A 57,359-nucleotide genomic window follows, 5' to 3' on the forward strand; every position below is an offset into this window, starting at 1 on the left:
TACCCGAAGCGCAGCGTAGGGCCGTATGCAGGAGCGAGCGGTTTTGGTTCCTTTTGCCAAGACAAAAGGAACCCGCCGTAAAGGCGGAAGGGGCCAGCAGCACCACTGCATCAAATGGATAAGCCCGCCAACTAAAAGCCCAAGCCCAAGCCCCAAGTTCACATCCCCGATACTTCGTGAAGAACCTTTCACACACCCGCTACACCGTTCAGGCGTCTTCCCGGCCAGACTCGAAGTCGCGCATGCGCGCCACGGCCTCGTCGCGGCTGTTCACCCCCAGTTTGCTGTAGATATGGCTCAGGTGCCATTTGACGGTTTCCGGGGAAAGCCCCAGGGCCCGGGCGATTTTCTTGTTCGGCAGCGCCTGGGCAAGCAACAGCATGATTTCCAGTTCGCGTTCGCTGAGCTCCTCGAAACCTTGCGGAGCAGGGCGTCGACTGCCGGCGCTTTTCTCCTGGGCGAGGGTCGGCCCAACAACGGCAACGGCCCCCGCCGTCTGCAGGCGTTCGACATAGAACGTCAGCACCGGATCGAGCGACTCCTGGGCGGCTACCTCATTGATCAGGTCCAGCGCCCCGGGGTGGGCATCGAGCAGGCTGCGCATAAGGCCGAACCGGTGCCCCCGGCGCAAGGCTTCCATGACCTTGGTGTGCGCCAGTTCATGCTGGCCACGCTGGCGGTCGACGCTTGCGGAGAACATCAGCATGCGCACCGCAAGGCCCTGGCGGCCGTGGCCTTCACACCAGGCCAGCAATTGTTCCAGACGCAGCGAGGCACCTTGCAGGTCGCCACGAGCCGCGCGCATCCGCGCCTGGGCGTGCAGGGCAAGCACCTGGATTTCCTTGAGCGGGCTGTCATCCGTGCCGAGATGGCGCGCGTGGAGCGCGTCGAGCTGCGCCATCCGGGTTTCAGCAGCGACCTGATCGCCAAGCTGCAAGTGCCAATACACCCGCCAGACCAGGCTGTAGGCCTGCAAGCGGTCGAGCTTGAGCTTGCTGGCATAGTCTTCCAGGCGCTCGACATAGGCGAATGCCTCCTGGCGGTGCCCGGCCAGCCACTGGATAGACCCCAGGATGCTGTACACACGCAGCACCGAGTCGGGAATGGAAATGCGTTCGAGGATATCCAGCCAGCCGGTGAGCAGCTCGTAGGCGGCCTGCAACTGGTTGGTTTCATAGAGCACCTGGCCAAGCAGCGCGGTGGCCAGATGACGTGCATCGGTGCAGGCCTTGCCACCGCGTTCGGCCTCGTAGAGCACGTCGCGATAGACCCGCTCGGCCTGGTTGACCTTCCCCTGCATCGCCAGGCTGAGCCCGACCAGGCAGCGTCCCTGCAGGGTACCTGCGGCGGTGCCGGTCAACGGCATGCCGTCAACCAGCAATTGCGGACGCTCCAGCTGGATGCGGCGTGCCAGTTCGTATTCACCGCGGTGCATGTACAGCCAGGAGCGAATGTTGATGCTGCCGCCCACCAGCACCGCATCGGCTTCGCGGGGCGGATGGAGCATCTGCGGCAGCACAGCCATGGCGCTCTCGGTATCGTCGCACTGCACCGCGAGGGTGGCACGCAACATGACCAGGCGAAACCGTGTAACGGCGTCACTGTGCGGAATGGTCTGCCAGAGGTGGTCCAGCAGCTGCGAGGCGGCGGTGAAGTCGCGCGCGAAGATGTGCAGGCGCACCATCAGGATGCTCAAGGCACTGCTGGCCTGCACCTGTTCGGCAGGCAGGCAGCGCATCAGGTCGACCAGCAGGCGCAGGTCGCCCTGGGCGTACAGGCGTTCGGAATGGGCTTCGACGAGCCGGGCGGCGTCTGCCGCCTGGCCACCGAGCACGGCATGGCGCACGGCCTCGTCGAGCTGGTCGTGATCGCGGAACCAGGACCACGCCCGGGCGTGCACGGTGCGCTGCTCATCCTTGCCCAGCGTGGCGAAGCGTTTGAGCAGGGTCTCGCGCAGCAGCGGGTGCAGGCGGAACCAGCGCTGCTCGGTGCCGCTCTCGACCGAAATCAGGAACAGGTTGTCGCTTTCCAGGCGTTCGAGCAGGGTGGCCGCTTCGCCAATCGCCTGTGGGTGGCCGGTGAGGGCGGCACACAAGGGGACGCAGAACTTGTTGCATACCGCCATGTGCACCAGCAGTTCATGGTCGCTCTGGCTCAGTTGCGCCAGGACCTCGTTGGCGAAAAACGTTTCGAACGCCGGAATGTCGCGCAGCTGGCCCGGCTCACCCTGGACCTGGCGCGGCCTGCGGCGGCTGACGCAAAGCAGTTGCAGGCCGGCCGCCCAGCCATCGGTGAGGTCGTGCAGCTGGCGCGCTTCGCCTGGCGTGATCTGGTTGAGCTGGCCCTTGAGGAACTGCTCGCTCTCCTCGGGCAGAAAACGCAGGTCGTTGCCGTCCAGCTCCAGCGTCAGCGCCTGGCTGCGCAGGCGCGCGAGCGACAGGGGTACCACGCTGCGCGAGACCAGTGTCAGGTGCAGGTTGGCGGGCGCATAGTCGAGCAACCATTGCAGGGCTTCGTGGATGGCGGTGTTGGTGAGGTTGTGCAGGTCGTCGAGGACCAGGACCAGTTCCCGGCCTCGCTCGGCGATGCCCCGTACCAGGCTGATGACGGTACGTTCCACGGTTTCGCTGTCCGTGCCGCGACCTTCCAGTTGCGCGGCTTCGCGTGTTATTTCCGGATCGACCTGGGCGAGGCTGGCGAGCAAGTAGTCGAGGAAGCGGTTCAGGTCGTTGTCTTCACCGGTCAGGGTCAACCAGGCGAAGTCATAACCCAAGGGCAGCAATTGCTGGCGCCAGGCGATCAGCGCGGTGGTCTTGCCGTAGCCGGCGGGGCCCCGCAGCACGAAGCAGCGGCGCTGTCGCGCGTCCAGCAGACGACCGGTCAGGGCCTGGCGGGGAACCAGGGAGTTGCTGCTGCGGGGTGGCAGCAGCCGGGTGGCGTCGATAGTGCCTTGTGGGTGGCTACCACTGCCTGGGGATGCGGGTTTGTTTTTCTTATGCATGGCCAATCCGGAGGCGGTCCGAAGGTGAGCCCGATAGGGGCAGACCATCAGCTTAACGCCAATCATGCCTACCTGTGCATCCCCCCAAGACCGCCACCCGACTCGGGTGGCGGTCTGTTATTGACGGGAGCGGACACTGAGCCGGGCTGTCGCCGTGGCTTGAAGGCCCGCATAGCCTCGTCATGCCCGTGCCCGTCGGGCGTCACGCCCCCACGCCGGGCGCGACGCCCGACGGGCGGGCACCTTGAATCCGAATAAAAGCAATAAGCAGAGGATGAACGCATGTACCTGACCCAAGGCCTGCAACGGGCGATACAACAGACGCCGGACCGTATCGTCACCATCTGCGGCGAGCGACGCCGCACCTTCGCCGAGTTCGGCGAGCGCGTCGCACGGCTCGCCGGTGCCCTGCAGCACCTGGGCATGCATGCCGGAGACCGGGTAAGCATGCTGGCGGTGAACTCTGACCGTTACATCGAATATATCTATGGCACCTGGTGGGCCGGTGGCGTGCTCAACCCGGTCAACATTCGCTGGGCGACCGCGGAAATCGTCTATTCGCTGGACGACTGCGACACCCGTTTGCTGCTGGTGGATGACCATTTCCTGCCGCTGGTCGAGGGCATCCGCGCCACGGCGCGTCATGCCCCGGTGTGCATCTATGTCGGCGACGGCCAGGTCCCGCAGGGCATGCTGGACTATGAGAGCCTGCTGGCAGCGGCCGAACCGGTGGCGGACGCCGGTCGTGGCGGCGAGGATCTTGCCTGCATCATGTACACCGGCGGAACCACCGGTTTCCCCAAGGGCGTCATGCAGACCCACCTGAACCTGTGGTCTGCCTGCCTCCAGCGCCTGGCGGAGGTGCATCAGACGCGTGACCAGCGCGACCTGCACGTGATGCCGCTGTTCCATATCGCCGGCCTTGCGCGGATCGTCTGCAGCTTCATGATCGGCAGCACCCAGGTGATCGTTCCGACCTTCGATGCGGGCGAGGTGCTACGCCTGCTGGAGGAAGAGCAGGTGAGCGACGCGATTCTGGTGCCCACCATGATCCTCGGCCTGCTTGCGCACCCCGACTTTTCCCGTCGCAATCTGCAACACCTGCAGCGCATGACCTACGGCGCATCGCCCAGTGTCGGGGCGATGATCGAGCAGGTCGTTGCGAAGCTGCCGCACCTTGCGCTTTCCCACTCCTACGGGCTGACCGAGGCGTGCCCGATCGTTTCCACCAACCCGCCGCACAACCACAGCCCGCAAGCGCGCAAGAGCGGGCTGGTCGCATCGGTCGGCCGGGGCGGGCTGGGGGTGCTGGTGAAGATCGTCGACGAGCAGGGCGAAGAAGTGCCGCGCGGCACGGTGGGGGAAATCATCGTGCGCGGGCCGAACATCATGCAAGGCTACTGGAACAAGCCCGAGGAGACCGCCAAGGCGCTGCGCGATGGCTGGCTGTACACCGGCGACGGTGGCTACATGGACCCACAGGGTTACCTGTTCATCGTTGACCGGCTCAAGGACATGATCGTCAGCGGCGGCGAGAACGTGTATTCGGCAGAGGTGGAGAACGTGCTGGCCCGACATCCTGCGGTGGCGTTGTGCGCGGTGATCGGCGTTCCGCACCCGCAATGGGGCGAGGCGGTGCATGCGGTGGTGGTGTGCAAGCCGGGTGTCGAGGCGAGCGAAGAGGCGATTCGTACCCATTGCCGGGAATACATTGCCAGCTACAAGTGCCCGAAAAGCGTCGAATTTCGTGATGCATTGCCATTGACCGGCGCCGGCAAGGTGCTCAAGCGCGATCTGCGCGACAGCTATCGGGCAAACCTTGCCAAGGACTGACCGTCCTAGCGCCGATCCTTGTGCGGCGTGACGCCTTTCCATCGCCGGTAGGCGCGGATGAAACACGAGGGCTCGCCATACCCCAGGGCATCGGAGACATGCTCCAGCGTCAGGCCATCGGCGAGCAGTTGCAGGGCCAGGGTTTCGCGCACCTGGTCCAGCAGCTCCCGGAAGCTGGTGCCTTCATCGGCCAGGCGCCGGCGCAAGGTACGCGAGGTCACATGCAGCTCCCGGGCGACGGTTTCCATGTCCGGCAGTTGCCCGGGCTGGGCTACCAGCCTTTGCCGCAGCTGTGCGCTCAACCCCTCGCCACTCAGGCGTTTGAGCAACGCGGCACATTGCGCGTCGGACTGGCGGGCGAGTTCGGTATTGGCGTAGGGCAGGGGTTGGTCGAGCATTTCGCCGGCATTGGCCACGATGACATTGGCCTGGGCGTCGAACATCGGCTCGACACCGAACACCTCCAGATAAGGCGTGACATCGGTTGGCCGCCGCTGGCGCAAGGTCACGCTGACGATCGGCAGCGAGCTGCCGGCCAGGTCGCGCATGAAACTGCGTGACATGCCCAGGTCGCGATCCACCATGAATGCCTGCACATCCTCCGGCAAACGCTGCTCATCGATGGTAGCGACCAGCAGGTTGCCCACCTCCTGCAGGTGGAAATCAGTGAAGGGGTTCCACAGCTTTTCGTAACGCACCGTCATCGCCAGCGCCGCGCGCAACGTCGGGCAACTGAGCAGTGCGAAGCCCCAGACGCCGCGTGTGGCCAGACGGTAGCGCAGGCCTGCCTGCAACCCGATGCCCGGAACCGCCCCCAGGGCGCCGACCAGGTTGCGGATCATCTGCACTTCCTGCCCGGCGGTGACCTGCAGTGCCGGATCATCAAGACGCTCAGGGCTCAGCCCGGTCCCGGCCAGGCAACAATCGGCGTCGACGCCATGGTCCAGGGCGAACTGAAGGAGCAGCTGCAGGGGCGCGGCGCCAGGCAATACACGTCTGGCCGTGTAAGGAGATTGTTGCATGGGCGGATGGCCTGTCGAAGGTTGTCCGAAAATGTCGATTTTGTGTCCCATGGTGCCATACCGGGCGAGTAGGGGGCTAGCTAGAATCGGGCTCAATAACAAGAAGCGACAGGCCGGGTTTCCGGACCCTCCGGACACCTTGGGCTCATCGCAAACCAGGAGCGGACACGCCATGGCATTGCCGAGCATCATCACCGACCAGGACGAACTGCTGACGATCAGTTCCAACGAGCAACCCTGGATCACGGACTTCCCGGTTCCCGGGTCGCACATCTGCCCGCTGTTCCTCGATCCGCAGAACGGCATCTGGGTGCTGCGGGTCAAGGTTGGCCCGGGCATCCTGCTGCCCAATCACTTCCATACCGGCACCGTGCACCTGTACACCGTGAGCGGTCGTTGGAACTACGTGCAGTATCCGGACCAGCCGCAGACCGACGGCTGCTACCTGTACGAGCCGGGCGGCTCGATCCACCAGTTCATGACCCCCGTCGACGGCCCGGCCGAGACCGATACCCTGATGGTCATCCAGGGCGCCAACGTCAACTTCGACGCCGACGGCAACTTCACCCACGTGGTCGACGCCGGTTTCATCGAGGCGATGCTGACCAAGGTCGCCCGTGAGCGCGGCATGTCTCCCCTCAAATACATCCGCAGCCTCGGCGCTGCCTACTCGGCGGCCTGAACAGGAGACACGCAGATGCACGATTTCCACGACAAGGTCGCTGTCATCACCGGTGGTGCTTCCGGCTTCGGCAAGGCGTTCGCCGTGCTCGGTGCCTCGCTGGGCATGAGGCTGGTGCTGGCCGATATCGACCAGGGCGCGCTGGACGCCGTGGTCGAGGAGCTGCAGGCAACCGGCGCCACGGTGATCGGCAAGCGCACCGATGTGTCGCGCTCAACCGATGTCCAGGCGCTTGCCGATACCGCGGTCGGCGCCTTCGGCCAGGTCGACCTGCTGTTCAACAATGCCGGGGTGGCGCCGGGCGGGCTGGTCTGGGAACGCTCCGAGCAGGACTGGAACTGGGCGCTGGGCGTCAACCTGCACGGTGTGATCCACGGTGTGCGGATCTTCACCCCGCTGATGCTCGCCGCCGCCGCGAAAGACCCTTCGTACCGCGGCCATATCGTCAACACCGCCTCCGTCGCCGGCTTGACCACAGCGCCTACGCTAGGCCCGTATTGCGTGACCAAGCACGCCGTGGTGGCCCTGAGCGAGTCGCTGTACCACGACCTGGCGCTGGTCAGCGAACAGGTGCACTGCTCGGTGCTGTGCCCGGGGTTCGTTGCCACTGGCATCAGCCGCTCGGATCGCAACCTGCCGAGCGAGGATGCGACCGCGACGGAACCCAGCCGGGCGCAACGGGCGGCCATGGCCATGCTCGACCAGGGTATCGCCGCCGGCACCCTCAGCGCCGACGATGTGGCCCGCACCACGTTCGACGGTATCCGCGACCTGCGCTTCTATCTGCTCCCGCATCCCGGCTCGATACAAGCCGTGCGCCAGCGCTTCGACGAAATCCTCGACCTGCGCAACCCGACCGGCCCGTTCGCGGAAAACTCGCCCATTCGAGAAACGCTGACGGCCTCCCTGCGCGGTGAATGATTCCGGTCGTTCCCACCTGTTACCCGATCAAGGAATTCCAATGAGTCTTTCCTCCAGAACCCTGCTGGCGCTGGCAACCCTGCCGCTTGCCTGCGCCACGGCCCAGGCGGCTTCCGAACAGGAAGTGTATGAAATTGCCAGGGACGCTTATGTGTATGCCTACCCCTTGGTGATCATGGGCGCGACCGTCGCCCAGACGACAAACTATGCCGTGCCCACCGGCATTGCCGCACAAGGCCCCGTCAACCAGTTCACCCATGGCAAGGCGTTCGTCTCGGCTGACTTCAAACGCGTCGTGCGCCCGAACGTGGACACGCTTTATTCAACCGCTGTGCTCGATCTGGGGCCGGAGCCGATGGTGTTGTCGGTACCTGCTTCGGACCGTTATTTCATGTTGCCGCTATTGAGCCTCTGGACCGATGTCTTCGCCGTGCCTGGAACCCGCACCACGGGGGCCAATACCGCGCGCGATTTCCTGGTGGTCGCGCCCGACTGGAAGGGCACGGTGCCGGCCGGTCTGGAGGTGATTCGCAGCCCCACGCGTATTGCCACCATCGCCGGCCGGACCCAAACCAACGGCAAGGACGACTACGCCAATGTCCACAGGCTTCAAGCGCAATACAAGGTGACCCCGCTATCGGCCTGGGGCAAGGCTGATTACCGTGCGCCCACGCACCCGGTCGATTTGAGCATCGACATGACCACGCCACCGCCGGTCCAGGTCAGAAACATGGATGCTGCGGCTTTCTTTGGCCATTTTTCCGATCTGCTCAAGGACAACCCGCCCAGCAGCGCCGATTACCCGATGATTCATCGGCTGGAGCGCATCGGCTTCAAGGTAGGTCAGCATTTCGATGTGAATGCCGCCCCGGCGCCCGTCAGGAAGGCACTGGAGCGGGCCACGGCGGACGGGCGCGCGGAGGTCGAAAACCTTGGAAAAGACGCCGTGGGTGGCAATGCCAAGGGGTGGGCCTATACGGCGCAAACCGGCAGCTACGGTGTCGATTACCGGTATCGGGCGGCCATGACCCAGTGCTGCCTGGGCATCAACCTGCCACAGGATGCGAGCTATCCATCGCTGTCGGTCGATGAAAACGCCCGGCCGCTCAATGGCAACAGCCGTTACGTCCTGCATTTCAAACAGGGTGAACTCCCGCCGGTCGAAGCCTTCTGGTCGCTGACGGCCTATGACGCGGACGGCTACTTCATTCCCAACCCGCTTGGCCGACAGGCCTTGGGCGACCGCGACAAGCTCCGGTTCAACGCCGATGGCTCGCTCGATCTCTATATCCAGGCAGACTCGCCGGGCAAGGATAAGGAACCGAACTGGCTTCCGGTGGCGTCGGCACCGTTCACGCTGATGCTGCGGTTGTATTCCCCCAAGGGTGAAGTGCTCGCCGGCGAATGGAAAGCGCCTGTGGTGAAACGCCAAAAGACTCACTCAGGAGCCTGAACATGAACCCACGCATGCTCAAACGCGTAGGCCTGCTGGTCGGGGTGGCGTTGCTATCGCCGGCAGCAAGCGCGGCCACCCTGCAGGAAACCTATGAAATCGCCCGTGAAGCCTACGTTTACGCTTACCCCATCGTGACCATGGACGTCTCGCAACGGCAGGCGACCAACGTTGCCGATGCAGCCAGCGTGCCGATGCGGGCACCGCTCGACCAGTTCGCCCATGTGCGCAGCTATCCCAGGGCCGAAACCCGTGACGTGGTGCGGTTGAACTTCGATACGTTGTATTCCTCGGCCTGGGTCGACCTCAGCCGTGGGCCGGTGGTGCTGTCGGTACCGGACATGGCCGATCGGTATTACCTCCTGCCGATGCTGGACATGTGGACCGACGTATTCGCCGTGGTGGGCTCGCGTACCACCGGCTCGAAGGCCGGCCACTATGCGCTGGTGCCCCCCGGGTGGGTGGGCGAGCTGCCCGCCGGGATGCTGAAGATCGTCGCGCCGACATCCATGATCTGGATTCTCGGGCGCACCCAGACCAACGGCCCGGCAGACTACGAGAAGGTGCGCAAGGTGCAGGACAGCTATACGTTGACGCCGCTGGCCCAGTGGGGCAAAGCGGCCGTCCCGCGCACGGCAGCGGCACCCGATGCAGCCATCGACAACACCACGCCACCGCTCAGGCAGGTCAATGCCCTGGACGGCGTCACCGTGCTCAGCCGGCTGGCCGGGCTCATGGCCAAGTATCCGCCCCATGCAAACGACTATCCCATCCTTGCCCGCCTGCGCAGGATCGGCCTGGAGCCGGGCAAGCCGTTCGACCCGGCCAGGCTCGATGCGCAGGTGGTGGACACCATCAATACTGCCGGTCGTGATGCGCTGGCAGGCCTGCGCCAGGCCAGCCTCAGGCGCGCGGGGCTGGAGCAGCGCAATGGCTGGGCCAGCGCACTGCGCACGGTGGGCACCTACGGCACGTCCTACGAGATGCGCGCCCGGGCCAGCCTGATCGGCCTGGGCGCCAACCTGCCCGAGGATGCCATCTACCCGGCATCCTTCACCGATGGCGACGGCAAACCCTACGACGGTAGCAACCGTTACGTGCTGCATTTCGAAAAGGACGGGTTGCCGCCGGCGGATGCCTTCTGGTCGATCACCCTGTATGACGCCGACGGGTTCCAGGTGCCGAACGCCATCAACCGTTTTGCCCTGGGCGACCGCGATGCGCTGAAGTTCAACGCCGACGGTTCGCTCGATCTGTATATCCAGCACCAGTCGCCGGGCGGGGACAAGCAGGCCAATTGGCTCCCGGCGCCCAAGGGGACATTCAACCTGGCCCTGCGGCTCTATTCGCCGCGCCAGGCAATGCGCGACGGCAGCTGGGCACCCCCACCTGTGAAGCGCGTTCAGGAACAACTGGCACCGGCATCGGCGGGTGAAACGCCGCCACCTGAGGCGGGTGGTTCGCGACCCTCCGCTTCCTGATGTACTCGCGACAAGCGGCCTGCGTCTGGCCGCTTGCTGCACCGCGTGCCATCACCGGTACCTGCACTGCCACCCTGAACAACGAGGAACACGATGAGCGCTAATTCCCCTATGGAAGGGTTCGAGGTCTTTCCCACCCGTCCCGGTTTCATTCGCCACAATGGCGGCATCTTCCTGCACTGCGAGCGGCCGGTCATCGGCATGCATATCGCCGAGGAGCATCTCAACCCGCTGCGCATCGCCCACGGCGGCTACCTGGCGACGCTTGCCGATACGGCGTTCGGCGCAGTGCTGCGGCGCCAGTACGACCTGCCGGTCGCCCCGGTGACGGTCAACCTGAGCGTCGACTACCTCGCCGCCGTGCGCGAAGGAGACTGGGTAGAGGTCGAAGTCAAGGTGCACAAGTTCGGTCGTACCTTCATCAGTGCCAGTTGCGAGCTGAAGGTCGGTGAGCGGCTGGCCGTGCGTGCCAACGGCATCTTTACCGTGTGGACCGGCGCCATTCCTGCCATCGCGTGAACCAACGCCAGGCTGATAACAACAAGAGAGATCGCTCCAATGTATCTGACCCAATCGCTGCAACGCTCCCTGCAACAGGCGCCGGACCACACCGCCACGATATTCAACGAACGACGGCGCACCTTCCGTGAGTTCGCCGACCGGGTAGCCCGACTGGCCGGCGCCTTGCAACGCGTGGGCATGGCCAGTGGCGACCGGGTGGGCATGCTGGCGCTCAACTCCGACCGTTACCTTGAGTACTTCATGGGCGTGTGGTGGGGCGGCGGTGTGCTCAACCCGGTGAACGTGCGTTGGAGCGTGGCCGAGATCGTCTACTCGCTGGATGACTGCGACACCGGCATCCTGATCGTCGACGACCAGTTCCTGCCGCAGGTCGAGGCCATTGGCGCCAAGGCCGCCCGTACGCCGATCTTCATCCATGCCGGCGAGCTACCGACCCCGCCAGGCATGCTGTCGTTCGAGCAACTGATCGCCGACGGCCCGGCGGTGGCCGATGCCGGGCGCGGCGGTGAAGACCTGGCGTGCATCATGTACACCGGCGGCACCACCGGTTTCCCCAAAGGCGTCATGCAATCCCACCGCAACCTCTGGGCGGCCGGCATGCAGCGCATGACGGAAATGCCGCCCATTCGCGGCGGCAGCAACCTGCATATCGCGCCGTTTTTCCACATTGCCGGGCTGGGGCGCGCCGTCGTCCAGTTCCTGGCGGGCGAAACGCACGCCGTCATTGCCGCCTTCGACCCGCTGCTGGTGCTGCGCACCATCGAACGCGAGCGGGTCAACGAAACGCTGCTGGTGCCCACCATGATCCAGATGCTGCTGGCCCATCCCGACTTCGCCCGGTATGACCTGAGCAGCCTTGCCCGCATGGCTTATGGGGCAGCGCCAAGCGCCGGCGACATGATCGAGGAAGTCCGCGCCAAGCTGCCGTGGGTGGAGCTGTCGCATTCCTACGGACTGACCGAAGCGTGCCCGATCGTCTCCACCAACCCTCCGGAGAACCACAGTGCCGAGGCGGTGGCCAGCGGCCTGTCGAAGTCGGTGGGGCGCAGTTGCGTCGGGGTCAGTGTGAAGATCGTCGACGAGGAGGGCGTGCAAGTAGCGCGTGGCGTGGTCGGCGAGATCGTGGTGCAGGGCGCCAACATCATGCAGGGCTACTGGAACAAACCGGAAGAAACCGCCAAGGCGCTGCGCGATGGCTGGCTGCACACCGGTGATGGTGGCTACCTGGACGAGCAGGGCTATCTGTTCGTGGTCGACCGGATCAAGGACATGATCGTCAGTGGCGGTGAGAACGTGTATTCGGCGGAGGTGGAGAATGTCATCCTGCGCCATCCGGCGGTGGCCATGTGCGCGGTGATTGGTGTGCCGCATGCGCAATGGGGCGAGGCGGTGCATGCGGTCGTCGTGCCCAAGCCTGGCTGTGAGGTGAGTGAGGAGCAGGTTCGTGCCCACTGCCGTGAGTTCATCGCCGGGTACAAGTGCCCGAAGAGTGTGTCGTTGCGCGAGGCGTTGCCGCTGAGCGGTGCGGGCAAGATCCTCAAGCGCGAATTGCGTGATCCGTATTGGGCACAGGAGAAAGCCTGATGCTGATGGCCGTACGCCCGTTCGTGGGCGCCGGCCGTCGTTTGCCCTGAACGGGCCTTGCATGTGGGGGCGTTTTTTAGGGTTCTTCGCGGGGATGTGGTCTTGGGGGTGGGGCTGTTAGTCAGTGGGCTTATCCATTTGATGCAGCGAGGCTGCCGGCCCCTTCCGCCCTTACGGCGGGTTCCTTTTGTCTTGGCAAAAGGAACCAAAACCGCTCGCTCCTGCATACGGCCCTACGCTGCGCTTCGGGTCCCCTCCTTGCGGCACCTTCCGGGGCCACGCGGCACTACGACTTGCTACGCAAGTCTACGGCTCGCGTTCTTCGGCTACGCCGAAGGTGCTACGCACCGGCCCCTACAGGTGCCTCCACTCGGCCTTCTGAAGTCGCAGACTGCAGCGTCTGAACCTGCGCGTATGAAGAGCAAGAGCAAAAGCCAGAGCAACAGCCAGAGCAACAGCCAGAGCAACAGCGACTGCAAGTCTCTGTGTTCGCTTCGCGTGCGAAGCTTGTCTTGCGGTGGTGATTATCCACTGCGCAATCGACTTTCGAAGATAAAGCCAGCCCAGGCGCCGCCCGTAACTTTGCGACTTCAGGAGGCTGAGTGGAGGTGTCTGGAGGGGCCGGTGCGCAGCACCTTCGGCGCAGCCGAAGAACGCGAGCCGTAGACTTGCGCAGCAAGTCGTAGTGCCGCGTGGCCCCGGAAGACACCGGAGCGAAGGGACCCGAAGCGCAGCGTAGGGCCGTATGTAGGAGCAGGCGGTTTTGCCTACTTTTTCCAAGAAAAAAGTAGGCCGCCGTAAGGGCGGAAGGGGCCAGCAGCGCCACTGCATCAAATGGATAAGCCCGCCGACTAACAGCCCACCCCTGACCCTCTTCCCCCAACAATCCGCAAAGAACCTATTTTATTTGAGTTTGCGATCACTCAGATGACGAGCGCGAATCCCCAGCAGCAACACCAGCGCACCTACGATCAGGTTAACCGCGATCAGGTCGAACGCGAGGTACAGGTTACCGGTACTGGACTTGATCGCCCCGACCACAACCTGACTGACGACCCCGGCCATCCCGCCGATGCAACTGATGATGGCGATACCGGCCGCTGCGGTCGAAGGGTTGAGCAATGCCGGAGGAATCGACCAGAACAACGCCAGCGACGACAATGCCGCCGCTGCACCGACGCTCATGATCGTCACCGACAGCAACAGGTTGCTCTGGACCACACCGAGCAGCAGAAAGCAGGCGGCGCTGAGGAACATCGGCAGCCCGACGTGCCAGCGCCGTTCCAGGCAACGGTCAGAGCTGCGGGCCAACAGGTACATCCCGATCACGCCGCCCAGGTAGGGCAGGCTCGACACCAGGCCGATGACCTTGAGGTCCTCGACGCCGAAGCCGCGAATCAGCGTGGGCATCCAGTAGGACACAGTGTTGGACCCACTATAGATGCAGAAGAACACCAGCCCGGCGAGATACACCTTCGGTTCGCGCAAGGCGTCAGCCAGGCGGCCATGGGTTTGGCTGGCGGGGGCGCCGGCGGCCAGGGCATGGTTGATCGCCGCTTTTTCCCCTGGAGTCAGCCACTTCGCGTCAGCGGGACGGTCGGCCAGCCAGAACCAGCCGAACACGCCCAGCAGCATTGCCGGTATGCCCTCCACGACGAACAGCACCTGCCAGTCCTTGAGCCCAAGCCAGCCATGGAAATGGCTCATGATCCAACCGGCCAGCGGCCCACTGATCACCCCGGCGGTCATCGCTGCCATGAACAGCACTGCCGTGATTCGCGCACGCAGCGCGGCGGGGAACCAGTAGGTCAGGTAAAGAATCACCCCCGGAAAGAAGCCGGCCTCGGCCACGCCCAGCAGGAAGCGCGCGACAATCAGTTGCTGCGCAGTGGTGACGAAGGCCGTGGCGACGGTGACCAGCCCCCACAACAGCATGATCCGGGTGAGCGTGGCTCGGGCGCCGACGCGCTGCATGTACAGGTTGCTCGGCACTTCGAAGAGAATGTAGCCCAGGTAGAAAATGCCTGCGCCTATGCCGTAGGCGGCATCGGTCAAGGCAATGTCCTCGGCCATGCGCAGCTTGGCGAAAGCGATATTGGCCCGGTCGATCGTATTGATCACGTAGCCCAGGAACAGAAACGGCAACAACCGCCAGATCGCTTTGCGAAAAACCGGCGTGGCGTCCTGGACGGTGTCATCGGCAGCCCCGCGCAAAAGCTGCTCGGCTGATTGGCTCATAGGTGTCTCCGATTTTTATTATGGGTAGGCGCCCCGGGTGGTTCGCCGGAGCAGGGCGAGCCTGCCCACCATCGCGATTTGTCCCTCGGCCTGTCCCCCCCCTTCTCAGGTGGTCTCCCCAACCCCGGGATGCTTCATAGTGCCGCTACCCTCGGTGACGGGTGGGTTTCCATGCGTCGTCGGGCGGTACATCGACGGAATTGGGCTGCGCGTGACGGCCAGAGGTAAGGGTGATGAACAAGCGCTTTTCAATTCTCAGGGGGCAATGCCGTCAGGTGGACGGTGGCCAGGCCTTCGGCACCGTGCCGCAGAAGGTCTGGGCGAACTGGCTCAGACCTGACCATCACAACCTCATCGAGCTGCCTTCCAGCGCGCTGCTGGTGCAGCAGGAAGGGCGCAACATCCTGGTCCTGGCCAGCAGCGACATGCTGCTGGCGCCCTTGCCGCGTACCTGTCGATGCCAGAACCACACGCCCAGCCTGCTCGACAGCCTGGCACAGGCCGGGCTTACCGAGCAGGACATCGACCTGGTGGTGCTTACCCATTTGCAGGCGCAGCTCGACCCCCAGATGCAGGCCGCCGTGGTTGATGGCGATATGCCGCGTCTGTTATTCCCCCGGGCGCGCTACCTGGTGGGTGAGGGCCACTGGCAGCGCGCCCAGTGTCCCCATCCGCGGGACCGCAAATTGTTCGTACGGCAGATTCTGTGGAGGCTTGAAATCTCCGGGCGGCTGGACATCATCAGCGGCGGGCGCAACGAGCAACTGGGGGCCGATTGGTATCTGCATGTCAGCGATGGCTTCACGCCAGGACAGTTGCTCCCCGAGATCCGTACCAGCACGGGCCCCATCCTGTTTGCCGGTGACCTGATACCGGGCACCCACTGGCTGGCGCTGGAGGTCAGCAGCGGCTTCGAGCGCAACCCGGAGCAGGTGGTCGAGGAGAAGGAGCAGTTGCTCGATCATCTGGTGGCGAACCGCGGGCGGGTGGTGCTGGCGCGTGACCCGCAGGTGGTCATGGCCAAGATCACCCGCGACAAGAAGGCACAGTACCAGGCCTATGACACCTGCACGGATCTGCTGCGGTATGAGGCCTGAGCCATGGGTGCCTTCATAGTGTCACAGGGTGAGCTGTGCGATCACGTCGTCAGATGACATGACTTCGGCATATTCACCACCGAGTATTGCCAACGTCAGTTCATGAACGGTTGTGGCGTCCCAGGACTTTCCATGCGCTCCGACGACGGGTACGGCTGTTGTGGCATCGGAGGGAAGGATGATGCTGTATCCGAGCGCTTTTCCCGCGCGGACTGTGGCGTCCATGCTGTTATGAATGACAACGCCCGTCAGCACCAAACGCCTTACCTGCATACCTTTTAGAATGGCGTCCAATTCGGTGCCGATGAAGGCGCAGTTTTCCTGTTTGATGATGACGGTTTCTCCCATTATCGGGGCAACCTCTTTCTTGATGCCATTCCACGGGCCATGGACGTAATAGCTGGATGTAGAAGCCTGTTCATCGTGCTTCACATGAAGAACTGGCCAGCCGTTTGATCGCCAGAGGTCGAGAAGACGTTGGATCACCGCCAAATACCCAGGATTGCTTTTGCCATCCCAATTTGGGCGATCAATGGCATCCTGAACGTCAAGGATAACAAGAGGGATAGGGCTGGGTTGATCCTTCATGTGATCTCATCTCCTTTAGGTGGGGCAAGCAGGCTGAGTGTGCTGAATCGAACCTTTACCGGCAACTGATTGCAGGTAGAACTACGTAGGAACGGCTCTCTGTAAAGCCCTTCATAAGGCCCTCTCGCTTACGCAAGGTGACTTCGGCAGACACTTTTGCGTTGGGGAATGGTAGCCTCGCCGGCCAACTGGCGCGATTTAAGCCTTGGAAAGACCCTTTACCAATCGTTATTTGAAGAATGAATCGTCAGCTATTTGTATCTCTGGATGGGCCCAAGGGAACCGGTAAGACCACACTGTTGGAGGCCGTTACGAAAGCACTGCGGGCAGACAATAGGAAGGTGATCCGGATCTGCGAGAAAAAAAGTGATCCCTACAGGGGTGAAACGATGGCCCTCGTTAACAAACTCGTCAGGAATCCCAGCCGGGATCTGGAGTTGGGCGTTTGTCAGCGCCTTGCTGATAGCCGTAGCTGGATTTCCCGACACGTGCTGGCTAAACAGCCACAGGACAGCATCATCTTGATCGATCGGTGGTATCCGTCTGATGCCGCGTTTCGTCGGTCCGTTCCGTTTGCAGAGATCCTGCGGTTGAACATTGATCGAAACGTGCGAGTGCCAGACCTGCATGTCGGGCTTGTCACCGCCCCCGATATTTCATGGGCGAGGGCAGCAGCACGATCGCGTGGGCTGGGCAGTACTGTGATCCATAAGCTGGAAGAGCATGTCGCTTGCACCCAGGCATTCGAGCGCGCGATTGGCGATCATGGCTGGGTGCTCTGCCGTAATGAAGGGACGATCGAAGACGCAACGATGAAGGTGGTTTCCGAGATCTACAGGCTGCTTTGATGCTCCTTGGTCGACTTACGTCAACGACACACTGTGACCTTCAGTCGGCTGTAGTCCCTCCTTCCCCAAGGCCGCTGCGGAACATTCAGTAACGCGGAAAAGCGCACTTCTCACGAACCGAGGGCTGCTCCCGCATTCAGGCTTCCAACTGGCGCAACTCGCTATGCTCGTCAAACGGCTGGTAACGAGCCTGACGATCACGCGCGACGCGGATCATCGCCGCACGGGGATCACGGGCCAGCACCAGTCGGCCCTTGTTGGCCACGATGTAGTCCAGCAACTGTTCCTTTTCGTCGACCAGGCGCTGCGGGTTGCAATCAAAGCCGCTGGCTACTTCCAGCGCTAACCAGTGAGTTCCGGGTACCAGGTCGCCTGCGAACACCACAGGCCCGCCAACCGTGCGGATTTCCGGCAACAGTTGCCCAGGGGTGTGACCATCGCTGACATGCAGGTGCCAACCGCTGCCCAGCTGGGGGCACGCCCCGCCGGCAATGAGCTCGACACGCTCCGAGGCCTTGAGACGCAGTACGATCTGGCGCACGAACAGGTTGCGATCCAGTGGGTGGGGACGCAGCGCCCGATGCCAATGACGCTCACTGATCATATAGCGGGCATTGTGAAACAGCAGGCGAGGGGTCTCGCCTTCGTTGATCGCCGCGCGCAGTTCCGGGCCGGGCATCGCGTGTAGATGGGTCAGCAGCACCAGGTCGATGTCGCCTTCATCCAGACCAAGGCGCGTCAGGCTGTCGAGCAAGCTGCGGGTGTGCTTTTGGCAGCGGCAGGTACGTGGCAAGGGGGCCAGCAGGGTGTCGCAGCCCGCCAGTACCAGGATGTTCTGACCGCCTTGCTGCACCAGCAAGGCTCGATTTTCCAGGTCCACCTGGTTGTCATGGTCGGGCCTTACCCAGCCCGCCCAGACACCCTTGGGCACGGTGCCGAACGCCATGCCGCCATCCACTTGGCGGCCCTGGCCATGTAGTATTGACAGTTTTCTGTACACAGGGGCTTGCACCTCAAGCATGCTCCATCAACGCAGCAGATTGCTCACGGCGTGAGTTTTTTGCCTGACTGTGCGTAAGGTTTGCACCGGCCCTTGCCGGGTCTGGCAGGAGAAAGTGCGACAGCGCCGGGATCAGCACCAGCGCACCGACCATGTTCAACACGAACATGAAGGTCAGCAGAATGCCCATGTCGGCCTGGAACTTGATCGGCGACCAGGCCCAGGTAACTACGCCGGCGGCCAGGGTCAGGCCCACCAGTGCCACCACCCGGCCGGTAAAGTCCACGGCATGTCGATAAGCGTGTCGCAGTGGCTCGCCGGCACGTTGACGGGCCAGTTGCACACTGAGCAGGTACAACGCGTAGTCCACGCCGATACCTACGCCCAGGGCGATCACCGGCAGTGTGGCAACCTTTACACCCATACCCAGCACCACCATCAGCGCTTCACAAAGGATCGAGGTGATCACCAGCGGAATCACCGCTACCAGCACTGCCCGCCAGCTGCGAAATGCCACGTAGCACAGCACAATGACTGCGGCATAGACAAAGAGCAGCATGCTGCGATTGGCCTCACGCACCACAATATTGGTCGCCGCTTCGATACCGGCGCTGCCGGCGGCCAGCAAGAACTGGCGATCTTCGCTGTTATGGGCGGCGGCGAACGCCTCACCCGCGGCGACCACCCGGTCCAGGGTTTGGGCTTTGTGATCGGTCAGGTAAGCAACGACGGGCGCCACCGAACAGTCTTCGTTGATCAACTCGGGGTTGTTGGAGGCAACGGTGCGTGCATCGTAGTTGAGGATCTGTTGGTCCGGCGACAGGGTCAGCCACTTGGGATTGCCATCGAACGAACCTGCCGTGATGCGCCGGTAGGCGTCGGTGTAGGCGGTGGTGGCCTGCACGCCTGGTACATTTTGCAGTGTCTGGCTCAAACGGTCGGTTTCGATCACGGTTTGATAATCCAGGCAGCCGTCGGCCGGGGTCTTGACGATGATCGCAAACTGGTCGCTGGAGAGCGCGTAATGGCGGGTGATGTACAGGTTGTCCTGGTTGTAGCGCGCATCCTTGCGCAGCTCCGGGGCACCAGGGTCGAGATCGCCGATCTGCAACTTCAGGCTCAAGGCGAAGCCAGCCGCTGCCAGGGCAAACCACACCGCAATGGTGATGCTGGCCCACTTGCGCTCGGTAAAGCGCGCCAGCATCGGCCAGATATGTTCGATGCCACGCAGGCGATCCGGGTCGCTGGCAAGTACCCGCGCCGCGGCGCTGCGGCTGACGCCAAACCAGGAAAGCATCACCGGCAACAGGATCAGGTTGGTGAACACCAGTACCGCGACACCGATACTGGCGGTGATGGCCAGGTCTTTGATCACCGGGATGTCGATGAACACCAGTACGGCGAAGCCCACAGCATCGGCCAGCAACGCGGTGAGGCCGGCGAGGAACAGGCGGCGGAAGGTATAGCGCGCCGCCACCAGTGGGTGGGTGCCACGGGCGATGTCGAGAATGATCCCGTTCATTTTCTGCGCAGCGTGGGAAACGCCGATAGCGAAAACCAGGAACGGCACCAGGATCGAATAAGGGTCCAGCTCATAACCCAGCAACTGGATCAGTCCCAACTGCCAGACCACTGCTACTGTCGAGCACAGCAACACCAGGAAGGTGCTGCGCAGACAACGGGTATACAGGAAGATCAGCAGGGCGGCGATCAACGCAGCCACCAGGAAATAGCCCATGACCTTGACGATGCCGTCGAGCAGTTCACCCATCACCTTGGCAAACCCGGTAATATGCAGCTTGACCGCCGTGGTCTGGTCATCCTGGGCCGTGGCGTACTTGTCGCGGATGTGCTCAAGGTTGCGCGCCAGTTGCCAGTAGTCGAGGGCCTGACCCGTCGCCGGGTCGCGGTCGAACAACGGCACGACGATCATGCTCGAGGCATAGTCGCCTGCCACCAGGTTGCCCAACAATTGCGCACGGCTGATGTTCTGGCGCAGCGCTGCGATGTCGGCGGGGCTCGCGCTGTACTGGTCGGGCATCACCGGCCCGCCGGCAAAACCGTCTTCGGTGACCTCGTTCCAGCGCACCGACGGTGTCCACAACGACTTGACCCAAGCGCGGTCCACACCCGGCGTGAGGAACAGCTCGTCGTTGATCCGTTTGAGGGTTTCCAGGTATTTGGGGTCGAAGATGTCCCCGGTCGGGTTCTCCACCACCACCCGAATTGCGTTACCCAGGCCACGCAGTTCGTTGCGGTGCTCCAGGTAATGCTTGATGTAGGGCTGGCTCTGCGGAATGGTTTTTTCGAAGCTGGCATTGAGCACCAGGCGCGAAGCGGCCGCCGCCAGCAGCAGGGTAACCAGGGTGCAAAGTACGATGACCAGCGCACGGTTATTGAAGATCAACCGTTCCAGCCAGTTGCCGGAACCTGAATCGAAGTCGTTGAGGGTGCGCACGACGGGCATGTCGTCGATGCGTTCGGTGCCTGTTGCCACGGCGATTCTCCTGAAAATTGCAGTTATCTGACGACGCGTACGCCGCGATTGCCGACCAGAACCAGACCGCCATCACCGGTTGGCGCTACAGCAAAGTACGGCGTGGGTCGTGGTATGCGCACAGGCTGGAAGCTATTGCCTTGATCCCGGCTGCGCAGCAGGTCACCGGACATGCTCACCAGCATCACGCTGCCATCGGCCAGCACGGTGCCAGCGGCCAGGCTGGCTGAGGTGCCGGTGTCGGCTTTATCCCAGCTGCCACCGCCGTCGGTGCTGCGGTAGGCATTGCCACGCAAGCCGATGACCAGCAGCAGGTCGGGCGTGGCGATCAGGTTGAAGTAACTGCCGTGGTACGGCGTCTTCACCGCGTTGAAGCGGCCTTGAGTACGGTCAAGCTTGAGCACCAGGCCTTGCTCGCCGACGGCGAACACCTCAGTGCCGGTGCCACGAATGCCATACAGGTGCAAACCCTGGGGGTTTTCGGCCCGGTGCGACCAGAACGACCAGTGTTTGCCGCCATCCTTGGTGTGCAGGATCAGGTTGAAAGCGCCAACGATGAAGCCGTTGTGCTCGTTTTCGAACCACACATCGAGCAACGGGAAGTTCATTGAGTCCAGCGGTGCGGCTGTCTGGCGATCTTCGGCAGGGGTTGCTGCCTGCCACAGTGCGAGCAACTGACGCCCATCAAGCTGACGCTCCCAACTACGCCCACCATCGCGGCTGTGCAATACCAGGCCATCGTGGCCTACCGCCCAACCACGCTGGGCATCGATGAAATACAAGGCGGTGAGGTCAACGCTGGCGGGTGTGTCGGCTTGCTGCCAGCTGTTGCCTTGGTCATCGCTGTAAAGAATGTTGCCACGCAGCCCCACGCTGACCAGCCGTTGTCCGGCGAGCGTCACGGCATTGAGCGGTGCGGCGTAGGCCTGCAGGCTGCGCAACGGTGGCGCATCTACCGGTGCAATGAAGGTTGCCTGAGCGTGTAGCGGCAGGCAGTGCAACGCTGCTGCCGCCACGAGTGGTCGTGCCCATTGAAGTGCCATGGCTGAACCCTGTTTTTGTTGTTGTAAAGAAAGGCGCCCCACCTGCTGTTACATCGCTGGTGGGGCGCGCAGCGTTGTGCTCAGCGGATCCCGGAACCTGCCAGGGCGTCAGGTGCCCAGAAGCTTGCAGGCAGACCTTCATCGGCATAACCAACGCCGTTCTTGCCGGGCCAGAAGTTCACGTAGTAGCTGCCGGCAATCAGGTCGTAGTGGCCGCCGAACTGCTGGAAGAAGCTGTTGGCGTCATAGTTCTGTACCGAATAGGCAAAGCCTGCGCGCCACAAATTGTCACGTGCGTCGTACTGGTCCGAGGCCATGAACGACCAGCTGTCTTCGTCGATATAGAAGTCACGTTGCTTGTAGACATGGCGCTGGCCGGGCTTGAGGGTGGCGCGCACGACCCACACACGGTGCAGCTCCCAGCGCACGAAGTCCGGGCTGATGACACCGGGTTTGAAGACGTCGCGGGCCTCGTTGGCGTAGACCATCCGGTAGTTGTTGTACGGGACGTACATTTCTTTCTTGCCGACGATGGTGAAATCGAAGCGATCCATCGGGCCGTTGAACATCGCCGCATCATCCATGGTCGACATGCCCGAGGTACTGGTGTTGGGCGTGTCATAGCTCAGGTCCGGGGCTAACTTGACCCTGCGCTGGCCAGGCAGGTACTGGTAGGTGCGACGCTCGCCGTCCGTGTAGTTGGTGCGTTGGAACACCAGGAAGGCTTCGCCGGCACGGCGCGCCGGGCCCGAATAGTCTGCGCGGGCGCGCAGGAGCCCACCGTTATAGGCATCGCCGCTCAGGTAGTAGTCGTTCTGCTGACGGAATCGACCGCCTGTGGTGAGAGTCAAAGTGCCTGCCGAGTTGACGCTGTAGGCACTGTAACCGCGCATGTCGACGAGCTTGCCGGAGTAGTTGGTCAGCGCGTTCCACATCACTTCGATGCCACGCTCGGGGATCGGGAAGGGCACACTCTGACGCACGCCTTGCAGCGAAAAGCCGTCGCTGGCGATGCTGGCCTTGCCGGCGTTGCTGATGGTGTTGTCGCCTAACCATCCTGGTGCTGAAGCCGTGCGATGCGTGGGGTAAACATCGATGCGGTAGTCGGGATAGCGCTTCATCAGGGCCTGAGTACCGGCCGTGAGTTTGTCGGTGTACTGCGCCATGTTGCTGGCATTGATCGACAGCAGTGGCTTTTCACTGGCGAAGGGGTCGGGCCGTACGAAGCCGGATTGCGTGATTCCCGCCGGGGTTGCGCTCAAACCTCCGGTGTAGGCAGGAATGCTGCCATCAGCGTTGGCCGCTTTTTCGGCGCCGGTACGAGTCAGGGTGCCACCCAGTTGGGAATAGTCAGGTGCTGCGAACGCCTGGGCGCCCTGAAGCATGAGCAGGCAACTTGCCAGGAGGGTCGGGGAAATGCGCATGTTCAAAGTCCTCGCCACTTACAAGGTGGTCTTGAAGGTCAGGGTAATGAGCCCGCGGTCCTTGAGGATCGCGTTGGTGCCGTTGTTGGCGGTGACGGCACCATTGGCGCCCTTGTCCACATCGCCGAAGAAGTCGACATATTTGAGGTCGAAGCGGTACTGGCTCAGGTAGTCCAGGCCCACGCCCACCGAATAGCTGCCGGTGCCTTGGTTACCGCCGGAGGTGACGGCCGAGTTGTTGTGCAGGCCCTGGGCAAAGCTGACGGGCAGTGACAGGTCGCCACCGGGGAACACCTGGAACCAGGTCGGGGTGAAGTTCAGGGCCAGGGCCAGCGCGCCTTTCTCGGCCTGGTCAACGGCGGTGTAGCCGTCCCGGCCTTTGAACACGGCTTCGTTCTGGGTGACCTTGGTCCAGCTGTTCCAGGTCAGTTCCGCCGAATAGGCTGCGGTGTCATAGATCGATGAGGTCCCCATGCTGCCGACGGCGTTGACCAGTGCATGCACCGTGTTACCGCGCGCACCTGGGGTATCGTCTGGCAACGCGCCTGCGGGCAGGATGATCGCCGAACTGACCAGCGGCATGTTGGTGCGGTAGCTCACTTCCGCGCCAACGCTCACGTCCCCGACCAGGCCCGAAACGCTGAGGCCATACAGATCGATATCATCGCCATAGCCAAAGCCGAAGCGTGCAGGCTGGCCGACAGCGGCGGGGAGCTGCTGGTACACCTGAGGCAATTTGTCGGTGAAGTTGCGGTAATAGGCACCGAACGTCACGCTTTGCAGCACTTCAGGCGTCCAGCGAACCGCCAGGCCCCAGTCGCCATGGTTATCCCTGAGAATGTCCTTGCCGCGTACGGCGGCCACCCGGTTGGGGGCTACCAGGCTTTCAGCGCCATTGAGCAGTACGTCCTGGGCACCGAAGTAGGTCCCGGCCTCAGGCAGCTGCATGGATTCCCAGTCGAAGAAGTACTGAGTGGCAATGGAAAAGGTGTCGGTGATCTGCGCCTGGGCCGACATTTGTGACTGCGGACGGAACAGCTCTTTGGCCTCGATACCCGGTGAGGCCTGGGCCTTGCCCAGGTCCAGGGCGTTCTGGCTGTAGGAAACGCCGTTGATCGAACCACCTGTCAGCAGCGCTTCACCCCAGGCCACCGAGTGCTGGCCGGCTTTGAGGTTGATCGGAATGTCGCCGGCTTCCACACGCCCGAAAACAAAGGCATCGAGAATCTCGCCGGACGGGCCGTTGTAGTAACGATCGGCGTAATTGCTCAGCCCCAGGGCCTGACGACCATTTTTCAGGTGGTTGGAGGTGGCGACATTGGTGTTGTCCAGATTCTCATACGCCTGGTCGTACCAGCCTGCGGCACTCAGGCGCGCACCGTAGTACTGGCGGAAGACAACATCCGCTTCGCTGAGGATGTCCAGGCGATTGGTGACGATACCGCGTTCGAAGTTGCGGTCGCCGTCATCCAGGTTCGGGTTGCCGAGAATCGAATCGTCCTGCTTTTCGACGCGGTAACCCAGGTTATAGCGAAAGGTGTTGTCCCAACGTACGCGCAGGTCCGGGTTTCCCGTGTCGAACTCGAATGCCTGGACATTTTGCAGCATGCCTGCACAGAGAGTCGCCCATGCGACGCCGAGGGCGAGCGCGGTGCGTTTGTGCTTGAAAACGGCGGTATTCATCGCTACTCCACTTCTTATCATTGTTATTGAACGGCAACGACACTCCTGGCCGCGGCAGACAGGCGCCGGTGGAGCTCATGGCAAGGATTTACGAACGTGGCGCCGAGTAACCCCCCCAGATATTGGTGGGGGGCATGGCGTCCCGGGCGCTGGGATCATGGGCTTTCCCGACCAAGGCTGGAGCTTGCCAATGCCTGCTGAACACGCACACCAACGCAAACTGCTGCACACACGCCGGATCGTGTGCACAGGCTATGAACGAGAAAATGGCTTGTATGAAATAGAAGGGCATTTGCAGGACATCAGCGCCGATGCCACTGAGCTTCTGTACCGCGACCTCGAGGCCGGCGGTGTGATCCACGACATGCGCCTGAACCTGACCTTTGATGCGCAGTTACTGATCCATGACGCCCATGCCCACATCGACGCATCACCGACGCCGTTTTGCGCCGACATCCAGCAGCGTTATGAACAGTTGGTGGGGCAACGCATGGTCCCAGGCTTTACCCACACGGTGAAACGCCTGTTCGGCGCCACTAACGGTTGCACGCACCTGAGCGAGTTACTTGGCCCGATTGCCACGACCGCCTACCAGACGCTGTTTGCCGTGCAGCGTGAAAACCACGGGCGCCGCAAGCCTCTGCCGGACACGCCGTGGCTGCTGCCCAAACCTGCGACAGTCGGCAGTTGCCATGCCTTGCGCGCAGAGGGGCCTGTGGCTGAAATCCTCTGGCCACTGGAGCGACGCCTGAATAAATGACCGTATGGCCTGGCACGCGGGGCGCGACCAGGCCTTGCTGTGTCAGGCACCGACGAAGTGGGGGTCACGGCGCTCGGCAGCAGCCTTGTTGCCTTCGACGAAATCGTCGGTGGCCACCTGCCACTGTTGCTCCGAAGCTTCGCGGTCGAGGATCGCCTCAACCGCATCAGCCAGTCCCATACGCAGCGTTTCACGGCTGGACATCACCGCCAGCGGCGCCGAGAGGGCAATCTCCGCCGCCAGTTCGCGGGCTGCCTGACGCTCGCATCCTGGCTCGGCAAGCACGTCGGCAAGACCAATGCGCAGCGCTTCACGTCCGTTGATGCGCCGCCCGGTGGCGATCAACAGTGACGCCATTTGCACCCCAACCAAACGCGGCAGGGTAACGGAAAGGCCAAAGCCCTGGTGAATACCCAGGCGATTGAAATTGGCAGAGAAACGCGCCTTTTCACTGGTGACGCGAAAATCACCAACCATGGCCAGGCCCAGCCCACCGCCAATGGCCGCACCTTCGACCACAACGATCAGCGGCTTGCGGGTACGAAACAGCTGCACCGCCTGTTGGTACAAGGCGCGCGGCAGCGCAGGGTCGAACGTTGTTGCACCACCGGAAAAATCTGCGCCAGCGCAGAAGGTTGGCCCGTCCGCCTGGAGGATCACCACGCGGCAGTGCGCCTGCTGATCCAGATAGTTCAGCGCACTGACCATATCGCTGATCAGTTCCTTGTCGAAAAAGTTCAGCGGTGGGCGGTTGAAGGTCAGGGTGGCGATGTGGCCTTGCAGGTCGAGGGCAAGGCCGCGACCGGGAACGAAAGAGGTGGACATAAGCATTCCAGAACCGGGTTGGGAGGTCTGGCGCAGTTTACGTCAGCGCTTGAGGGGCGCTGATTGCGTTTTCGTATGGGCCGAGACACGCAACGAATCGCCCGCGGCCATGGGCTGCTCAGACCCGGTTCATGGTGCCACCACCTGCAGCGCATGCTCGCGAAAATTACGCGCAGCCGCCGAGTGGGATTCAGTCTGCATGACCAGGGCGATGCCCGACAACAGCCGCGACGACAGCCCGCTGAGTGCGATCACGCGCAACTCGGGCCCCACGTAACGGGCCGCCGAGGTCGGCACCAGGGCGATGCCCAGACCGCTTTCGACCAGGCCCAGAATGGTCGACAGCTGGGCCGCCTGCTGCGCGATGTGCGGCTCGATGCCTGCCTCCTCGAAGGCCCGGAGCGTCAGCGCGTGCATGGCTGGCGAGCGTTGCGCGGAACTGATGATGAACGGTTGGTCGGCCAGTTCCGCCAGGGTCAGTGTGGCCTTCGATGCCAGCACCGAATCGTGGCGCACAGCCAGGGCCAGGGGTTCTTGTTGCAGCAGCGTGAGCTGCAGGTTCGGCGCACTGGGAATCGGATGGCGCACCAGCGCAACATCCAGCTCATGCGCCTGCAGCCGATCGAGCAAGGCGCCGCCGTCGCCTTCTTCGAGGATCAGCTCCACGTGCGGGTAGCGCTGGCGAAAACTGCGCAGGATCGCCGGCATCAGGGCAAAGGCCGCCGAGCCAACGAAACCCACGCGCAACTGGCCATGATCGCCGGCTTCGGATTCCCGTGCGGCGCGCCGCATCTCTTCGACGAAAAACAGCGCGCTTCTGGCGTTGCGCAGCACTGCGTCGCCGGCCTGGGTCAGGCGCAGGCCGCTGGGCAGGCGCTCGAACAACAGTATGCCGAGTTCTTCCTCAAGTTTCTTGATGGACGTCGAGAGCGGTGGCTGCGTCATGTTCAGCTGTTCGGCAGCCCGGTGAAAATTGAGGGTTTCGGCGAGCACGAGCGCCTGTTTGAGCTGACGGAGTTCCATGGTGGGGCTCGCTGCAAGGGATGAACTGAAGGGGAATGCGTGGCGCGAATCGGCCGATCCGAAAGTGGAATTGGACGCCCCCTGGCACGGCGCAAATTATGACATGCCCCCGCGTGCAAGCTGTATCGCTGCGCGGACAATCCCTGAAAATAAAACGAGAGAGATCATGAGCTCGATCCTTTCCCCGCTCAATCTGGCCGCAGTGCCCGCGCAGGACGAAGCATTGCGCGAGCCGATCCGGGCCTTTTTGCGCGATGCGCTGAACGACGTCCCGATGGTCATGCGTGCCCGTGGCGTGTGTGAAGCCGACCCGCACTTCAGCCGCAAACTCGCCGAACAAAAACTGATCGGCCTGTGCCTGCCCGCCGAACATGGTGGCGGTGGGCGCAGTTATTTTTCCCGCTTCGTGCTGGTTGAAGAGCTGTTGATCCAAGGCGCACCTGCCGCCGCACACTGGGTCAATGACCGCCAGACCGGGCCGTTGCTGCTGCGTTTCGGCAGCCCCGCGCAACGCGATTACTTCATGCCGCGCATGCTGGCCAGCGAGGTGTTCTTCTGCATTGGCATGAGCGAACCGGATACCGGTTCCGACCTTGCCAGCGTGCGCACGCGCGCCGTGCGCACCGAAGATGGCCGCTGGCGCCTCAATGGCCGCAAGATCTGGACCTCCAACGGCCACTACTCGCATTACATGTGCGCCCTGGTGCGTACCTCCGGCAGCCTTGAAGACCGTCACAAGGGCCTGTCGCAGATGATCGTCGACCTGTCCTTGCCAGGCGTTACCGTCCGCCCGATCAAGGACCTGGCCGATGACGAACATTTTTGCGAGGTGCTGTTCGAAGACGTCCTGCTGCCGGCCGATGCCCTGATTGGCGAGGAGGGTTCAGGGTTCAAGCAGGTCACCTCCGAGCTGTCTTACGAGCGAAGCGGCCCCGACCGCATCTACTCGGCCATGGTACTGATCGAAGGTTGGCTCGCCGAGCTGCGCAGCATCGACAACCCGGGTATGGCCGTGACCGCGTTGCTGGGTCGGATCGCCGGGCGCCTGGCGGTACTGCGGGGCATGTCGCTGGCGGTGGCGCACAAGCTGGATCGGGGCGAGCACGTAGACCTGGAGGCTGCGCTGGTCAAGGACCTGGGCACTGAATTCGAGCAAGCGGTGCCCGGCTGGATCGCCCAAGCGCTGGAACTGACCCACGACCACCCACCGTCGGCCGCACTGCGTGAAACGCTGGCCTACATCACCCAGATCTGCCCGAGCTTCTCGCTGCGCGGCGGCACCCGGCAGATTCTGCGCGGCATCATCGCCCGCGGCCTTGGCCTTCGTTGATTGGGAACTACCATGACTGACAGTATTTTTGATGGTTTCGAGCGCGCACTGCTCGACCTTTGCCCGCTGGAGCGCCTGCGCGAGCAGGAACAACCCGAAGCGGCGGCTGCACTGTGGGCGCAGATCGACGCCCTGGGTTACACCGACGCCCTGATCAGCGAGGCATGCGATGGCGCCGGTCTTTCGCTGACCACGGTATTCGAGTTGCTGTTTACGGCCGGCAAAGCGGGCCTGAGCCAGCCTTTGGGTGAAACAGCGATGGCACGTGCGCTACTGGCGGATGCCGGGTATGAGAACGACAACGCGTGCGTGGCCCTGGCCAAGGCCCGGGAGGGTGGCGAGGGGATCGTTTGTAACGATGTGCCCGGTGCCATGCTCGCTGAGCGCGTACTGGTACAGTGGCAAGGCGAGTGGTTGCTACTCGATCGTGCCGATGCCCAGGTCACCCCGGGGGCGTACCGCCGCCGGGCCTCGGCCTCGCTGCACTGGCGCTCGGCACAACCGGCTCGCTTTCGTTTCCAGCGTCCGGAAGTGGACGCCGAGGCCTTGTGCAATGCACTGCATGCCGCAGCCATGGCCGGTGCCATGGAGCGGGTGCTGGAACTGGCCGTTGAGTACGCCAACGACCGCCGCCAGTTCGGTCGCCCGATCAGCCAGTTCCAGGCCGTGCAGCAGGAACTGGCGGTGCTCGCCGAACAAGCGGCGTCTGCAGCGCTGGCGGCGCGGATGGGGTGTGTCGGGTCGGGCTACTTGCCGGATCGCCTGCTGGCTGCCACGGCCAAGTTGCGTGCGTGTGAGGCGGCAACCCGGGTTGCGGCGATCGGCCATGCCGTGCTGGGCGCCATTGGCATCACCGAAGAGCACCCACTGGGTTTGTATACCGCGCGCTTGCATGAATGGCGCATGGCACCGGGCAGTGAAGTGCGTTGCGCCCAGGTGCTGGGGCAAGCGGTATTGGCTGCGCCGCAGTCGTCGCTGTTCGACTTCGTCCGCACCCACCTTGCGCCGGGTGAGGTAGCCTGATGGTAGGAGCGGGCTTGCCCCGCGATTGCGATGTGCCAGGCATATCGCATCGCGGGGCAAGCTCGCTCCCACCTAGATCAACACTACACCGAACGCGGCGCCAGCCATTGGTCCAGGCGCGGCCACATGCGCGTACTGGCCGCAGGACCTGCCACCAGGCTCACATGCCCACCGGGTAGCACCAACTCTTCCTTGTCTGTGGACGCCGCCTTGGCCACCAGCGGTGCTGCGCACGCCGGCGGGACCAGGGAGTCGAACTGCGCGACCACGTGCAGCAGAGACGCCTGGATGTGCTCCAGGTTCACCGCTTTGCCGCCGATCACCAGGCCACCCTTGAGCAGGCTGTTCTTGACCACCAGCTCCTGCAGGAACTGGGCGCTGAATGCACCCGGCAACGGCAAGGTTTCCGCATCGAAGCGGGCCATCATGCGGTGAGCCTTCACATAGCGCTCGTTCCACATGTTGTCCCACAGCCGCAAGCGACTGACGACGCGGGACGCCGGGCGGTGCAGGTCGATGGCCCGCAGAATCACCTGGCCTGGCAGCAGCCCGTTGCCGTCGACCAACGTTTCGATATCCAGCGGTGTGTTTTCCAGCAATGGACCGAAGAACATCTTGCTGAAGTCGACCGGCATGGTGAAGCACACCAGGTTTTTCACCGGCCCCTTTGGATGCAGCGCGGTATACAGGCTCGCCAGCACGGCGCCCAGGCAATAACCCACCAGGGTAACCTCTTGCACACCTGTATCGGCCTGGACGCGCTCGATGCAGGTGGGAATGAAGTCCAGGACATAGTCCTCGAGCTTCAAGGTGCTTTCACTGGCCCGCGGCGCATTCCAGTTGATCACGTAGACGTCGTAGCCCCGGCCCAGGAGAAACTCGAACAGACTCTGCCCGGGCGTAAGGTCGAAGATGTCGGCGTTATGGGTAACCGGCATCACGAACAACAGCGGTACCCGGTAGATTTCCCGGGCCGTCGGCTGATAGTGATACAGCGATAACGTACCGCGTCGATGGAGCAGGGTGCGGGCGCTTGCCCCCACCGGAGGCGGTGGTGTGCCGAAGTACTCGATGCCGTTGAGCCGGCGTTGCAGCGACTGCCCGAGCTCGCTGCGCAGCCGCTGTACCAGGCCGGTGCCGTCAGGTTTGCGCTCAAAGAGCGATGGCATGGTCGTCGGACTCCTTGAGCGGCAGTTGCGGCTCTGCTAACGCTTGCACAGTTGCCTGCGGCAGTGGCTTTGGCTTGGCCTTGGCGGTGGTGCTGGCCGGGCGCTTGGCTGTAGCGCGCTTTACCCCCTGGGGCGCTACTGCTTCGGCGGCGTCTGGCGCCGGTCGACGGCTGCGCTCCGGGCGCTGGGGGCGGGCAGGCTTGGCCGATTCGGGCAGCAGCAGGTCGAGCTTGTCTTCGACCCGCTGTACGGCGGCGGCAATGGTTTCGACTTCATGGCGGGAGGGCAGCGCCAGGTGGCGGTAAACCGATACCAGGGACTGTTCCGATACATGCCGGGCACCGAGGGCCAGCCGCGAGATCCCCAACAAGGTGCGGGCCATGTAAGGGGAGTCGGCATGCCGGGTGGCCAAAGCGTTAGCGCCTTGCTCCAGGCGGTTCAAGGACTCGCGATACAGCTTGAACGGGTCAGGAATCAACGAAAGGATCATAACGTCTCCATACAGGTTGCAAGATTGAGGGTTGGGTGAATCAGCATCGCTCACGCATCGGTTGCGCTGGCGGGGTAGGTTTGCTCGGCGTTGATGCGCGAAAGCCGACCGGCAATGGCACGGCGCAGCAGGCCAAGTGGCTTGAGCACAGGTTTGAAGACATTGGCGCAGACCCGCGCCAGGCGAGGGGACAGCAGGTGTAGGAGCGTGTGGCTCCAGCCTTCGCTGGCCACCCAGGCGGCCAGGGTGTAGCTGGCCACTTCACCGGCGGTGTGGCCCAGGGGAACCTGGCAATCGAGCGACTGGTCGACCACCTCGAGGGTGCGGTCCAGCGGGGCCTGGTCGGCGAACGCCAGTGCCAATGCCTCGCCGATGCGCTGCAGGGCATCGCGGCTGGCTGCGAGTACGGCGTCAAAATTGAGGAAACCGTGGAACTGTCCGCCGTAATGCAGCGATTGCACGGCGACCCCGGCGGCCCGCAAGCGCATGCCGTAGTCCAGGCCGTCGTCTCGCAGCGGGTCGAAGCCGGCGCTGACGATGATGGCCGGCGGCAAGCCGCGCAGGTCGGCGCTGCGCCGCGGCGAAAACCACGGATCAGTCAGGTCCAGGGTTTGCATCGACGTGCCGAGGTAGCCTTCGAGGGTCTGGATCACTTCCTCGGTCAGCAGGTAATTGCCGTGAATGTTCTGTTCATAGGAAGGGAATCTGCCCACCAGTTCGGTAGCGGGGTATACCAGCACCTGGGCCAATAGCGGCGGGCCATCCACGTGTTGCACCTGCTGGGCCACCGCCGCCGCCAGGTTGCCGCCGGCCGAGTCGCCGCCTACGGCCAGGCGGGTGGTGTCGATACCAAGCGCTGCGCCATTGGCTGCCACCCACGATAGCGCTGCCATGGCGTCTTCACGGCTGGCGGCGATGTCATGCTCAGGCGCCAGGCGGTAACGCACAGCGATGGTGATGCAGTCGGCACTCAGGGCCAGATTGCGGCAGATCGCGTCGGCCGTGTCCAAATCGCCCACCACGAAGCCGCCACCGAAGTACCAGACCAGGGCAGGCTGCGCAGCGTCCGACTTTTTCGGGTAGTACAGGCGTAGGGTAATCGGGCCGTTGGGTCCCTCTATCTCTAGCTCGTGAGTGTGTGCAACGGCAGGTCGGCGGCCCAGAGCCAGGGCCGACAGCCGCGCACTTTGGCGCAAGTTTTCAAGTGAAATCAGTTTCGCCGATGAGCGCGGCGACACATTGACCATGCGTAGAAACGCCCTGGCTTCACGATCGGGTTCAGGTGCCCGTAGTACCTGAGGTAGCCCCAAGCCCGGGAAAAGACATTCGACCTGACCCGCCGCCGCGTAGTCGGATCGCTGGTTGCTTTGCGTTGCCGGGGGTTCCCGGTGGGTAGTCATGCGCCGCTCCTTGTGTACTGACCTTGGTTGCGTTTCGGCGCTGAGGTTAGTAACGCCCGGTTACAACATCGCCTACCCAAGGTGGGTGGCAGGGCGCTGGGCCGGGATGGCGCCCTGCATCCCCCACCCACTCTGGGCAGGCGTAGGCGCGGCCGGGTTGCGCAACGATGGTGGTCATCCGCGCAGAGGGTGCGCGCAACGACCTGGAGTCCCCAATGTCACAAAAAACCTGTGTTGCCGGCGTCGGCATGATTCCGTTTACCAAACCCGGTGCCAGCCCCACCTACATTGCGATGGGCGCCGAAGCCACGCGCCTGGCGCTCAAGGATGCCGGCCTGGACTACCGACTGGTGCAGCAAGCCTATGTGGGTTATGTCTATGGCGACTCCACCTGCGGCCAGTCGGCGCTCTATGAAGTCGGCGTGTCCGGCATTCCCATCGTCAACGTCAACAACAACTGCTCCACCGGCTCCAGCGCACTGTTCCTGGCTCGCCAGGCAGTAGAAAGCGGCGCTGTGGAGTGCGCCCTGGCGCTGGGCTTCGAGCAGATGCAACCGGGCGCCCTGGGTTCGAACTGGAGTGACCGTCCCGAAGCGATGGGCAAGCACCTGGACATCGCCGCGCAACTCAATGCCGATGCCACGAGCGTGCCGATGGCCTTGAAGCTGTTTGGTGGCGCCGGACGCGAGCACATGAACACCTACGGCACGCGCCTGGAAACCTTCGCTGCGATTCGCGCCAAGGCCAGCCGCCATGCCGCCAACAACCCGTTGGCGCTGTTTCGCAAGGTGCTCACCACCGACGACGTGATGAACGATCCGGTGGTCTGGCCCGGCGTGATGACCCGCTCGATGGCCTGCCCGCCGACTTGCGGTGCGGCGGCGGCGATCATTTGCTCCGAAGCCTTCGCGAAAAAGCAAGGCCTGCGTACTGACGTGGTGGTCCTGGCACAGTCGATGACCACCGATGCGGCACTGTCCTTCGAACCCAAGTCGATGATCCAGGTGGTTGGCTTCGACATGGCCCAGCGCGCCGCCGGCCAGGTGTATGAGCAGGCAGGCGTCGGCCCGCAGGACATCCGCGTGGTGGAACTGCATGACTGCTTTGCCCACAACGAACTGCTGACCTACGAATCGCTGGGGCTGTGCCCGGTGGGCGAAGCCGAGCGTTTTGTCATGGATGGCGACAACAGTTATGGCGGCCGGGTGGTCACCAACCCGTCCGGCGGCCTGCTTTCCAAGGGCCATCCGCTAGGCGCCACGGGCCTTGCGCAGTGCTACGAGCTGACCCGGCAACTGCGTGGCACCGCAGGTTTCACCCAGGTCGAAGGGGTCAACCTGGCGCTGCAGCACAACCTCGGCCTGGGCGGCTCGTGCGTCGTCACCCTGTATGGCCGCAACTGATCCCGATTCCCCCCTGAACAAGGAACAACGCTATGAACAAGCTTGAAGGTAAAGTCGCCCTGCTCACCGGCTCCGGCCGCGGTATTGGTCGGGAAGTCGCGTTGCAGCTGGCCGCCTATGGCGCGAGGATCGTGGTCAATGACCTGGACAGCGCACCGGCCGAACAAGTAGTTGCCGAGATTCGCGCCGCCGGCGGCGACGCCGTGGCGTGCGCGGGTAGCGTTACCGCGGTGGATTTCCCTGAGCGCTTCGTCAAGACCGCGCTCGACAGTTTTGGCGGCATCGACATCATCGTCAACAACGCTGGCTACACCTGGGACACCGTCATCCAGAAGATGACCGACGAGCAGTGGTACGCCATCCTCGACTGCCACCTGAGCGCACCGTTTCGGATTCTGCGCGCCGCCCAGCCGGTATTCAGCGCCGTCGCCAAGCAGGAGGCCGCCGAAGGCCGCGAAGTCATGCGCAAGGTCGTCAATATTTCCTCGGTGGCCGCCGGTGGCAACCCGGGACAGGCTAACTATTCCGCGGCCAAGGCCGGCATCCTCGGTATGACCAAGACCCTGGCCAAGGAGTGGGGACGCCTGAAAGTCTGCGTCAATGCCGTTGCCTTCGGCCATATCGAAACCCGCCTGACCCAGCCACTGGCCGGTGAAGTCAAGACCGTCAGCATCGAAGGCCGGGAAATCAAAGTCGGCATCAGCGATGAACTGGTGGCCGCTGCCAAGACCATGATCCCGCTGGGGCGCCCGGGCACGCCAAAAGAAGCCGCGGGTGCCGTGGTGATGCTGTGCCTGCCGGAAGCCGACTATGTGTCCGGCCAAACCGTGATCTGCGGTGGCGGCTTCGGTTCGGTCTGAGCCGGTCGAGCCGCGTTTGCAAGGCACTTGCCGACAACAATAATAAAGGAGGTAGAGATGTACATCACCCAGGCGCTGCACCGTCATCTGCAGCATCGCCCGCATGTCACGGCGATTCGCGACCAGGGTCGCAGCGTTACCTTTGGCCAACTCGCACACCGGGTCTCGCGCCTGGCCGGTGCCCTGAAAAACCTGGGCGTCGCTGCCGGTGACCGGGTGGCCATGCTGTCGCTCAACTCGTCACGCTACATCGAATACTACATGGTCGTTCCGTGGGCCGATGCGGTCCTCAACCCGGTGAATATCCGCTGGAGCGTTGCAGAGATCGTCTACTCCTTGGACGACTCGCAAACGACTGTACTGATCGTCGACGATACCTTCGCGGCGCTCGGGCAGACGATCTTGGCTGAGGCCAGGACATTGCGCACGCTGATCTATGCGGGCGAGGGCGAAACCCCGGCAGGTATGCTCAACTACGAAGCGCTGATCCAGGGCAGTGAAGCGGTCGAAGACGCCCGGCGCGGTGGCGACTCATTGCTGGGCATTTTCTACACCGGCGGTACCACCGGCTTTCCCAAGGGGGTGATGCTCAGCCACAACAACCTCGGTTTTTGTGCGCTCAGTGCTGTGGGCAGTGGCCGCCTGGCGGCGAACTCGGCGTTTTTGCACGTGATGCCGATGTTCCACCTGGCCGACTTCTCGGCCATGTTGGGCCTGATGTTCAGCGGCGGTACCCACGTGGTTCTACCCGGTTTCGCACCCCAGGCAGTCATGGAAACCATCGCCGCCGAACGCGTCACCGAAACCCTGCTGGCGCCGACCATGATCCAGATGCTCCTGGACACCCGCGAGGCCAACCCGGCCCTGGCCACGCTGGACCTGAGCTCCTTGACCGGACTGGTTTACGGGGCTTCGCCCATTACCCCTGCGTTGCTCGAACGCACCCGTACTGCATTCGCCCGTGCGCAATTGTCCCAGGGGTATGGCATGACCGAACTGGGGCCGCTGGCCACCACCCTGGCTGCCCAGTACCACTGCGCCGAGCACCAGCAGAGCGGCAAGATGTATTCGGTCGGCTTGCCGGACCTGTGCGTGGAAGTACGTATCGTCGATGCTGACGATAATGAAGTGCCGCGCGGTACCGTGGGTGAGATCGTGGTCAAGGGGCCGAACGTCATGCTCGGTTACTGGAACCGCCCCGAAGCGACCGCTGAGGCCCTGCGCAACGGCTGGATGCACACCGGCGATGGTGGCTATATGGACGAGGACGGCTTTACCTACATTTGCGACCGCCTCAAGGACATGATCGTCAGCGGCGGAGAGAACATCTATTCGGCTGAAGTGGAGACGGCGATCAGTAGCCACGCGGCGGTGGCCCAGTGCGCAGTGATCGGTATACCGTGCGATCGTTGGGGCGAGGCCGTGCATGCGGTGATTGTGCTCAAGCCAGGTGTGGCGCTGACGAATGAACAAGTGATCGCTCATTGCCGTGAACGAATTGCAGGCTACAAATCACCGCGTAGCGTGGAATTCCGTCAGGCATTGCCGCTCTCGAGTATCGGCAAGGTACTCAAGGCCGAGTTGCGCAAACCGTTCTGGGCCGGGCGTGACAGTGGCGTTGCCTGAGGTGCCGGGCCATATGAACAAGGGAGAACGCACGATGCTGTCGGGAATCAAGGTTGTGGAGATCTGCGGGCTCGGGCCGGGGCCGTTCTGTGCCATGCACCTGGCCGACCTGGGCGCCCAGGTCATTGCGGTGGAACGCGGCGGTAGCCGCTCGCTGACTGGGGCGGCCAGCTTGCCGAAGAATCCGCTCAATCGCGGCAAGCGCTCGGTGGTCATCGACCTCAAGACCGACGAGGGCCGCGAGATGGTGCTCAAGCTGATCGAAGGCGCCGATGCACTGATCGAAGGCATGCGCCCAGGGGTTATGGAGCGCCTGGGGCTGGGGCCGGAAGTGTGTCAGGCGCGCAACCCCAAGTTGGTCTATGGCCGTATGACCGGTTGGGGCCAGCACGGGCCGCTGGCACATGCCGCCGGTCACGACAACAACTACATCGCCCTGTCGGGCGCGATGTACTACAGCGGCACGGAGGGGGAGGCGCCATCGCCACCGATCACCATGATCGGCGATATCGGCGGTGGCGCGCTGTACCTGGCGGTAGGCTTGCTGTCGGGCATTCTCAATGCCCGTCAGACCGGCAAGGGCACTGTGGTGGATGCAGCAATCGTCGATGGCTCGGCGCATATGCTGCAACTGCTGGGCTCGCTGGAAGCCGGTGGCATGATCAGCGAACAACGGGGTAAAAGCGTGCATGACGGTTCGCAGTTCTATGCGACCTACCGCTGCGCCGATGGGTTGTATGTGACGGTCGGTTCAATGGAGCCGCAGTTTTATGCGCTGCTGCTGGAAAAACTCGGTCTGCAGGACGAGCCGGCGTTCGCCGTGCAGTGGGACCAGGCGCGTTGGCCGCAGATGCGCACGCAACTCGCCGAGGTCTTCAGCACGCGTACTCGCGCCGAGTGGTGTGCACTGATGGAAGGCACCGACGTGTGCTTTGCCCCGGTGCTCAGCCCGAGCGAAGCGGCGGCTCACCCGCACATGGCCGCCCGTGGCGTTTACTTCGAGCGTGATGGTCTGCGCCAGGCGGCGCCGGCACCGCGTTTCGATGGCCAGTTGGTCGACCCACGGCCGGTGCCGCTGCGCGGCGAGCACAGCGAGGCGGTGATGGCCGCCCTGCAAAGCGGTGATCCTGGCACTGCCTGGGACTGCTGATTGACTACGCCCCTCGCTGACCGGCCAGGGGCGTTTTGCTGTACGGCTCAGCCGTTGGGATCAATCGGCTTGGCAATCTGGTCGCGCCATTTGGCGATCGCCTCGTCGCGACCGGTCACGCGCAGTTTGATGAACAGGTTGCGCAGATGCCATTTGACCGTTTCCGGCGACACATTGAGGATGCGCGCAATCTTCTTGTTGGTCATGGCCTGGGCCATCAACTGCAATACCTCCGATTCCCGTTCGCTGAGCGGCTTGGTTGCCATCGCTGCACCGGGCGCGGCCAGCGGCGCAGGCTGGGCGGCGGCAAGCAGGCGCTGAATGTAAAAGCTCAGCACCGGATCAGGCGGCAATTGCTCGAGCAACGCCTGCAGCACGCCCGGCATTTGCTGGGAGGCATCGAGCACGCTGCGTACAAGGCCCAAACGGTGGCCCATGCGCAGTGCATCGAGGAGTTGCTCGCGTGCCAGCGCCTCATTACCGCACCCGCGTTCGGCCAACGCCAGTTGCAGGCGCAGGGTGGTCACCAACGGACAGCGGCCGTGGGCCTGCACGTGGGTGATCAACGTGCGTAGCAGACAGGCGGCTTTGCTGTAGTCCAGGCGATACAGGTGCAGGGTGATTTGCGCGCGAATTGCCAGCTGCTGAATGACCAAAGGCACGCCGCGCTCGACTGCGCCATGGCGGGCGGCCAGCGCGTTGAGCCGGGTGGCCAGCTGTTCGGCTTGCACCGACTGGTTTTTCTGCACCGCCCAGTTCAAACGGGTGAACAGGCTCCACGCGATCAACCGCTCCAGGCCATAGCGCTGTGCGTGTTCTTCCAGACGGTCGAGGTACGCTTGCGCCTCGAGCTTGCGCCCCATCAACCAATGGCTGTTAGCCAGCGTCAGCAGGCCCAACAATACGCCACCGGGTAGGGAGGCGCGTTCCAGGGCGTCCTGGCGTGGTTCGAGCAGACGGCAGGCCTCGCTGATGTTGTTCTGTTCGTACAAGGTCGTGGCCAGGAGCGTGGTGGCGCTCAGGGTGGCAGTAATCATGCTGTCACCGAAGGCCTGAGCTTCCGTCAACACCAACCGACAGATATGGTCCGCTTCACTGATACGGCCTTCCACAATCAGCGAAGCGCCCTGGATGCAACGCCCGATCAGTGTGCGCCGCGGCGAGGTGCCAAGCCTGTCGCCTTCTGTAAGAAGTTGGCGCATGTGGGTGTAGTTGCCGGTGTACATGCACAACCAGCCAAGCAGCGATGCACGCCCGGTGAGCACCGCATCGTTAGCGTCTGCAGGGATGCTTTCAAGTGCTGGCAGCAGTTGCCAGACCGTTTCGGTGTCGTCGAGCTGCATCGCTAGCACGCCGCGATTGACCAGCAAGGTTTCGCATTGATGGCGGGTCAGCCGGTGGGTATTGGCCTGCAAGTAATCGATGATCTGCTGTGCTTCATTGAAATTGCACGAAAACAGGTGCAGTTGCAGGATCACCAATTGCAGGCCGAAACGCTCGCGGATCTGCTCCAGCGGCAGCTTGCGCAGCAGGTTGGGCAAATAGCTGAGCGAACCGCGGGTCATCAGGTCTTGAGCGCAGGCCTCGACGATATCGGCGGCGGCCTCGACTTCACCTGCCAGCAACGCATGGCGTACCGCTTCATCGACATGCCCACGGTCGAAGAACCAGTCGCGCGCCTGGGCGTGCAAGTGTTGCTGTTCTGCCTGAGGCAGGGCGTTGACGCGTGCGCGCAAGACTTCGCGCAACAGCGGGTGCAGGCGATACCAGGTTTCCCGGTCATGACTTTTGACCTGGGTGATGAACAGGTTGTTGGCATCCAGGCGGGTTAGCTGGTTCATCATCCAGGCCAGGGCATGGGGCTTGTTCATCAGGCGCGTGCACAAGGCGGCGCAGAACCGGTTGCAGATGGACGTGCGGGTGAGCAACTCGAGGTCGGCGGGCGCTAGACGCACCAGGACTTCCCGCTCGAAAAACTGCGCAAAGGTACTGGCGTCGCGCAGCTCGGTGAAGCTGCTGGGTATGTCCCGGCGCGATTTCAGGTCGATGGCGAACAGTTGCAGGCCGGCCGCCCAGCCGTCGGTCAGTTCATGCAGGGTCTGGGCATCGCGTTTGTTGATCTGCCCCAGGTGCTCGCGCAAGAAGTGTTCCGACTCTTCGGCTGAAAAGCGCAGATCCTGCAGGCTCAGTTCGCTGAGCTGGCCCAGTGAGCGCAAACGTCCCAGGGGCAGGGCTGCGGGCAGGGCCGTGCGAGAGCCGAGCACCAGATGCAGGTTGGCCGGCGCGTAGTCGAGCAACCAGCCCAGTGCTTTGACAATGCCCGGGTCGTTCAGGTGATGCACATCATCGAGCACCAGCAACAGTTCACGCTCGCGCTGGGCAATGCCCTGCACCAGCAGGATGATCCAGTGTTCCAGGGCGTGTTCGTCCAGATCCCGACCCAGCAGCAGGGCCGCTTCGCGGGTCATGTCGACATCGATCTCGCTCAGGGCGGCCAGCAGGCAATGTGACAGGCGCATGGGCTCATCGTCGTCACTGGTCACCGAAAGCCAGGCCACATCGTAATTAAGTGCCATCAGCTCGCGCCGCCAGGTCAGCAGGGTGCTGGTCTTGCCACTCCCGGCCGGGCCCTGGATCACCACGCAACGCTGTTTGCGCGCGTCCATCAGGCGTGCCATTAGCGCCACCCTCGGCATCAGGTAGCGGGCACCGCGTGGCGGTATCACTTTGGTGTCGGGAATGACCTGCAGTTGGCGATTCGCAGGCAGGTGGCGTTCACCATGTACAGGGATGTCGGGCATGTTCAGGAAGCGTTCCGCTCAATCTTATTGTTATCCGGAGTTTAAGCCCGCAAGCACGGTAGTTCCGATTCAATTTTTGTATGGGTCGAGATACCGCAAGTATCAGCTTCAGACAAGCACCCCTACCCATTATGGGGTGCTACGCCCTTTATAGATGTCGAACAGGCTGTGCTCCCTGATTCCGGCCGACCGACGGCCACCTTGACCCTTGGAGACATTCCCGTGCACCAGCTGAACCAGTTCTACATTGATGGCCAATGGGTCGCACCCGCACCGGGTGCGCAGACGATGGAGATCGTCAATCCCGCTACCGAAGCGGTGATCGGTACGCTGTCCCTGGGCACCGAAGAGGATGTGCAGCGCGCTGTGGCCGCTGCGCGCAAGGCGTTCGCCGATTGGTCGCTGACCGACCGCGAAGAACGTTTGGCGCTGTTGCGCCGCGTACAGGAGCTGTACCAGGCGCGGCAAGGGGACATCGCCCAGGCGATTCATGAGGAAATTGGCGCACCACAATGGCTGGCCTCCGGCCACCAGGCGCCTCTCGGACTTTATAGCTTGCAGGCGGCGATCAGCGCACTGAAGGAAATCGAATTCAGCAAACAGATCGGCAACACCGAAGTGGTGAGTGAAGCCATCGGTGTCGCCGCCTTGCTGACGCCGTGGAACTGGCCGGCAGGTACCCTGGTCGCCAAAGTGGCCTTTGCCTTGGCGGCCGGCTGCACGGTAGTGCTCAAACCATCGGAATTCGCCCCGCTGGATGCGCGGGTGTTTGCCGAGATTCTGCATGAGGCGGGTGTACCAACGGGTGTCTTCAACATGGTCTACGGTGCAGGCCCGGTAGTGGGGGCGGCATTGGCGCGCCATCCTGAGGTTGACGTGATTTCCTTGACCGGCTCGACTCGCGCAGGCGTCGAAGTGTCGACAGCGGCCGCGAAAACGGTCAAGCGAGTACTGCTGGAACTGGGCGGCAAGTCGCCGAATGTAATTCTCGACGACGCCGACCTGCCCGCTGCGGTGAAGGATGGGGTGATCAACGTGATGATCAACTCCGGTCAGACCTGCGTTGCGCCGACCCGTATGCTGGTGCCGCGCGCGCTGCAGGAGCAGGTCAAGGCCATCGCAGCGGCGGTGGTGGCCGCCATGCCCGTCGGCGACCCCACGATCTCCGGCAACAAGGTCGGCGCGATGGCCAACCGCACACAGTTCGAAAAAGTCCAGCAGATGATTGCCATCGGCATCGAAGAGGGCGGGCAACTGGTGGCCGGTGGCGTGGGCTTGCCGGAAGGTGTTACCCAGGGCTATTTCGTTCGGCCGACGGTGTTTGCCGATATCAGCAATGACGCCACCATCGCCCGTGAAGAGATTTTCGGCCCGGTGTTGACGATCATTCCCTACGACAGTGAAGAGGAGGCCATTGCCATTGCCAATGACTCACCTTACGGCCTGGCCGCCTATGTCTGGTCAGACAATCCTCGTCGCGCGCGCCGCGTAGCAGGCTGCCTGCGTGCAGGCACAGTACGCATCAACGGCGCAGTTACCGACCCGCGTGCGCCGTTCGGTGGCTATAAGCAATCGGGCAATGGCCGTGAACTGGGTGTTTATGGCCTGCACGAATACCTTGAGCTGAAATCCATCGCACTCTGAACGTAAAAGCCGCCAGGGGTCTGACACCCTCTGGCGGCTTTTGCAGCTTGCAGCTTTAGAGCTTGCGCGCGATCAGCTCGCGCTGTACTTCGTTGCTGCCGCCAACCACGCGCGCCACACGCAGGTCGACAAAGGCGCGGGCGATCGGGTACTCGAGCATGTAACCGTAACCGCCGTGCAGCTGGACCATGTCGTCCAGGTGTTTCCACAGGGTTTCGGAGGCGTACAACTTGGCCAGCGCCGCCTCCTCGACGGTCAGTTTGCGGCGCATGTGTTCGCCAATGTAGTAGTCGACCAGGGTGCGCACCGCCACCGAGGCGGCCTTGGCATCGGCAAGCTTGAATTTGGTGTTCTGGAAGTCCCAGATCGTCTGGCCGAACGCCTTGCGCTCCTTGACGTATTCCAGGGTGGTTTCGATCAGGCGTTCGAACTGCGCAGCCTGGCCGATGGCAATGAACAGGCGCTCCTGGGGCAGCTCCTGCATCAGGTAGATAAAGCCCTGGCCTTCTTCGCCAAGCAGGTTGCTGACCGGTACGCGCACGTTGTCGAAAAACAGCTCGCCGGTATCGGAAGCCGGCTGGCCGACCTTTTCCAGCTTGCGTCCGCGGGAAAAGCCGAGGCGCTCGGTTTCTACCACGATCAGGCTGACACCCTTGGCCCCCAGGGAGGAATCGGTTTTGCAGGCCAGCACCACCATGTCGCAGTTGAAGGCGTTGCTGATGAAGGTCTTGCTGCCGTTGATGACGTACTCGTCACCCTCACGCACGGCAGTGGTACGCATGGCTTTGAGGTCGGAGCCGCCGCCGGGCTCGGTCATGGCCACGGCAAGAATGGTCTTGCCTGCGCAGATGTCCGGCAGCCATCGGTGTTTCTGCGCTTCGGTACCCAGGCGAACGATGTACTGGGCGACGATGTCCGAGTGCAGGCTGAAGCCAACACCGGAAACGCCAGCGCGGCACATTTCTTCGCCAATGACGGCGGCATGACCGAAGTCACCGCCGCCACCGCCGTACTGCTCCGGCACGGTGGTGCAGAGCATGCCTTCGCGGCCGGCCTTGAGCCAGGTTTCACGGTCGACCTGGCCGGCTTTGTCCCATTCGGCTTGGCGGGGCAGGCATTCGCGCTCGAAAAAGCGCCGGGCGGTTTCGCGCAGCATTTCGTGGTCTTCGCGAAAGATAGTGCGGTGAACTTGCATCGAGTGCTCCCGTTTAGAGACAGGGATGGAGGAAGTTTTTAATCCTGTCGCTTGTTCATGCACCCGACTCCTCCCCACAGTGGGGAGGGGCACAGGCGCACCTAGCGCGCCACCCGCTTCGGGGTGCGTGCAGGTGTCCGGGGTTCGTGCAAGCTGCTTGATCGGGCTTGGCCCGATAGGTGTGAACGCCGCGCCTGAACTTCAGGAGCTTGAATGGATGAAAACCCGAATCACAGAACGCCTCGGCATCCGCTATCCGATCGTCGAAGGCGGCATGCAATGGGTCGGACGTGCCGAACTGGCGGCTGCCATCTCCAATGCGGGCGCCCTGGGCATGGTCACCGCGCGCACCCAGCCAACACCGGAGCACTTGCTGGCTGAAATCGGCAAGACTCGCACCCTGACCGACAAACCCTTTGGGGTGAACCTGACCTTGTCTTTCAAGGGAAACCAGGACATGGACTATGGGCAATGGATCGACGCAATTGCCGAGGGCGGGGTGAAGATTGTTGAAACCGCGGGCAACAGGCCCGATGGTGTGATCGATCAGCTCAAGGCATACGGCATCACGGTGATCCACAAATGCACCTCGGTACGCCATGCCCTGAGTGCTGAACGGGCCGGGGTGGATATCATTTCCATCGACGGCTTCGAGGCTGCAGGTCATCCCGGGGAGAACGACACCTCGGCGCTGGTCATCATTCCTGCAGTACGCCGTCAGTTACAGGTGCCGATCCTCGCCTCGGGTGGCATCGCTGACGGGCGTGGCATGGCGGCGGCACTGGCACTGGGTGCCGATGGGGTGAACATGGGCACACGCTTCATGTTGACACGCGAATGCGCAATCCACCCCAACATCAAAAAGGCCTTGCTGGCGGCGTGTGAGCTAGACACCACCTTGATCCAGCGGGCGATAAAACGTACCGGCCGTTACTTTACCAATGCCGTTTCGACAGAGATCGCGGCCCTGGAAGGGCGAGTTGGCGGCGCCCGGTATGAGGACACCAAGCACTTGCTCTCGGGCGCCCGCGGCAAGGCGGGGCTGGAGTCGGGCGAAGTGCATTACGGTCTGATCTGTGCCAGTCAGGTGATAGGCATGATCGACGACATTCCCGGTTGCGAGGAACTGGTGCAGCGCATGGTCGCGGACTGCCGCCAGCATTTGCAGGAAACATTGAAGTTGTTTGACGCGCACTGAAATGCGCAGAGCAGGCCCGATGTGGGGCATCGGGCCCGCTGTTCAACCAGCGAGCGCCTCACGCAGGGCATGGTCACGCTTGTCCTGTTCGCGTTGCAGGTCACGCCAGAGCGCTTTGCCGGTATGGGTTTTGGGCAGGCTATCAACAAACTCGACGATACGCGGCACCTTGTAGGCGGCCATGCAACTGCGGGCCCATTCGCTGATCTGCGCTTGCTCTACCGTGCCCCGGGCAGCTGGGCGCAACACGATCAGCGCTTTCACGGTTTCGCCGCGCTTGGCATCAAAGGCGCTGATCACGCAGGCCTCCTGTACCGCCGGGTGGCCGTAGAGTGCGGTTTCGACTTCTGCTGGCCAGACCTTGAAGCCGGCGGCATTGATCATGCGCTTGAGGCGGTCGGTAATGTAGAAGTAGCCGTCTTCGTCGTAGTAGCCAATGTCGCCACTGCGCAAAAACGCTTTACCTTCGATTTCAATAAAAGCGTCGCGGCTGGCCTGAGGATTGTTCCAGTAGCCGGCAAATACCGTTGGCGCATGAGTGACAATTTCCCCGCACTGATTGACCCCCAGCTCCCGTCCGGTATCGGGATCGATAACCCGCGAATCGACGTTGATCTGCGCGATGCCGCCACATTGACGGCGAGCGGCCTGCGGTGGGTTGCAGTGGGTGCCACCGCAGGACTCGGTCATGCCGTAGCCTTCAATAAAGGGTACGCCCAGGCGCCGTTCAACTTCTGCAGCCAGCGCCTCTGGCATTGCCGTGGCACCGCCAAAGACCAGACGTACCGAGGACAGATCGCGGTGGTCTATATCGGATTGGGCGAACAGCTCCGCGATCATTGGCGTGACCACGCCCAGGCTGGTGATGCGCAAGCGTTCGATCAAGGTCAGTACGGTTTGAGCGTTCCAACGCGACAGCATCACCAGAGGGGTGCCGGTCAACATGGCCTGGTTCATCAGCCCCATACCGGACAGGTGATTTAGCGGCAACACCGCCAGGGCCACCGGATTACTTCCTTCGTTCATCCACACAGCGCGTTGTTGCGCGGCAAGAATCAGGTTGCGGTGGCTAAGCATGGCGCCCTTGGGTTTGCCGGTAGTACCAGAGGTGTAGCCGAGGATCGCAAGATCGCGACCGCCGTTGTGGGGGGCTTCGGCGGTGAGCCCTGCAGCCAGTGCATCGGTGAACGGGTGCAGGCTGGGGTGCGGTATGTGGCGGGCGGGCTCACGGACGAAGTCCGGAATGTCCTCGTCGAGGCTGTCAACGAAGTGACTTGACGCGCAAGTGACACACGCCTGGAGGCGACCGTCGTCCAGCAGGGGTAGGGCATTTGCCAGCAACTCCTGGCTCGCGATCAGCACCCGAGCGTCAGCATCGCGGGTGTAGTGGCCAATTTCTTCGCCTGTGCTCATCGGGTTCATGGCCACGACGACGGCGTCACAGCGCAGAATTGCATAATAGGCGATCACGAACTGCGGACAGTTCTGCATCAGCAGCAATACGCGATCGCCACGCTTCACGTTTAGACGCTGTTGCAGATAGCCGGCCAAACGCTGGCTGGCTTGGTGCAGTTGGCGATAGCTGAGTCGTGCGCCGTAGAAATGGATGGCGGTGCTTTCCGGGGTCGCTCGAGCACTGGCTTGCAGCAAACTGAACAGGTGATTCTCGGGAATATCCAGGGTATGCGGTACGCCTTCAGGCCAGTGGGCGTAATGGCGGGTCAATCGGGGCATGGTGAGCATCTCACAAGGGGCTGTACAGCCGTCTACACGACGGCCGTACTAGAACGGGTCAGTGCTTGCCGAACATCGTGACGACACAGGCGCCACCCAGGCCAAGGTTGTGCTGCAAAGCAACCTTGACGTCTTCCACCTGACGCTGGCCGGCGGTGCCGCGCAACTGATGGGTTAGCTCGTAGCACTGCGCCAGGCCCGTAGCACCTAGGGGGTGGCCCTTGGAGAGCAAGCCGCCGGATGGATTGGTGACCACTTTGCCGCCGTAGGTGTTGTCGCCGTCGAGAATGAACTTCTCGGCACCGCCCACCGGGCAAAAGCCCAGGGATTCGTAGGTCAGCAGTTCGTTATGGGCAAAGCAGTCGTGCAGTTCGACCACGCGGATGTCTTCCGGGCCAATACCGGCTTGCTCGTAAACCTGTTGGGCAGCGGCCTGTGCCATCTGGAAACCGACGTAGCTGATCATTGACGGCGGTTCGAACGAGACGACCGGGTCGGAGGTCAGCGACTGCGCGAGGATCACCACGTCGGTACGCAAGCCGTGCTTCTTAGCGAAGGCTTCGGTACACACCACGGCTGCTGCGGCGCCGCAGGTCGGCGGGCAGGCCATCAAACGGGTCATCACACCGGGCCAGACCACTTTGTCGTTCATCACGTCTTCGGTGGTGACGACATTCTTGAACAGGGCCAGTGGGTTGTTGGCAGCGTGACGGCTGGCTTTGGCGCGGATCGCGGCAAAGGTTTCCAGCTTGGTGCCGTACTTCTGCATGTGTTCGCGTCCGGCCCCACCAAAGCCGCGCAGTGCCTGGGGAACATCGGCGGCGTCGGCCGTGAGGTTGCGCAGGATGGGCAGGAAGCGCTCGCGGGTCGGCGGGCGATCATCCCAGGCGCTTTTCAAGGCGCCGGCGCGCATCTGCTCGAAACCCAGCGCCAGGGCGCATTCGACCTGGCCGCTCTGCACGGCGGCGCGGGCCAGGTACAACGCAGTGGAACCGGTGGAGCAGTTGTTGTTGACGTTGATCACCGGAATGCCGGTGCGACCGATTTCATACAGGGCAGTCTGGCCGCAGGTGGAGTCGCCGAATACATAGCCGGTGAAGGCCATCTGGATCTTGTCGTAATCCAGACCAGCATCTTTCAGGGCCATGCGCGTGGCTTCGGCACCCATATCGGTGTAGCTGGGGCTTGCACCCGGCTTGCTGAAGGGGATCATGCCGACGCCGGCGACAAAGACTTTTTCGCTCATGTTGGTGTTCTCTACAGAAGTGCTAATAAGGGTGTTGCCATCCCCTCCATCCTGGGTGCTGCGCGCGAACTATTTACCTGCCCACTGTGGGTAGGGGGACGTTCGACTTACCGGCCAGTTAAAACCTGCGGGCAAAAAAAGACCGGCCGCAGTAACTGCGCCGGTCTTTGTATTCCCGCAGGTTTTACATGTTCACAACCACACCGCCTGAGCAGTAGATCACCTGACCGGAAACGAAGTCCATTTCCGGGGTACACAGCGAATACACCGCGCCTGCGGCTTCTTCAGGCTTGCCCGGGCGACCCAGGGGGATTACCCGTGCGGCGTTGTCGAGCATTGATTGCTGTACACCAACCTTGATCTCGCGGCCCTCGATCTGCACGGTCTTGCTCTCATCACCGGCCAGTGCCTGGGTCAACCGGGTTTCGATCAGGCCGAAGGCGACGCAATTGACGTTGACCTTCAGACGTCCCCATTCCTTGGCCAGGGTCTTGGTCATGCCGAGGATGCCGGCCTTGGCTGCGCTGTAGTTCGACTGGCCCGGGTTGCCCGAAGCTGCCCCGGACGAGATGTTGACCACTTTGCGGAACACTTCACGGCCTTCGGCGGCTTCCTGTTTGGCAGCGGCGCTGATGAACGGCTGGGCGGCGCGCAGAATGCGGAACGGCGCGGTCAGGTGGCAGTCGATGATCGCGTACCACTGCTCGTCGCTCATCTTCTGAATCACGTTGTCCCAGGTGAAACCGGCATTGTTGACGATGATGTCGATACCCGCATAAGTATCGACAGCGGTCTTGACGAAACGCTCGGCAAAGTCCGGGGCACTGACGCTGCCTACGCAGGCGACGGCTTGGCCACCGGCAGCAATGATTTCGGCCACCACCGCTTCGGCGGGCTCACGATCCAGGTCGTTGACGACCACTTTAGCGCCTTCACTGGCCATTTTAAGGGCGATGCAACGGCCGATGCCGCGGCCGGAACCGGTGACGAGGGCGACTTTATCCTGGAGCTTTTTCATTGGGTGGATCCTTGAGGGAGGGGAAATCAGTTCAGGGCGACGACGGCGTCACCGACGAGCTTTTCTTCGCCGTACTGGTTGCTGCACTGCAGATGCAGGCGCACGCGCTGCTCACCATCGGCCTCGAATTTTTCGCTGACGATGGCCCTGCAGGCCGGTGCATGGCCCAGCTGGGTGATGCCGGTAAAGCGAATCGACAGGCTGCGTAGTTGCGCCTGGGGCACCCAGTTGGTCAGCAGACGGCCAAGGTAGGCTGCCGAGAGCATGCCGTGGGCAAACACGTCGGGCATGCGCGCCTTGCGGGCGAAGTCGATGTCGATGTGGATCGGGTTGTGATCACCCGAGGCACCGCAATACAGGGCCAGGGTGGTACGGTTGATCGGTTGCAGCGTAAGCAGGGGGATCTGGTCGCCCACCTGAAGGCCGGAGAACTGGACAGGAGTCATCGAGCGTTTCCTTAGCGGTGGACGAGAGAAGTGCGCACATCGGCGACATGCTCGCCGTGCTGGTTGGTCACCTGCGAGTCGAGCACCACGAACTGCAGGGCACCGCCTTTTTTCTCGTACAGGTCACTGATGACGCCGGAGAAGGTCAGGGTGTCGCCGGCGTAGGCCATCCGGTGATAGGTAAACGCTTGCTCGGCGTGCAGGACGCGCCCCAGGTCCCATCCCAGCAACGCGAGCATGGCTTGCAGGTCGCGGCCGTCGCTCTCCAGGCACTTGAGGAAGGTCGGCGGTACCGGTAGCGAGCGGTGACCGGCTGCGCGAGCAGCGACCTCGTCGAAATAGATGGGTTGATCCTGGCCAATGGCCTTGGCGAAAAATTGCAAACGACCCTTTTCCACATCAGCACTGAATGTGCCGAGCCTGTGGCCGATCAGACACTTGTCGAGCATTGCTCACTCCTTATTCAGGTATTGCCGTTGCGGGTGACGGCACCTTGGTCATGCTCGCAAAGCATCACAGGGCCAGGAGCTACCAACAGTGGGTAGGGCGCGCAGCCCTACCCACATCGGGTTGCAGGCGTCGGGCGCCGCGGCAGGTACCGTTCGCCTTGGGCACAAAACAACAACACCCGAGGTTTTTCATGAAAGCAGCTGTCTTCCACAAGCCCGGTTCGCCGATGACCATCGAGCAGGTCTCGATCAGCAAGCCCGGTCCGCGTGAAGTGTTGATCCGCACCGCTGCGGTCGGCATGTGCCACTCTGATCTGCACTTTGTCGATGGCTTGTATCCGTTTCCAACCCCTGTGGTGCTGGGGCACGAAGCGGCAGGTATTGTCGAGGCGGTCGGCAGTGATGTACGCACCGTCAAGCCTGGCGATCACGTGGTGACCTGCCTGTCGGTGTACTGCGGGCATTGCGCCCATTGCCTGACCGGCAGCATGACCCTGTGCGAGTCGCCGGAAACCCAGCGTGGCAAAGGCGAAGAGCCGCGCCTGAGCTACATACAAAAACCCATGGTGCAATACGCCAACCTGTCGGCCTACGCCGAGCAGATGCTGGTGCACGAACATGCCTGCGTGGCCATCCGCCGTGATATGCCGCTGGACCGCGCGGCATTGATCGGCTGTGCGGTGATCACCGGCGCAGGTGCGGTGTTCAATACTGCCAAGGTACGCCCGGGCGACACGGTGGCCGTGCTTGGCTGCGGCGGCATCGGCTTGTCGGCCATCAACGGTGCGGCCCTGGCCGGGGCTGGTCGGATCATTGCCATCGACATGCTGGAGTCCAAGCTCGAACTGGCGCGCCAGTTTGGCGCCACGGATGTCATCAACCCGAAAAACGGCGACACCGTGCAGCAGGTAAAAGAACTGCTCAAGGGCGGTGTACAGCACAGCTTCGAGTGCATCGGCCTCAAGCAGACCGCCGAGCAGGCCTTCGCCATGCTCGCCCGCGGGGGCTGCGCCACCCTGATCGGCATGATCAAACCCGGGCTGAAGCTGGAGCTGGACCCATTCGCGATCCTCTCCGAGCGCCGCGTCCAGGGCTCGCGCATGGGCTCCAACCGCTTCCCGGTGGATATCCCGATGCTGGTGGACTTCTACATGCAGGGCCGCCTGAAGCTCGACGAAATGATCTCTCAGCGCATTGCCCTGGAGCAGATCAACGAAGGGTTCGATGACCTGCGCCGTGGCGAGCTGGCCCGCTCAGTGATCGTTTTCGATCACTGATCAACCTCCATGCGCGGGCATTGCCACATCGACACAGGGGCGATGTCCGCGACACACCTTCTTTCAGGTAACTATCGATGGACATCCATTTCACAGCAGACGAGCAGGCGTTGCGCGAGGACGTGCGTGCCTTCCTGCGCGAGCGGGTTCCCGCCGCGATCATCAGCCGGGGCCTTGCTGGCAAACGCTTCGACAAGCAAGACCAGGTCGCCTGGATGCGCTTGCTCAATGAGCGCGGCTGGCTGGCCGCAAGTTGGCCGGTGGAATACGGCGGAGCCGGATGGACCCCGGTTCAGAAACACATATTCGATGAAGAATCCTTTGCCGCAGGTGCACCCTGGATTGTCCCCTTTGGCGTGAGCATGGTCGGCCCGGTCATCATCAAGTTCGGCACCGCTGAACAGAAGGCGCGCTTTCTGCCGCGTATCCTGACCTGCGAAGACTGGTGGTGCCAGGGCTATTCGGAGCCGGGCGCCGGGTCCGACCTGGCTGCGGTGAAAATGCGTGCCGAGCGCGAAGGCAATGACTATGTGGTGAACGGCCAGAAAACCTGGACTACCCTGGGCCACTATGCTGACTGGATTTTCTGCCTGGTGCGCACTGATCCGCAGGCCAAGCAACAGCGCGGTATCAGCTTCCTGTTGATCGATATGAAAACGCCGGGCATCACCGTGCGTCCGATCATCACGTTGGACGGTGAGCATGAAGTCAACGAAGTGTTCTTCGACAATGTACGGGTGCCGGTGCAAAACCTGATCGGCGAAGAGAACGCCGGTTGGACGTGCGCCAAATACCTGCTGACCCATGAACGCACTGCAATTGCTGGCGTCGGAGAGGCCAAGGCCAAGCTGGCCGCCCTCAAGCAGATTGCCTGCCGCGAACTGCGCAACGGCAAGCCCCTGATCGAGGACGCCCAGTTCCGCGCACAGATCGCCGACGTCGAGATCCAGTTGATGGCCGTTGAAATGAGCAACCTGCGCAGCCTGGATGCGGCTGTCGATGGCGCTGCCGAGGGGGCGCAAAGTTCGTTCCTGAAAATCCGCGGCACCGAGATCCGCCAGGCCATTACCTACCTGATCAGCAAGGCATTGGGTCCTTACGCCATGCCATTTCTGGAAGACGAGCTTGGTTACGGCAACGAGGCCGCGCCGCTGTACACCGACTACAGCAGTACCTCGGTCACCCGCTACCTGGATATGCGCAAGGCTTCGGTGTACGGCGGTTCCAACGAAATCCAGAAAAACATCATCGCGAAGATGGTTCTCGAACTGTAAGGGGCAGCTCATATGGACTTTTCACTCAACGAAGAGCAGCAAATGCTCCAAGACACCGTTGCTCGCCTGGTACGTGATGCGTACAGCTTCGAGCAGCGCGAGCTGTTTCGCCAGAGCCCCCAGGGCTTCTCCAGCGAGCTGTGGCAACAGTTCGGTGACCTGGGCCTGGCGGCGGTACCCTTTGCCGAGGAAGTTGGCGGTTTCGGCGGCAATGGCGTGGAAACCCTGGTGGTGATGAAGGAACTGGGCCGCGGCCTATGCCTGGAACCCTACTTGCACTCAGTCATCTTCGCCGGTGGCCTGGTTGAACAATTGGGCAGTGCTGAACAGAAAGCCGACCTGCTGCCGCAGGTGGCCAGCACCCGCCTGCAACTGGCGGTGGCAGTGGATGAACCGCAGAGCCATTACCAATTGAACGATGTGCAAACCCAGGCCATTGCTTGCGAAGGCGGGTGGATCCTGCACGGCCGCAAGTCGGTCGTAGTGGGCGGGCAGGGCGCGGACCTGTTGCTGGTGTCCGCGCGTACCGCTGGCCAGAACCTGGACGAAACCGGTGTCAGCCTGTTTCTGATCGACCCGGACAGCCCGGGTGTGACGCGCCGTGACTATCACACCATTGACGGTCGCAAGGCCTGCGATGTGTTTTTTGAAAGCGTGCAGGTGAGCGCTGCCGCATTGCTCGGTGAGACCGGCCAGGCCTTGTCAGCCTTGCGGTATCAGCAAGGCCGTGCCATTGCCGCACAGTGTGCCGAAGCGGTGGGTAGCATGGAGGCGGCGTGCACACTGACCCTCGATTACCTTAAGACCCGCAAGCAGTTCGGCGTACCGATTGGCAGCTTCCAGGCATTGCAACACCGTATGGTCGACATGCACATCGAACTGGACCAGGCCACTTCCATGGCTATTCTTGCTGCCTGTGTCGCTCATGAGCCGGACAGCGCCGAGCGCAGCCGCGCCATCGCCGCGGCCAAAGTAGTGGTAGCCAGGGCAGGGCGGTTCATTGCCGACAACGGTATTCAATTGCATGGCGGTATTGGCCTGACCTGGGAGTATGTACTGTCACACCATGCCAAGCATTTACTGATGGTGGCGCGGCAGTTCGGTGATGATGATCATCATCTGCAAACGTTCAGTCAGTTGATGGACAACGTCTGATATTCCACTTACCCCTTTTGCCGGTGCTTGTCAGCACCGGCTTTTTTTTCGTATGGTGTGGAAGACGTTGAGATGGATTCGGCCAGTCAACTTACGTCGGCGCCGAGCAGGGTTTATAGGGTTATCGAGGGAATTCAGCGCGTTGCCAAAGTGGCGCGGAGTCCTGACCCCACGCCGCTGTTGATCAATCGACCTTCTTCATCTTGGTGGTATCCAGACGAACCAGGCCAAAGGCCATGCCGTACTGAATCGCACCACTTTCATTGACCTTGATCGCCGAGTACATGCCGTTGAAGCGCGGGTCGCTGCCGGTACGGATCTTCAATACCGTTTCACCGGAATCGAGGTCCATGCCAATGTGGTAACGGTCATTCCAGTTGCGCGTGAAATAGCCATCAATGATCGCCATCCGACCACCACCACTGATCATTGGCACTGTCGAAATCGATGACACATCATTGCGCATCCACGCCTGTTTCCAGCTGTCGTTCTTCGAATCCCACTTCAGCATGGCGACACCCTTGGGCCCAGGGCGCGTAGCACCGTTGAGCATACTCACGTAGTAATTGTCACGTGCCAGGTAAGGGGCGTCCTTGCTGATGATGTTGTTGACCACGAAAGCATAATCACCATAGGTCGACACCGACTGCTCAGACTGCACGGTCTCAACGTCGGGTCCCATGTCGACTTGGTATTGGTCGGCAATACGCGCCGACAGGGTGCCAGGCTTCTGCTTCCAGCCGGCCGGTAACTGGTCGCGCCAGAACGCAACCAGGCGCATTTTCTGCGCGCCATCGGTGATCACCACCAGCTTGTCTTCATCCGGTCCGAAGCCCATCAGGGTCGGCGTCGAACCTGTGCCGTCAGCGACTTTCAGTGTAGAGATACGGATACCGCGGTCATAGCCGGCTTTCCAGGCACCGCTGGCCTCGTCACTGTGAATCTTGCCTTTGGCATCTACCACCAGGCGATACATGTTCTGGTTGGAGGCTACATAGACCGCACCGCCACCCGCTTCGTCACCGTTGGCAAAGCCGTTGAGGAACAGTTCGTCAGCAGCCTCAACGGAATAGGTGTCGACAAGCTCCAGGGTTTTCGGGTTGAGGGTAATGACCTTGCCGCCGACGGTATTGAGTACCAGGAAGCCGTTGAAGGTCATGCCCATGCCTAAGTTGAAATCAACGGGGAAGTCTGTACCGCGCTTGACTTTCTCGTTGTTATACAGCGCCTCCGGGATGACCTGGATCAACGGTGAACCCATGCCTGAGGCAGGGTTTTTCGGGTCGACTTGATCAACGCGGAAAATCTGCCGGCCACTGGCACCGATGAAGGCATCTTCGCGTGTCAGCATCGAGTAGAGGGCGCCACCACGCAGCTGATCCGTGATGCTGCTGATCATCCTGTTAGGCTGCGAACGCATGTAATCGAGCAACCCTTGCTCATCCTTGGTGTCGAGAAAACGCTGGACATCCTCGGTCTGTTTTAGGCGTTGTTCGTCGCTGACCTTTTCAAAACCGGGCAATTTCAGCGGCATTTCGACACGCGCCACCTCAACCAACTTTCCATCAATGTTGTTGAACTTGCGCAGGCCAAGACCGGACCACCACCAGGTCACCATGGTGTCACCGACCTTGTCGACGAATTGCGGCATGCCGCCTGCGTCACTGGGTACGTACGTCACCGACTCCGGCGTCAGCTCGAAGGAGCCGTGCGGCACGGCAATCTCGGTGCTGTCAGTTTGTGCGCTGTTCCAATGTGCCTGGTTGCTGAAAGTCTGGGCCAAATGAGGATTCATCGGCGGCAGTGCCGACTGGGCCGTCGCCGCAGCGGACCAACCGGCCAAAGCCAGGGCCGCAGCCAAGGGGGCGAAGCGCCACGTTGGGGATATTATTGTTCTCATTGTAAAACTCCTTGAGGGTATGCGTTTGGTGCCAGGGCGCTTGCCGCGCTGGAGCAACACCAAAGCAGAGCCTACGAAGGCCATCTCGCTTATACCCCTCCCCAAAATGTGTAGGCTGGTGCTGATAGGGTTGAATGCCAGAACAAGAGCGCACGTTGTGCGCGGAGCTAAAACGGGTCACTTACTCCAGATTTAACGCGCAAAAGAGGAGGAGGGTGAGGCGTGTTTTTGCTCGGCTGATTTGGTCACGGCGAACCGCCTTAATTGGCACGTCGATTCCAGGCTACCGACAGACGCTGGGCATTGTGGACATTAGCCGGCTTGGCTAAAAACGACCTGCATAACGGCGTGGCATCGCCGAAGTCTCAGATCTATGCAGATACCTAGGTCCGTCCGTGGGGTTTCAGCGCAGGCTCTTCAGCGCGCGAGTCACCTGAGTCAGGTTCGCGATCATTGATACTGACAAAGGCATGCCGTCTACCTTGATTGATGTCCGTGGTGTAACACTTCGAAAGCTCGGCGCGACGGATACCAGCCTTGAGCAGTAATTCAATCATTAGCTAATTGCACAACGGCAAGCGCACCGGAAACGGATTCGTCGCAGTGCCCGGGCGGATCAACGTGCGAATGATCTGGAGTTGCGTATCTGTCAGTCTGCGGTAACGAGTGCGGTCGGGACGAATGCACAGCAGCAGTACGGCATTGAATCAGCTCATCGGCCAATGATTCGCCATGAACACGAAGGACATGGCCCGTTGAGGGCGTGAGCGGCAGAAGCGGATTTATCGAATCAGTGGATTAGGCAACCCATGAGCGTTCTGATGCGGTATGCGATTTAACATAATATACATTATGCGTAGTCTTATATATGGCCGTGAGGGCCAGGTATGGCCAGATTTGAAGCCAGCCACTCACGAATCCCAGCACCGCTTCGCTACCTGAGCGATGACCCCACGCAGCCAGCATGCCAAACGCGCGGCTGGCGCACCACACAGGCTGTGCTAGCGTTTTGAAGCCAATCCTTCATTTCCGAGCCCCCGCCATGGACGAAACCATCGTTAACGTGACCACCGAGAAATTCAACGCGCTAATCGCTCTGGTGCAACAGTACGGGGCCGCTTTCGCGGTCAAGCTTCTCTCCGCCATTGCCTTCTGGATCATCGGACGCTGGTTGATCAGCTTTGCCGTAGGCATGGTGCAGCGCGCCTTGACCAAACAAAAGCTAGACCCGACCGTACTGCGCTATGTCGGCTCTGTCATCACCGTGACGCTGAACATCATCCTGGTGATCGGCATCCTCGGTTACCTGGGCATGCAGACCACGACGTTCGCCGCGCTGCTTGCCGCGGTTGGCCTGGCCATCGGCATGGCCTGGTCGGGATTGCTGGCCAACCTTGCGGCGGGTGCCTTTATTATTGTCCTGCGTCCCTTCAAGGTTGGCGACTTCATCAACGCCGGCGGCGTTACCGGCACGGTCACCGAGATCGGTCTGTTCGTCACTTCGATCAACACCCCAGACAACGTGCTGACCCTGGTCGGCAACAACAAGATCTTCAGCGACAACATCCAGAACTTCACCCACAACCCGTTCCGCCGCGTCGAGTTGCAGGCGCAGTTGTCCGGAGCGGCCGACTGGAAAGCCGCAGCAGCCTTGCTCAAACAGCAGATCGCGGCGCTGCCCAATGTGCTCGCCGAGCCCGAAGTGGATGTGGAAATCCTGGAGTTCAATCTGGTCGGCCCGGTGCTGGCGGTGCGCCCGTACTGCCAGAACGAGCATTATTGGCAGGTCTATTTCGACACCAACCGCACCATCAAGGATGCCCTTGGCGACGCAGGTTTCCCTGCCCCGATGCCGGCACAACGGGTGATCGTCCAGCAACATGCCGAATAAGCCAGGCCTGGCTACCGGGGTGGACGCTCGCCCTCCTTTTTAATAACCATAAATTATAACTCAACTAAATATCTATTTAGTTGAGTTATAATTATTGACCTGGCTACACAACAAGAAGTTGCCTGGCCTACTCCTCTCACACCCCGTCATTCATT

At 62.2% G+C, this 57,359-nt stretch carries 44 protein-coding genes; 22 read left to right on the plus strand and 22 right to left on the minus strand.

The features are described from left to right. Window positions 1-208: 208 nt before the first annotated feature. Window positions 209-3,001 (minus strand): LuxR C-terminal-related transcriptional regulator, encoded by a 2,793-nt coding sequence (locus ACIQUS_RS08435; protein WP_403045410.1) that lies wholly within the window; start codon window positions 2,999-3,001, stop codon window positions 209-211. 282 nt (window positions 3,002-3,283) lie between these two features. On the opposite strand from ACIQUS_RS08435, the gene ACIQUS_RS08440 reads away from it, so the two are divergent. Beyond that, window positions 3,284-4,834, plus strand: a complete 1,551-nt coding sequence (locus ACIQUS_RS08440) for a long-chain-fatty-acid--CoA ligase (protein ID WP_403045413.1) — start codon at window positions 3,284-3,286, stop codon at window positions 4,832-4,834. A 5-nt stretch (window positions 4,835-4,839) separates the two neighbouring features. Here the strand turns inward: ACIQUS_RS08440 and ACIQUS_RS08445 are convergent, their stop codons facing one another. Beyond that, a complete protein-coding gene (locus tag ACIQUS_RS08445) occupies window positions 4,840-5,856 on the minus strand; it encodes an AraC family transcriptional regulator (RefSeq protein ID WP_403045415.1) in 1,017 nt (338 codons plus the stop codon). Between the two features lie 172 nt (window positions 5,857-6,028). On the opposite strand from ACIQUS_RS08445, the gene ACIQUS_RS08450 reads away from it, so the two are divergent. The 6 genes from ACIQUS_RS08450 (at window position 6,029) to ACIQUS_RS08475 (ending at window position 12,499) form a co-directional block, all read left to right on the plus strand. Next, a complete protein-coding gene (locus ACIQUS_RS08450; RefSeq protein WP_403045418.1) occupies window positions 6,029-6,538 on the plus strand; it encodes a 2,4'-dihydroxyacetophenone dioxygenase family protein in 510 nt (169 codons plus the stop codon). A 15-nt stretch (window positions 6,539-6,553) separates the two neighbouring features. Further along, complete coding sequence (locus tag ACIQUS_RS08455) at window positions 6,554-7,459, plus strand: SDR family oxidoreductase (protein WP_403045420.1); 906 nt, start codon at window positions 6,554-6,556, stop codon at window positions 7,457-7,459. Between the two features lie 40 nt (window positions 7,460-7,499). Then, window positions 7,500-8,912: a DUF1254 domain-containing protein gene (locus ACIQUS_RS08460; protein WP_403045423.1), complete on the plus strand. Its 1,413-nt coding sequence runs from the start codon at window positions 7,500-7,502 to the stop codon at window positions 8,910-8,912. Between the two features lie 2 nt (window positions 8,913-8,914). Continuing rightward, the gene (locus tag ACIQUS_RS08465) at window positions 8,915-10,393 is read left to right on the plus strand and encodes a DUF1254 domain-containing protein (protein WP_403045426.1); all 1,479 of its coding nucleotides are present in this window, start codon (window positions 8,915-8,917) and stop codon (window positions 10,391-10,393) included. 93 nt (window positions 10,394-10,486) lie between these two features. Further along, window positions 10,487-10,912 carry a PaaI family thioesterase gene (locus ACIQUS_RS08470; RefSeq protein ID WP_403045429.1) on the plus strand — a complete coding sequence of 142 codons (426 nt, stop codon included), beginning with the start codon at window positions 10,487-10,489 and terminating at the stop codon, window positions 10,910-10,912. Between the two features lie 39 nt (window positions 10,913-10,951). Continuing rightward, window positions 10,952-12,499: a long-chain fatty acid--CoA ligase gene (locus tag ACIQUS_RS08475; RefSeq protein ID WP_403045432.1), complete on the plus strand. Its 1,548-nt coding sequence runs from the start codon at window positions 10,952-10,954 to the stop codon at window positions 12,497-12,499. A 903-nt stretch (window positions 12,500-13,402) separates the two neighbouring features. On the opposite strand, the gene ACIQUS_RS08480 is transcribed toward ACIQUS_RS08475, so the two are convergent. Next, window positions 13,403-14,737, minus strand: coding sequence for an MFS transporter (locus ACIQUS_RS08480; RefSeq protein ID WP_403045434.1), 1,335 nt, complete (start codon window positions 14,735-14,737; stop codon window positions 13,403-13,405). 233 nt (window positions 14,738-14,970) lie between these two features. Between ACIQUS_RS08480 and ACIQUS_RS08485 the strand changes: the two genes are divergently transcribed. Then, on the plus strand, window positions 14,971-15,834 hold the full coding sequence (locus ACIQUS_RS08485; RefSeq protein WP_403045436.1) for an MBL fold metallo-hydrolase: 864 nt from the start codon (window positions 14,971-14,973) through the stop codon (window positions 15,832-15,834). A gap of 21 nt (window positions 15,835-15,855) precedes the next feature. On the opposite strand, the gene ACIQUS_RS08490 is transcribed toward ACIQUS_RS08485, so the two are convergent. Continuing rightward, the gene (locus ACIQUS_RS08490) at window positions 15,856-16,422 is read right to left on the minus strand and encodes an isochorismatase family protein (protein WP_403045438.1); all 567 of its coding nucleotides are present in this window, start codon (window positions 16,420-16,422) and stop codon (window positions 15,856-15,858) included. A 239-nt stretch (window positions 16,423-16,661) separates the two neighbouring features. On the opposite strand from ACIQUS_RS08490, the gene ACIQUS_RS08495 reads away from it, so the two are divergent. After that, the gene (locus tag ACIQUS_RS08495) at window positions 16,662-17,270 is read left to right on the plus strand and encodes a dTMP kinase (protein WP_403045440.1); all 609 of its coding nucleotides are present in this window, start codon (window positions 16,662-16,664) and stop codon (window positions 17,268-17,270) included. A 136-nt stretch (window positions 17,271-17,406) separates the two neighbouring features. Here ACIQUS_RS08495 and ACIQUS_RS08500 read toward each other — a convergent pair whose 3' ends face one another. The 5 genes from ACIQUS_RS08500 to ACIQUS_RS08520 form a co-directional block, all read right to left on the minus strand. Then, the gene (locus ACIQUS_RS08500; protein WP_403045442.1) at window positions 17,407-18,216 is read right to left on the minus strand and encodes an MBL fold metallo-hydrolase; all 810 of its coding nucleotides are present in this window, start codon (window positions 18,214-18,216) and stop codon (window positions 17,407-17,409) included. 67 nt (window positions 18,217-18,283) lie between these two features. Next, the gene (locus ACIQUS_RS08505; protein ID WP_403046103.1) at window positions 18,284-20,737 is read right to left on the minus strand and encodes an RND family transporter; all 2,454 of its coding nucleotides are present in this window, start codon (window positions 20,735-20,737) and stop codon (window positions 18,284-18,286) included. 53 nt (window positions 20,738-20,790) lie between these two features. After that, on the minus strand, window positions 20,791-21,810 hold the full coding sequence (locus ACIQUS_RS08510) for a WD40/YVTN/BNR-like repeat-containing protein (RefSeq protein ID WP_403045445.1): 1,020 nt from the start codon (window positions 21,808-21,810) through the stop codon (window positions 20,791-20,793). Between the two features lie 80 nt (window positions 21,811-21,890). Beyond that, entirely contained in the window at window positions 21,891-23,234 is a 1,344-nt protein-coding gene (locus ACIQUS_RS08515; RefSeq protein WP_403045448.1) for a DUF1329 domain-containing protein, read from the minus strand. Window positions 23,235-23,252: 18 nt separating this feature from the next. Then, on the minus strand, window positions 23,253-24,917 hold the full coding sequence (locus ACIQUS_RS08520; protein ID WP_403045451.1) for a DUF1302 domain-containing protein: 1,665 nt from the start codon (window positions 24,915-24,917) through the stop codon (window positions 23,253-23,255). A 190-nt stretch (window positions 24,918-25,107) separates the two neighbouring features. Here ACIQUS_RS08520 and ACIQUS_RS08525 point away from each other — a divergent pair, with 190 nt between their 5' ends. Next, window positions 25,108-25,677, plus strand: a complete 570-nt coding sequence (locus ACIQUS_RS08525; RefSeq protein ID WP_403045454.1) for a DUF2889 domain-containing protein — start codon at window positions 25,108-25,110, stop codon at window positions 25,675-25,677. Window positions 25,678-25,719: 42 nt separating this feature from the next. Here the strand turns inward: ACIQUS_RS08525 and ACIQUS_RS08530 are convergent, their stop codons facing one another. Together ACIQUS_RS08530 and ACIQUS_RS08535 are read right to left on the minus strand one after the other, a co-directional pair. Further along, complete coding sequence (locus ACIQUS_RS08530; RefSeq protein WP_403045456.1) at window positions 25,720-26,502, minus strand: enoyl-CoA hydratase/isomerase family protein; 783 nt, start codon at window positions 26,500-26,502, stop codon at window positions 25,720-25,722. Between the two features lie 129 nt (window positions 26,503-26,631). After that, window positions 26,632-27,525, minus strand: a complete 894-nt coding sequence (locus ACIQUS_RS08535; RefSeq protein ID WP_403045459.1) for a LysR family transcriptional regulator — start codon at window positions 27,523-27,525, stop codon at window positions 26,632-26,634. Between the two features lie 166 nt (window positions 27,526-27,691). Here ACIQUS_RS08535 and ACIQUS_RS08540 point away from each other — a divergent pair, with 166 nt between their 5' ends. Both ACIQUS_RS08540 and ACIQUS_RS08545 read left to right on the plus strand, forming a co-directional pair. Beyond that, a complete protein-coding gene (locus ACIQUS_RS08540; RefSeq protein ID WP_403045462.1) occupies window positions 27,692-28,855 on the plus strand; it encodes an acyl-CoA dehydrogenase family protein in 1,164 nt (387 codons plus the stop codon). 12 nt (window positions 28,856-28,867) lie between these two features. Then, a complete protein-coding gene (locus ACIQUS_RS08545; protein ID WP_403045464.1) occupies window positions 28,868-29,878 on the plus strand; it encodes an acyl-CoA dehydrogenase family protein in 1,011 nt (336 codons plus the stop codon). Between the two features lie 83 nt (window positions 29,879-29,961). On the opposite strand, the gene ACIQUS_RS08550 is transcribed toward ACIQUS_RS08545, so the two are convergent. The 3 genes from ACIQUS_RS08550 to ACIQUS_RS08560 are packed head-to-tail and all read right to left on the minus strand — an operon-like array spanning window position 29,962 to window position 32,937. Then, complete coding sequence (locus tag ACIQUS_RS08550) at window positions 29,962-31,047, minus strand: alpha/beta fold hydrolase (RefSeq protein WP_403045467.1); 1,086 nt, start codon at window positions 31,045-31,047, stop codon at window positions 29,962-29,964. Continuing rightward, window positions 31,031-31,537 (minus strand): hypothetical protein, encoded by a 507-nt coding sequence (locus ACIQUS_RS08555; protein WP_403045469.1) that lies wholly within the window; start codon window positions 31,535-31,537, stop codon window positions 31,031-31,033. The genes ACIQUS_RS08550 and ACIQUS_RS08555 overlap by 17 nt, the downstream gene beginning before the upstream one ends. A gap of 50 nt (window positions 31,538-31,587) precedes the next feature. Further along, window positions 31,588-32,937: an alpha/beta hydrolase gene (locus ACIQUS_RS08560; protein ID WP_403045472.1), complete on the minus strand. Its 1,350-nt coding sequence runs from the start codon at window positions 32,935-32,937 to the stop codon at window positions 31,588-31,590. 215 nt (window positions 32,938-33,152) lie between these two features. Between ACIQUS_RS08560 and ACIQUS_RS08565 the strand changes: the two genes are divergently transcribed. From ACIQUS_RS08565 to ACIQUS_RS08580, 4 genes are read left to right on the plus strand one after another with little or no spacing between them, the layout of a single operon-like run. After that, complete coding sequence (locus tag ACIQUS_RS08565; RefSeq protein ID WP_403045475.1) at window positions 33,153-34,340, plus strand: lipid-transfer protein; 1,188 nt, start codon at window positions 33,153-33,155, stop codon at window positions 34,338-34,340. 32 nt (window positions 34,341-34,372) lie between these two features. Further along, entirely contained in the window at window positions 34,373-35,200 is an 828-nt protein-coding gene (locus tag ACIQUS_RS08570; RefSeq protein WP_403045477.1) for an SDR family NAD(P)-dependent oxidoreductase, read from the plus strand. Between the two features lie 57 nt (window positions 35,201-35,257). Beyond that, complete coding sequence (locus ACIQUS_RS08575) at window positions 35,258-36,826, plus strand: long-chain-fatty-acid--CoA ligase (RefSeq protein ID WP_403045480.1); 1,569 nt, start codon at window positions 35,258-35,260, stop codon at window positions 36,824-36,826. A 13-nt stretch (window positions 36,827-36,839) separates the two neighbouring features. Continuing rightward, entirely contained in the window at window positions 36,840-37,976 is a 1,137-nt protein-coding gene (locus tag ACIQUS_RS08580) for a CaiB/BaiF CoA transferase family protein (protein WP_403045482.1), read from the plus strand. A gap of 47 nt (window positions 37,977-38,023) precedes the next feature. Here ACIQUS_RS08580 and ACIQUS_RS08585 read toward each other — a convergent pair whose 3' ends face one another. Continuing rightward, window positions 38,024-40,777 (minus strand): LuxR C-terminal-related transcriptional regulator, encoded by a 2,754-nt coding sequence (locus tag ACIQUS_RS08585; RefSeq protein WP_403045485.1) that lies wholly within the window; start codon window positions 40,775-40,777, stop codon window positions 38,024-38,026. Window positions 40,778-40,999: 222 nt separating this feature from the next. On the opposite strand from ACIQUS_RS08585, the gene ACIQUS_RS08590 reads away from it, so the two are divergent. After that, a complete protein-coding gene (locus tag ACIQUS_RS08590) occupies window positions 41,000-42,421 on the plus strand; it encodes an aldehyde dehydrogenase family protein (RefSeq protein WP_403045487.1) in 1,422 nt (473 codons plus the stop codon). A gap of 55 nt (window positions 42,422-42,476) precedes the next feature. Here ACIQUS_RS08590 and ACIQUS_RS08595 read toward each other — a convergent pair whose 3' ends face one another. Next, window positions 42,477-43,616: an acyl-CoA dehydrogenase family protein gene (locus ACIQUS_RS08595; RefSeq protein ID WP_403045490.1), complete on the minus strand. Its 1,140-nt coding sequence runs from the start codon at window positions 43,614-43,616 to the stop codon at window positions 42,477-42,479. 217 nt (window positions 43,617-43,833) lie between these two features. On the opposite strand from ACIQUS_RS08595, the gene ACIQUS_RS08600 reads away from it, so the two are divergent. After that, on the plus strand, window positions 43,834-44,814 hold the full coding sequence (locus ACIQUS_RS08600) for an NAD(P)H-dependent flavin oxidoreductase (protein ID WP_403046105.1): 981 nt from the start codon (window positions 43,834-43,836) through the stop codon (window positions 44,812-44,814). A gap of 42 nt (window positions 44,815-44,856) precedes the next feature. On the opposite strand, the gene ACIQUS_RS08605 is transcribed toward ACIQUS_RS08600, so the two are convergent. From ACIQUS_RS08605 to ACIQUS_RS08625, 5 genes are all read right to left on the minus strand, one after another. Further along, window positions 44,857-46,548 carry an AMP-binding protein gene (locus ACIQUS_RS08605; RefSeq protein ID WP_403045492.1) on the minus strand — a complete coding sequence of 564 codons (1,692 nt, stop codon included), beginning with the start codon at window positions 46,546-46,548 and terminating at the stop codon, window positions 44,857-44,859. 58 nt (window positions 46,549-46,606) lie between these two features. Beyond that, window positions 46,607-47,794 (minus strand): lipid-transfer protein, encoded by a 1,188-nt coding sequence (locus tag ACIQUS_RS08610; protein ID WP_403045494.1) that lies wholly within the window; start codon window positions 47,792-47,794, stop codon window positions 46,607-46,609. Between the two features lie 184 nt (window positions 47,795-47,978). Further along, window positions 47,979-48,812, minus strand: a complete 834-nt coding sequence (locus ACIQUS_RS08615; RefSeq protein ID WP_403045496.1) for an SDR family NAD(P)-dependent oxidoreductase — start codon at window positions 48,810-48,812, stop codon at window positions 47,979-47,981. 26 nt (window positions 48,813-48,838) lie between these two features. Then, entirely contained in the window at window positions 48,839-49,258 is a 420-nt protein-coding gene (locus ACIQUS_RS08620; RefSeq protein WP_403045499.1) for a MaoC family dehydratase, read from the minus strand. Between the two features lie 11 nt (window positions 49,259-49,269). After that, on the minus strand, window positions 49,270-49,707 hold the full coding sequence (locus ACIQUS_RS08625; protein ID WP_403045502.1) for a MaoC family dehydratase N-terminal domain-containing protein: 438 nt from the start codon (window positions 49,705-49,707) through the stop codon (window positions 49,270-49,272). A gap of 191 nt (window positions 49,708-49,898) precedes the next feature. Between ACIQUS_RS08625 and ACIQUS_RS08630 the strand changes: the two genes are divergently transcribed. The 3 genes from ACIQUS_RS08630 to ACIQUS_RS08640 all read left to right on the plus strand — a co-directional run bounded on the left by ACIQUS_RS08630 (window position 49,899) and on the right by ACIQUS_RS08640 (window position 53,413). Continuing rightward, window positions 49,899-50,984 carry a Zn-dependent alcohol dehydrogenase gene (locus tag ACIQUS_RS08630; protein WP_403045504.1) on the plus strand — a complete coding sequence of 362 codons (1,086 nt, stop codon included), beginning with the start codon at window positions 49,899-49,901 and terminating at the stop codon, window positions 50,982-50,984. Window positions 50,985-51,061: 77 nt separating this feature from the next. Then, window positions 51,062-52,258, plus strand: coding sequence for an acyl-CoA dehydrogenase family protein (locus ACIQUS_RS08635; protein ID WP_403045507.1), 1,197 nt, complete (start codon window positions 51,062-51,064; stop codon window positions 52,256-52,258). Between the two features lie 12 nt (window positions 52,259-52,270). Next, window positions 52,271-53,413 carry an acyl-CoA dehydrogenase family protein gene (locus ACIQUS_RS08640; RefSeq protein ID WP_403045509.1) on the plus strand — a complete coding sequence of 381 codons (1,143 nt, stop codon included), beginning with the start codon at window positions 52,271-52,273 and terminating at the stop codon, window positions 53,411-53,413. A gap of 184 nt (window positions 53,414-53,597) precedes the next feature. Here ACIQUS_RS08640 and ACIQUS_RS08645 read toward each other — a convergent pair whose 3' ends face one another. Further along, window positions 53,598-55,397, minus strand: coding sequence for a hypothetical protein (locus ACIQUS_RS08645; RefSeq protein WP_403045511.1), 1,800 nt, complete (start codon window positions 55,395-55,397; stop codon window positions 53,598-53,600). A gap of 958 nt (window positions 55,398-56,355) precedes the next feature. On the opposite strand from ACIQUS_RS08645, the gene ACIQUS_RS08650 reads away from it, so the two are divergent. Next, on the plus strand, window positions 56,356-57,204 hold the full coding sequence (locus ACIQUS_RS08650) for a mechanosensitive ion channel family protein (protein ID WP_403045514.1): 849 nt from the start codon (window positions 56,356-56,358) through the stop codon (window positions 57,202-57,204). Window positions 57,205-57,359 lie beyond the last annotated feature (155 nt).

This window comes from Pseudomonas sp. NPDC090755 (assembly GCF_044769005.1).
In the GTDB taxonomy this organism is placed as follows: Bacteria; Pseudomonadota; Gammaproteobacteria; order Pseudomonadales; family Pseudomonadaceae; genus Aquipseudomonas.

What these genes read in the sequence shown, in the direction of transcription:
- ACIQUS_RS08455 (WP_403045420.1), top strand. Translation starts at nt 6,554, where the DNA reads ATGCACGATTTCCACGACAAGGTCGCTGTCATCACCGGTGGTGCTTCC.
- ACIQUS_RS08525 (WP_403045454.1), top strand. Translation starts at nt 25,108, where the DNA reads ATGCCTGCTGAACACGCACACCAACGCAAACTGCTGCACACACGCCGG.
- ACIQUS_RS08610 (WP_403045494.1), bottom strand. Translation starts at nt 47,794, where the DNA reads ATGAGCGAAAAAGTCTTTGTCGCCGGCGTCGGCATGATCCCCTTCAGC.
- ACIQUS_RS08460 (WP_403045423.1), top strand. Translation starts at nt 7,500, where the DNA reads ATGAGTCTTTCCTCCAGAACCCTGCTGGCGCTGGCAACCCTGCCGCTT.
- ACIQUS_RS08540 (WP_403045462.1), top strand. Translation starts at nt 27,692, where the DNA reads ATGAGCTCGATCCTTTCCCCGCTCAATCTGGCCGCAGTGCCCGCGCAG.
- ACIQUS_RS08640 (WP_403045509.1), top strand. Translation starts at nt 52,271, where the DNA reads ATGGACTTTTCACTCAACGAAGAGCAGCAAATGCTCCAAGACACCGTT.
- ACIQUS_RS08645 (WP_403045511.1), bottom strand. Translation starts at nt 55,397, where the DNA reads ATGGCCTTCGTAGGCTCTGCTTTGGTGTTGCTCCAGCGCGGCAAGCGC.
- ACIQUS_RS08605 (WP_403045492.1), bottom strand. Translation starts at nt 46,548, where the DNA reads ATGCCCCGATTGACCCGCCATTACGCCCACTGGCCTGAAGGCGTACCG.
- ACIQUS_RS08485 (WP_403045436.1), top strand. Translation starts at nt 14,971, where the DNA reads ATGAACAAGCGCTTTTCAATTCTCAGGGGGCAATGCCGTCAGGTGGAC.
- ACIQUS_RS08505 (WP_403046103.1), bottom strand. Translation starts at nt 20,737, where the DNA reads ATGCCCGTCGTGCGCACCCTCAACGACTTCGATTCAGGTTCCGGCAAC.
- ACIQUS_RS08570 (WP_403045477.1), top strand. Translation starts at nt 34,373, where the DNA reads ATGAACAAGCTTGAAGGTAAAGTCGCCCTGCTCACCGGCTCCGGCCGC.
- ACIQUS_RS08635 (WP_403045507.1), top strand. Translation starts at nt 51,062, where the DNA reads ATGGACATCCATTTCACAGCAGACGAGCAGGCGTTGCGCGAGGACGTG.
- ACIQUS_RS08440 (WP_403045413.1), top strand. Translation starts at nt 3,284, where the DNA reads ATGTACCTGACCCAAGGCCTGCAACGGGCGATACAACAGACGCCGGAC.
- ACIQUS_RS08585 (WP_403045485.1), bottom strand. Translation starts at nt 40,777, where the DNA reads ATGCCCGACATCCCTGTACATGGTGAACGCCACCTGCCTGCGAATCGC.
- ACIQUS_RS08615 (WP_403045496.1), bottom strand. Translation starts at nt 48,812, where the DNA reads ATGAAAAAGCTCCAGGATAAAGTCGCCCTCGTCACCGGTTCCGGCCGC.
- ACIQUS_RS08600 (WP_403046105.1), top strand. Translation starts at nt 43,834, where the DNA reads ATGAAAACCCGAATCACAGAACGCCTCGGCATCCGCTATCCGATCGTC.
- ACIQUS_RS08480 (WP_403045434.1), bottom strand. Translation starts at nt 14,737, where the DNA reads ATGAGCCAATCAGCCGAGCAGCTTTTGCGCGGGGCTGCCGATGACACC.
- ACIQUS_RS08470 (WP_403045429.1), top strand. Translation starts at nt 10,487, where the DNA reads ATGAGCGCTAATTCCCCTATGGAAGGGTTCGAGGTCTTTCCCACCCGT.
- ACIQUS_RS08495 (WP_403045440.1), top strand. Translation starts at nt 16,662, where the DNA reads ATGAATCGTCAGCTATTTGTATCTCTGGATGGGCCCAAGGGAACCGGT.
- ACIQUS_RS08435 (WP_403045410.1), bottom strand. Translation starts at nt 3,001, where the DNA reads ATGCATAAGAAAAACAAACCCGCATCCCCAGGCAGTGGTAGCCACCCA.
- ACIQUS_RS08450 (WP_403045418.1), top strand. Translation starts at nt 6,029, where the DNA reads ATGGCATTGCCGAGCATCATCACCGACCAGGACGAACTGCTGACGATC.
- ACIQUS_RS08595 (WP_403045490.1), bottom strand. Translation starts at nt 43,616, where the DNA reads ATGCAAGTTCACCGCACTATCTTTCGCGAAGACCACGAAATGCTGCGC.
- ACIQUS_RS08465 (WP_403045426.1), top strand. Translation starts at nt 8,915, where the DNA reads ATGAACCCACGCATGCTCAAACGCGTAGGCCTGCTGGTCGGGGTGGCG.
- ACIQUS_RS08620 (WP_403045499.1), bottom strand. Translation starts at nt 49,258, where the DNA reads ATGACTCCTGTCCAGTTCTCCGGCCTTCAGGTGGGCGACCAGATCCCC.
- ACIQUS_RS08545 (WP_403045464.1), top strand. Translation starts at nt 28,868, where the DNA reads ATGACTGACAGTATTTTTGATGGTTTCGAGCGCGCACTGCTCGACCTT.
- ACIQUS_RS08650 (WP_403045514.1), top strand. Translation starts at nt 56,356, where the DNA reads ATGGACGAAACCATCGTTAACGTGACCACCGAGAAATTCAACGCGCTA.
- ACIQUS_RS08520 (WP_403045451.1), bottom strand. Translation starts at nt 24,917, where the DNA reads ATGAATACCGCCGTTTTCAAGCACAAACGCACCGCGCTCGCCCTCGGC.
- ACIQUS_RS08500 (WP_403045442.1), bottom strand. Translation starts at nt 18,216, where the DNA reads ATGGCGTTCGGCACCGTGCCCAAGGGTGTCTGGGCGGGCTGGGTAAGG.
- ACIQUS_RS08555 (WP_403045469.1), bottom strand. Translation starts at nt 31,537, where the DNA reads ATGATCCTTTCGTTGATTCCTGACCCGTTCAAGCTGTATCGCGAGTCC.
- ACIQUS_RS08580 (WP_403045482.1), top strand. Translation starts at nt 36,840, where the DNA reads ATGAACAAGGGAGAACGCACGATGCTGTCGGGAATCAAGGTTGTGGAG.
- ACIQUS_RS08575 (WP_403045480.1), top strand. Translation starts at nt 35,258, where the DNA reads ATGTACATCACCCAGGCGCTGCACCGTCATCTGCAGCATCGCCCGCAT.
- ACIQUS_RS08475 (WP_403045432.1), top strand. Translation starts at nt 10,952, where the DNA reads ATGTATCTGACCCAATCGCTGCAACGCTCCCTGCAACAGGCGCCGGAC.
- ACIQUS_RS08630 (WP_403045504.1), top strand. Translation starts at nt 49,899, where the DNA reads ATGAAAGCAGCTGTCTTCCACAAGCCCGGTTCGCCGATGACCATCGAG.
- ACIQUS_RS08510 (WP_403045445.1), bottom strand. Translation starts at nt 21,810, where the DNA reads ATGGCACTTCAATGGGCACGACCACTCGTGGCGGCAGCAGCGTTGCAC.
- ACIQUS_RS08445 (WP_403045415.1), bottom strand. Translation starts at nt 5,856, where the DNA reads ATGCAACAATCTCCTTACACGGCCAGACGTGTATTGCCTGGCGCCGCG.
- ACIQUS_RS08490 (WP_403045438.1), bottom strand. Translation starts at nt 16,422, where the DNA reads ATGAAGGATCAACCCAGCCCTATCCCTCTTGTTATCCTTGACGTTCAG.
- ACIQUS_RS08535 (WP_403045459.1), bottom strand. Translation starts at nt 27,525, where the DNA reads ATGGAACTCCGTCAGCTCAAACAGGCGCTCGTGCTCGCCGAAACCCTC.
- ACIQUS_RS08565 (WP_403045475.1), top strand. Translation starts at nt 33,153, where the DNA reads ATGTCACAAAAAACCTGTGTTGCCGGCGTCGGCATGATTCCGTTTACC.
- ACIQUS_RS08515 (WP_403045448.1), bottom strand. Translation starts at nt 23,234, where the DNA reads ATGCGCATTTCCCCGACCCTCCTGGCAAGTTGCCTGCTCATGCTTCAG.
- ACIQUS_RS08530 (WP_403045456.1), bottom strand. Translation starts at nt 26,502, where the DNA reads ATGTCCACCTCTTTCGTTCCCGGTCGCGGCCTTGCCCTCGACCTGCAA.
- ACIQUS_RS08560 (WP_403045472.1), bottom strand. Translation starts at nt 32,937, where the DNA reads ATGACTACCCACCGGGAACCCCCGGCAACGCAAAGCAACCAGCGATCC.
- ACIQUS_RS08625 (WP_403045502.1), bottom strand. Translation starts at nt 49,707, where the DNA reads ATGCTCGACAAGTGTCTGATCGGCCACAGGCTCGGCACATTCAGTGCT.
- ACIQUS_RS08550 (WP_403045467.1), bottom strand. Translation starts at nt 31,047, where the DNA reads ATGCCATCGCTCTTTGAGCGCAAACCTGACGGCACCGGCCTGGTACAG.